Here is a 55,248-nt window from a genome sequence, read left to right on the forward strand (position 1 = left end):
GAACTTCTTGTCCAGCAGCAGGGCCAGGCCCAGCCCGATGACCAGGCTGGCCAGCACGACGGAGACGGTGAGGAGGATGGTGGTGAAGATGGCCTGGCGCAGGTCCGGGTCGGTGAGGACCGTGACGTAGTTCTCGAGGCCGGCGAAGGCGGTCTTGTCAGGGCTGAGGCTGTTCCAGTTCAGGAACGAGATGATCAGCGTCACCACGAACGGGAGCTGGGTGACGAGAATGAGGAAGATCAGGGCCGGAAGCAGCGGTGCACGCCGGGCCCAGGCCAGGGCGCGTTCCCGCGACCGGGCATTTCTCGGAAGTTTGGCTGCGTGGTGTCCCGGGCGGGAGATGCGCGCCGTTGCGGTAGTCATGAGGTTCTCCTGCGGTTCGGTTCTGGCTACTTGTACTTGTTGCCGACTTTTTGGGCGGCTTCCTGGCCCTTGGCCAGTGCGTCGGCCACGGTGCCTTGGCCTGCGATGGCGGAGCTGACGCCTTGGGAGACGTTGGTGCCCAGGGCAGCGAACTCGGGAATGCCCACAAACTGGATGCCGACGGCGGGACGTTCCTGGGCGCCGGGGTTCTTCGGGTCGGCGTTCTCGATGGCGAAGCGTTCGGCCTCGAAGAACGGTGCCGCCTTCTGGAAGTCGGTGTTCTCGTAGGTGGAGATGCGCTTGCCGGAGGGAACCTTCGCCCAGCCGAGCTTGGAGGCGACCAGTTCCTCGTACTCCTTCGAGCTGGCCCAGGCGATGAACTTCCCGGCAGCATCCTGTTTCTTGGAGGCCGCCTGCACAGCCCAGGACCAGGTCCACAGCCAGCCGGAGGATTTGGTTTCCTTGACCGGGGCCTGGGCGTAGCCGATCTTCCCCTTCACGGGTGACGTATCGGCTTCCAGGGCGCCTGCGGCCGACGTGGCGTCGTACCACATGGCCACTTTGCTCTGGCTCATGTTGTTCAGGCATTCGGTGAAGCCGGCCTGCGCGGCCCCTGCTTCACCGTGCTCCCGGACCAGTTTGGTGTAGAAGTCGACGGCTGCTGTGAACTCCGGGGAATTGACCTGGGCGTTCCAGTCCTTGTCGAACCAGGTCCCGCCGAAGGTGTTCACCACGGTGGTCAGCGGCGCGAAGACCTGTCCCCAGCCGGGCTGGCCGCGCAGGCAGATCCCCTTCATTCCCGGGGCTGCGCCGTCCACCTGTGCTGCTATGTCCGCCACCTCGTCCCAGGTGGGCTTCGCCGGCATGGTCAGGCCCTTGGCGTCCAGAATGTCCTTGCGGTACATCAGGAAAGAGGATTCGCCGTAGAACGGTTCGCCGTAGAGCTTGCCGTCCTCGCCGGTGAGGGAGGCCGTGTAGGCGGGGAGGATGTCGTCCTGGTCAAACGCGGCGTCCTCGGCAACATTGTCCAGCGGCGCGAGCCAGCCGTTGGCGGAATAGAACGGGATCTCGTAGTTGGACAGTGACGCGACGTCGTACTGGCCGGCCTGGCTGGAGAACTCCTGGCTGATCTTGGCCCGGACGTCGTTTTCAGGCAGGATCGTGTAGTTGACCTTGATGCCGGTTTCCTTGGTGAAATTATCCGCGGTGAGCCGCTGCAGGTCCTCCATCTGGGGGTTGTTCACCATCAGGACATTGATGCTGTTGGGGTCTCCGGCGGAATTGCCTCCACCGGCACCTGCACAGGCCGAGGCGCTCAGGGCGATGCAGAGGGCTCCGGCGGCAATCGCGGCAGCGCGCGTTTTTGGGCGCATTGAGGACTCCTTTGTTCTTCAGGGGGTGCACAGCCGGCTCGCGTCGACTGCGGTATCGACGTACTCGGCTGGGGCGGTCCCGGTCATCGGGATTTCGATGTGCCGGACTGGTATTCCTCAACTTTAGGGGTGTGGGGTAGGGCACAACTAGCGCTCTGCATGCCAGATTCTGATACTAATTTTCCCTATCGTCTTTCCGGGCGCAGGCGCTACTGTGGGAAGGCGCCATTGGCGCTGTCCACATTTCATGAACCCGGATGCCTGGAGAACCACTATGAGTGCTGCAGATCCCGGCGACGGGGCATCGGCCAGGCTTGCCGAAAGGCTGCTGGGCATGCGGGCCAGCCGGGAGGTCATCCCGGTGGATCCGAACCATTCGGTCCGGTGGCACGAGCATGACTACCCCACCGCGGCGGCCCGCTGGAATTACCACCCCGAGTATGAGATCCACCTGATCAGGAAAGGCACCGGCAAGTTCATTGTCGGTGACCACATCGGCACGTTCGAGGCCGGGCATGTGTCGCTGGTGGGATCAGGACTGCCCCACGACTGGGTCAGCGACCTCGAGCCCGGCGAGGTCATTGCCGGCAGGGACGCCCTGATCCAGTTCGATGGAAAATGGGTGGAGCAGACCACGGCCTTGGTTCCGGAGCTGGCCGAAATCGAACCCCTGCTGGAACAGTCCGCACGCGGTATCGAGTTCCTCGGGAGCACGGCCCGGGCTGCGGCCGCATCCATCGAAGCGATGGGCACCTCCACCGGGTTGGGGCGGCTGCACCACCTGCTGGAACTGTTTGCCATTCTTGCGCGCTCACCGCAGGAGGACCGGCGCTACCTCGCTGACGAATGGTTCAGGCCGCAGCTGGACGGCCAGGCCGCGGCGGTGGTGGACATCGTGCTGGAGTACGTGTTTGGCAACCACGCCGGCAACGTCAGGATGTCCGAGGCGGCGGCCCTGGTGGGAATGTCCGAGCCGACCTTCTCGAAATACTTCAAGCGCGCCACCGGCCAGAACTTCAGCGATCTGGTCCGCAAACTCCGCCTGGCCCATGCACGCCGGCTGCTCGAACGCAGCGACAAACCCATCTCGGACATTTGCTACGAGGTCGGGTTTTCCAACCTGTCCAACTTCAACCGGCATTTCCTGAACGACGCCGGCGAAACGCCCCGGAGCTACCGCCAACGAATGCAGGGCTGACCCATATCCGGCGTGCGCAAAGTGGTGGGAGAGCTAGAGTGGAAGCCAAATTTCGAGGAGGCTGTACATGGAGAACGAATCAATGTCGCCGCAGGCCAAAGACCCCGGGCCCTTCTACCACGGCACCAAAGCCGACCTGAAGCCTGGGGACTTTCTGAAACCCGGCAACACGTCGAATTACGGGGAGCGGAAGACTGCGAACTACATCTACCTGACTGCGACCTTGGATGCGGCTACCTGGGGAGCCGAACTTGGCGTAGGCGAGGGACCAGGCAGGATCTACCGCGTGGAACCCACGGGCTCTCTTGAGGATGACCCCAATCTGACGGACAAGAAGTTCCCGGGCAACCCCACGAGGTCCTACCGCACCCACGAGCCGCTGCGGGTGGTTGACGAGATCTTTGATTGGCAGCCCCATTCCCCCGAGGTGCTTCAGAACATGCGGAACCACCTTGAAGAACTCAAACGGCTGGGCATCGAGGCAATCAACTGAACTCCCGCCCGTGCCGGCGCTGAGGGCAGTCCAGCCGTCAGGACCGGGTGCCAGCTTCGGATGGTGTGATGGTTGGCGTGCTGGAGTCACCTTTAGGCGATTCAACCGGCCGCTTGTTGGTGGTGCTCCACATGGTGAGGAACTCTAGTTTTTCCTGTGATTCGCTGCCCGGTTCGGCCGTGTACGCGATGAGGGTCAGACCTTCTCCGGGGAGTTCAAGTGAATCGCCCGTGAGTTCGAGGTCGCCGACTATCGGGTTGTGCAGCGTCTTGCGGGCTGAGCGGTGGAAGCGGACGTTGTGCCGTGCCCAGCGTGTCGAGAATTCCGTGCTTCCCGTGGCCAGGTCACCGATGAGGGTGTTCAGGGCCCGGTCGCGGGGGTTGCGTCCGGCTTCGGTGCTCAGCGCTGCGGCGAGACCAAGGAAATCCTTCGCTCCTGAATCCGCGGTCAGCCGCGAAGCGCACGACGACGGGACCTGCCGCCGTCGTCCGCTCTCCGTTTCAGAGGGCTGCTTTAGCGGCGATGAACTGCCGGATCCACTGGATTGTTTCCGGACGGTCCAGGTGGAGGCCGTGGCCGGCGCCCGGAACCTTGACCAGCGTGGAGCAGCGAATATGCCTCGTGGGCTCCGCCCCGGCCAGTTTGCCTCCGCTTGTGGCGGCAAGAATCAGCGCGCGAACACGCTGCGGGTGGTCGATGGCGAGCCACTGGGCCACCCGCCCGCCCATGGAGTGCCCGTACACGTGTGCAGACTCGACGTTCGCCGCCTCGAGAACAGCGGCCGCATCGGCGGCGAGGGGCCGCGTGGTGTAGCGGCCGGCGTGGCCATTGCTGCTCCCGCCGATCCCCCGGTGGTCGAAGCGGATGACGCGGAAATGCTCGGCCAGGGCCTCGGCCGTTGGTCCCCAACCGTCCATGGCCGTTGCCTGGCCGGCGATCAGCAGCAGGGGCCCGCCCTGCCCTTCTTCGGCCCACGCCAGTTCGGCGCCGTCGGGAGCCAGGGCAATCTTCACCGTGACACTCTATCTTTCCAACGGTAAGGCCGCTGTGGTGCAGGGCACGGCGGGCATACACCGGGCCAGCCCGGCACGCTTTCCGGAGAGCCCTTAGTTTGCCACTACCCAGATGGCCTCTGCTGCGGATGGGCCCAGATCAACGTCGCGGTCCCCCACCCGAATCGTGGTCACGTCCGCATACGGGCGGTGTGCCAAAACTTGGAGCCGGGTGTCCGGTCCCAGCCCGAGCTGGGTGAAGTACCGGAGCATGTCCGGGTCCGCGTCCGAGATCCTTGTGATGGTGACCGTCCGTTCCGGTTCCACGGAGGTCAGAGGATCCCCTTGCGGGGGGTGCGGTACCCCATTCCCCGAGGGGATTGGGTCTCCGTGTGGATCCCTGGTGGGGTGGCCGAGCTTCTCGTCGATGCGCTGGATCATGGTGTCGGAAACAGCGTGTTCCAGGATCTCGGCCTCGTCGTGCACCTCGTCCCAGCCATATCCCAGAATCTGCACGAGGAATGTTTCCAGGAGGCGGTGCCTGCGCACCATATCGACGGCGTGCGCCCGGCCGGCGGGCGTCAGTTCGATGCTGCCATAGGGGGCATGGGTGACCAGGCCCTGCTTTGCCAGCCGACGGATGCCGTCCGAAACGGTGGACGGTTTGACCGCCATCCGCTCGGCCATGGCGCCAACAGTGATGGGAGCCTCGGCCCATTCCGTTGAGGACCAGATCATCTTCAGGTAGTCCTGCGCGGAAGCTGTCAGCTCGGAGACGGTCATATCCCCATATTACCAGCCGAACATGAATGTTAGACTGGCCTAACAAAAGTGTTTGATCAATGGAGATGAAATGGACGACACGCCGAAAACCGAAGGAAAGACGATGCCGACGCGGCGTGCCATGCTCGCAGGAGCGGCGGCCTTTGCCGCGGCGCCTGCGCTTGCCGGCTGGGCACCGTTGGATTCCAAGGATCCCGGGCATCACGCCGGACACGGCACGGTATCAGGTCAGGCAGCGAAGACTTCCACGGACGGTTCCTCAGCGGCAGTCGCTGGTTCGCCCCGCACGGACGCTGGCCACGTGGCGAACCATGCCGGTCACGCAGGCTTCGCCGGCGGTTCCGTCCCGCCGGAGCGCGCCGGGATCGACCCGACCGCGATCCTGCACGATTTCGACCGGGGGAAAACCAGCACGCTTCCGGACGGCCGCACCCTTCGGGAGTGGGACATCGTCGCAGTAGATATGGACTTCGAGATCGCCCCGGGGGTGACGTTCCCGGGCTGGAGCTACAACGGCCGGATCCCCGGTCCGACCCTCTGGGCGCAGGAAGGCGACGCCCTGCGGATCCACTTCACCAATGCCGGAGCGCACCCCCACACCATCCACTTCCACGGGATCCACCGGGCCGAGATGGACGGCACCCCGGGGATCGGCGCCGGGTCCATCGCTCCGGGCCAAAGCTTCACCTACGAATTCGATGCCACACCATTCGGCACGCACCTCTACCACTGCCACCAGTCGCCACTGGCGCCGCACATCGCCAAGGGCCTCTACGGCGGCTTCATCATCGAACCCAAAGAAGGTCGGCCGAAAGCCGACAACGAAATGGTCATGGTGATGAACGGCTACAACACCGACGGCGGCGACGACAACGAGTTCTACTCCGTCAACGGACTGCCCTTCCACTTCATGGACTTCCCCGTCCAGGTCAAGCAAAACGAGCTCGTCCGGATCCACCTCATCAACGTCCTCGAATACGACCCCATCAATTCCTTCCACGTGCACGGGAACTTCTTCCACTACTACCCCACCGGGACCATGCTGACTCCCAGTGAGTTCACGGACACGATCTCGCAGGTGCAGGGCCAGCGCGGCATCGTGGAGCTCCGCTTCCCGTACCCGGGCAAATACATGTTCCACGCCCACAAGACCGAGTTCGCTGAACTGGGCTGGATGGGCTTCTTCGAAGTGAGCCCATCATGAGCCTTGACGAAAAGTCAGCTGCCGCTCTGGCCGCAGCACCCCACAGGCGGCCACCGGTGCCGCGGTGGCTGCTCGGATTGGGCCCCCTGGTCCTGATCGCAATCCTGCTGGGCCTGTTTACACTGCTCAATGCACAGGGTCTCAACAAACTCTCCGAGGGTGTTCCGCCGAAGGAGGAGGTCGCCGTCGAAGACGTCCGCCTGACCGCGGGCCAGATCGCCATCACCGTCCGGAACGAGGGACCAGATCCGGTATCAGTCGCCCAGGTGAACGTCTCGGACTACTACGCCGTGTTCACGCAGACCCGGGTAACTATGGCGCCGCTGGAGTCCACCACCCTCACCATCATCTACAACTGGGTGGAAGGGGATCCCTACGAGGTGGCGCTGGTGACCTCGAACGGCGGCAAGATCCCGGCGGTTATTGAAGCGGCCGCCCTGAGTCCGGAGCGCGGCAGCTCCTTCTTCGGACTCATGTTGCTGATGGGGATCTATGTGGGCGTGATACCCGTGGCCCTGGGAATGCTGTGGATGCCGTTCGTGCGCCGTTCGTCGGCGTCCTGGGTCCGCGTCCTCTTGGGAGTCACCGTCGGGCTGCTGGCCTTCCTGGCCATCGACGCGACCCTCGAAGCCGTGGGACTCGTGGCCGGCAGCGGCGCGTTCGGCGGCCCCATGGTCGTCTTCCTCGGCGCCGTGACCGCCTACCTCATCCTCGAGGGAACAGATGCGTGGATGCGCCGGCACCAGAACCCGACTACGGCGCACGAACCTTCAGCCCTGCCGCCGCAGCGCCTGGCGCTGCTGATCGCCATCGGCATCGGCCTGCACAACTTCGGCGAAGGACTCGCCATCGGATCCGCGTACGCGGTGGGCTCACTCGCCTTGGGCGCGTCCCTGATCGTAGGCTTCGCCATCCACAACACAACCGAGGGCCTGGCGATCGTCACCCCGCTCGCCAAACAAGCCCCCGGCCTGGGCCGCCTGGTGATCCTGGGACTCATCGCAGGAGCGCCCGCGGCCGCCGGGGCCCTCCTCGGGGCGACCGTGTACCAGCCGGCCCTCGCGGCCTTCCTGCTTGGCATCGGAGCCGGAGCCGTCGCCCAGGTGGCCGTCAAACTCCTGCCAATGCTCAAGGACACCGCGGGCAAGACCTTCACCCCGCTCACCGGCGCAGGCATCGTCCTGGGAATGGGACTGATGTTCGCCACCGGCCTGTTGGTACAGGCCTAGGCCAACTACCCACCAGCGATTTGGCGGGCGACGGCGGGACCTCCCGCCGTCGTACTCTGGCGCTTAGTCAGGCTCCCCCGATTTTTTCGGCCCACCTATTGCCCAAGGACCATCGCTTCAGGCACACTGGCTACAGATCCGCAGGAACAAATGCTTCCGCCGATCCAGCCCGCCGGACAATTCGGCCGGCCACCGCCCCATCAGAGATGCCGGGCAACCCCTCTGGAACCACCGCTTTCCGCCTCCCCCGGGTGCACCCGTCCCCGGAAGCCTGTGCCCACCCAGAGTCCCGGGATCCCGCCGAGAAAGAGACCACCATGATCAAGCGCCACTCTGACCTCGTCCTGGCAATCACAGCCCACGATCCTGACACGGTCGAAAACGACCTCAACACCGCCGTGGAAATGGCCCGCGAACACGCCATGACGGAAAGCCGCCACGGCATCCTCGTCACACAGCACAGCTACACCAGCTACACCGTCGCCGTCAGCCGCGACGTCCCCTACGGCCTGACACACGAACGGCGCGAACTGCCCTAGCAATAAGGCGAGCGGACGACGGCGGAACCTCCCGCCGTCGTCCGCTGTCGTTTGGGGCCGTTCCCCACTGCGCGAACGGACAATTAAGCCCCCGCGGGAATCCTCTATCGGCGCGCCGGTGATGCCGGCGGGGCATGAGGAGTCAGCGGCGGTGCGCGGCGATCGCGGTGCGGGCTGTGCGGGCAAAGGCGGGGGCGACGCGGTCCTGGCCGTCGAGGTAGCCGCCGACCAGCGCGGCATCCCGCAGGAGGACGAGGGATGCCGCCACCTCGTCAGGCTCCGACAGCCCGGCGGCGGCGGCCAACTGCTCGAGCGTCGAGCGGAACCACTCCCTGTGTGCGGCGATGAGCTCGCGCACCGGCCCCTCGCCGGGGTACTCGGCGGCGGCGTTAATGAAGGGGCATCCCCGGGTGTGGCGATCGCGGATGTCGGCCTCGATGCCGGCGATGACCAAGTCGAGCAGCACCGCAGGATCGGACGGGACCTGCGTGGCCTGGGTGAACAGCCCGCGCAGCTGCTCGTCCTCCCCCCGAAGGTACGCGAGGACGAGCCCCTCCTTGCCCTCGAACTGGTTGTACATCGTGGCCCGGGTCACGCCCGCCCGCCCGATGATGCGGTCGACCCCGACGGAGTGGATGCCCTCGCCGTAGAAGAGGTCGGTCGCGGCATCCAGCAGCCGCTGACGTGCCGACGGGCGCTGCTGGAGGGTGGATGCCGAGCGCGGCGCGGCGGTGGTACTCATGGATCCTCCAATGGACTTCTTCATTCCTAATTGTTCTGGGAATAGTATTGCATAGATAGAACGTTCGGTCTACTATCGAAGCATCAAACACCCCACCACATCGAGGAGATCGATATGAGCACCACGACCAAACCCCCCATCGTCCTCATCCACGGTCTGTGGATGACTCCGAAGAGCTGGGACACCTGGGCCGAGCGCTTCCGCGCCGCCGGCCATCGGGTGATCGTGCCCGGCTGGCCGGGCATCGACGACCGCAGCGTCGAGGACATCCGCCGCAACCCGGAGCCCCTCAAGGGGATCGGGCTGAAGCAAATCGCGGACAACTACGAGCGGATCATCCGCGAGCTGCCCGAGAAGCCGATCATCATGGGCCACTCCTTCGGCGGCGTCCTCACTCAAATGCTCGCCGACCGCGGCCTCGGCGTCGCGTACGTGGGCGTCGCGCCGGGCCAGACCGCCGGCGTCACGACGCTGCCGCTGTCGACCCTGTGGACGGGCACCCCGATCCTGTCGAACCCCTTCGGACGCAACGGCGCCAAGCCGCTGTCGAAGCGCCACTTCCACTTCACGTTCGCTAACGACGTCTCCCGTGCCGAGTCCGACAAGCTGTGGGAGGAATCCGCGGTGAACTCCTACAACCGGGTCTTCTTCGAGGGCGTCCTGTCGGTGCTGAACGAGAAGGGCGGCATCACCCACGTCGACTACGGCCGCACCGACCGTGCACCGCTGCTCATCATCACGGGCGAGATCGACCACGTCGTGCCGCCGGCCATCGGCGAGGCAATCGTGAAGAAGTACAAGAAGTCGGGGAGCCCCGCGATCGTCGAGTACAAGACGTACCCCGGCCGCACTCACCGCTTGGTCAGCCAGGACGGCTGGGATGAGATCGCCGACTACGCCCTCGAGTGGGCGACCACCCACGCGGCGGCCGACGCAGCGAACTAGCCCACACCCGCGCGTACGGCTGGTGTCAACGATTCCACGAAAATTAGGGAACTGCCGTCCTTGCGGTCGTTCAGTTGGCGAGACGTCTAATGTCCCTAGGGTTGCACGACGCATTGCATAGTGCCGCACGATTAGAACCGGGTAGCGCGCGAGAGCGATTGATGTTTACCAATCGGATGTTAGGTTGAGCGTCATGACTGATCCCAACACGCCACCTGCCCGTGGCGGAGCGTCCGTCCTCAGAACCAATTCGCCGATCGGACGGCAATCCTTCGACCGCTTGATCAGCGATCTCGCAACTAATCGACCACGAACGATCTTGGACCATGGGTGCGGATGGGGTGGAATGCTCCTGGACATCCTCGAGGCGATGCCGAATACCAGCGGCACGGGCATTGACATCAAGGAGTCCTACATTAAGCAGGCACGTATGGCAGCTAAGCAACGGGGGCTTGCTGACCGGGTCGTATTCCAGGCGGAATCGTCTGCGGATTACGCGGAGAGCGCCGACCTCGTGCTCAACGTAGGTTCGTACCAAGCTTTTGGGACGATCAGCGAAGCCCTGTCCCGTCTTCGCGGCTCGACCACGCCTTCCGGACGTCTGGTTTTTGGTGCCGAGTTCTGGTCTGTTGTCCCAACCGATATTCAGTTGGCTCACATGTGGCAAGGGACAACGGTTGATGATGCTTTACTCCTTCCCGACCTTGTCGACAAGGTCACCAGCGCTGGGTGGCGCGTTCTGGATCTGCGGACCTCAACCAGTCAGGAATGGGAAGAATTTGAGTGCGGCCATCTCCGAAATCGGGAGCAGTGGCTTGTAACTCACCCCGAGCACGAGTCGGCGACAGAAATTCGGGACGAGTTGGACAAGGCAAGAATGATGTGGTTGCGCGGCCACCGGGACGTCATGGGCTTCGTCACCTTCATCCTTGCCAAGGACGGGTGATCAGACGCTGAACGACCCCTGTGATGCGCGGGTCATTCTTGGTTGTCGACGATTCCCCGATTTAGCTGACTCCCTGTTGGGCGATGGTGTGGTCGACGAAATGCCCTGAATCCTTGAAGACCTTCCAGGGATGTGCAGCCTCGGCCACGTTTTACCCGGTCTTCTCCCCGTATCACCGATCTCGGAAACGCTGGTTTGCGGCCGCAGATGCCTGCCTGCTCTGGTTGGCCCTGACGTGGATCTGGCCTCCATCGACCCTGCGAAGACGCGCTCCGGAAGGTCCACACTCGGCGCGAGCGGTCACTTAAGCCCCCGTGCGGCGGAGTAGTTTGGTGGCATGACGGAAACCTTTCGGTACGACGTGGAGGTCCTGCATCTCCTGGTCTCGCCGGCGCACGCCTACTTCGGCCGGGCCCGCGAGGGTGCCGCGGATGTCCCCACCACGGATGCCGGGCGGGTGGAGCTCGTGGCGGGAAAGGGCATCGTCGGTGACCGGTTCTTCGGCAAGGCCGCGCACATGGATGCCGCAGTCACCCTGTTCTCGATCGAGTCACTCGAGGCCATCGCCGCGGAGCTGGGAACGGCACGCTTTGACCCGCTCCTGACAAGGCGCAACGTTGTGCTCCGAGGCGCCCATCTGGCTCCGTTGCTGGGACACGACTTTGCCCTGGAATCCCATGGAGGCCTGGTGCGGCTCACGGCCGGGCGGCCCGCCCACCCCTGCGTCTGGATGGACGAGATGCTCGCCCCGGGCGCACACAAAGCAATGCGCGGCCGGGGCGGTGTGCGCTGCCGGGTAATTTCCGACGGAGTCCTGCACCGCGGGCCGGCGGTACTGGTCAGCACCGTGCCACTGGAGCCCGAGCGCGCCGGCGAAGCCACGATGTTGCGGGCATCGCGGCTGCCCTAGTTCGACGCCGCCTTAGTTCGACGCCGCCTTAGTGAGACGCCGCCCTATGAGAGTGGGCCGCTGGTAGGTCAGACGTGCTGATCCACCAGCACCGGGTTGCCGTCCGGGTCCACAACAATGAAGCTCCCCGGACCGGTGGTGGCCTCGTCAGCCTCGGCAACGAACTCCGCGCCCTGGGCTTTGAGTTCCCGCTGGAGGTCGCGCACATCGGTGAAGGAGTCCAGCGCTTCAGCGTTCTGGCTCCAGCCCGGGTTGAACGTCAGCATGTTCTTCTCAAACATCCCCTGGAAGAGGCCAATAACGGTCTCGCCGTTCTTGAGGATCAGCCAGTTCTGGGTGATGTCGCCGCCCAAACTGGTGAAGCCCAGTTTCTCGTAGAACGCAGCTGATGCCGCGATGTCCTTGACGGTGAGGCTGATCGAAAAAGCGCCGAGCTGCATGGGTAACTCCACTCTCAAAGGGACGGATGTTCCGATGGTACCCACAGACGCAAGCGGACGACGGCGGGACGTCCCGCCGTCGTCCGCTCCCGGTCATCCCCGCTCGAGTCGGGCGGCTGTGGAGCTGTAATCCCGCTGGTGCAGCCGTTCGATGCCGTCGAGGAGGAGGTCCAGGGCGAACTCGAACTCGAACTGGTCGTCGCAGCCGCTGCCGACTACCGAGCCGTCATCGTGGCTGGCAGCAGTCGCCACTTGCAGGACGTTCGGGTAGTTGGCGGACATTTCCTGGTACATGGCGGCCTGGACTTCCGGTGCCACCGCAGCGGGAGCGTCGCCCTCTGAAGTGGCCGTGGCGTCGAACAGTTCCTGCGTGAAGCCCCACATCCGGCTTCCGATGGCATGCATCACGTGGTGCGTGAGGTCTACGGAAAAGCCCCCGGCGAAGAACATGCCGATGAACGAGTCCATGTAGCCCAGGACGGCGGGGGTCGGGTTGGTGCGGGTTTCCAGGACGCGCCTGGCCCACCTGTGGCGCTGGAGGACGCGCCTGGCCGAGAGCACCCGCAGCCGCACCATGCTCTTCCAGTCAGCACCGGCAACGGGAGGGTCAATCTCGCCGATGACCACGTCCACCATGCCGTCGAGGAGCTCCTCCTTGTTGGCCACGTGTTTGTAGAGCGCCATGGGCACCACGTCCAGTTCTTGGGCGAGGCGGCGCATGCTGAGCGGGCCGATCCCCACCTCGTCGGCGAGTGCAACGGCCGCCAGGAGCACGCGTTCCCGGTTTAACCGCGCCCGGCGTTCGGCGGCAATCTGCTGAGTCACTGTTCCCTGCTTCCGAGGGCTGCACACCCCTCCATTGACAAGTGTACTAAGTACACCTAATGTCAGTCCTATCAGGCAGGTGTACGGCGTACACCTCATGGAAAATCGAGGAGCCAAACCATGAACCCAATCCAGCCGGCGGCCGCAACAGCCGCGGGAGCACGGACCATGAAAGCCGCGACCTACCGCCGGTTCGGCGGGCCGGACGTGGTCCGCGTCGAGGAGATCGCACAGCCCGCTCCGCGCGCCGGAGAGGTGCTTATCAAAGTCATGGCCAGCACCGTCAGCGTCGCCGACCACCGCGTCCGCAGCCGCAATGTCCCCAAGGGACTCGTGGCACTCACGGCCCTGACCCTCGGCCTCTTCCGCCCGCGGACCCGGGTCCTCGGCATGGACGTGGCCGGCGTGGTGGAGTCCGTCGGCCAGGGCGTGACCGCGTTCCGGCCCGGCGACGAGGTTATTGCGATGCTCGGCGCAAAATTCGGAGGGCATGCGGAGTACGTGTCCGTTCCGGCGAAGGGGCCCATCGCCACCAAACCCCGGAACATGAGCTTCGAGGAAGCCGTCACGCTGCTCTTCGGCGGACTCACGGCGAAATCCTTCCTGGGCATGGCGGCCATCAAGACCGGCGACACGGTTCTTATCAACGGCGCCTCCGGAGCTGTGGGAACGGCCGCCATCCAGCTGGCCAAGCACCTCGGCGCCCACGTTACCGCTGTGAGCAGCGGGGCCAACAGGGAACTGGTGGAATCCCTCGGCGCGGACAGCTTCATCGACTACACCGCAGCGGATTTCACCGCAGACGGCACAACGTACGACGTCGCCATGGACTGCGTGGGGAACGCCCCGTTCGCGAGGGTGCAAGGGAGCATCGCGCCGGGAGGTGCCCTGCTCCTGGTTATCGCCGACCTCAAAGGCATGCTCGGCGCGCGAGGACAGAGCCGCCGAAGCGGCAAGCTGGTCACTTTTGGCGGCCTAAAGCTCACGTACACCGCCGACGACGTCGCCTACCTTGTGAGCCTCGCGGAGGAAGGCAAGTACCGGGCAGTCATCGACAGGACCTACAACCTCGCCGACGTCGTCGAGGCCCACCGCTTCGTGGACACCGGACGCAAGCGGGGCAATGTGGTCCTGCGGGTCCCCTAAGCAGCGTGCCCCCGGATCACTTCTCCGCTGGGGATCCTTCGCCCCCGTTATCCACCGGACCGGCCCCTTCGGACTCAGACACCGCATCGGGGTGCGCATCGTCTTTGTGGCGGGCTTCCTGGAGGTGGTGCTCCAATTTCTCCTCCGCCTCCCGGCGGCGTTGACCTACGGTCCGCATTTGTTGCGTTGTCGGAGCGGCGTGGGCGTGCTGGTGTGGGCCGTGATCCTGCAGGCCGTCAGAGATCTTCTCACTCATACTGAAATCGTCCCACCATGCGTCACTGTCGGGAAGGCACCGCGGACGACGGCGGGAGGCCCCGCCGTCGTCCGCTTGTCGCCGGTGCCCGGCGGGGTTGCCGGGCGCCCGGGTTGCGATCACCGGCGGCGGAAACCCGGAGGCAGGCTGGGGCGTGCATTGTGCACGGTTCACGGGCACAAGCACAGGCACAGGCACAGGCACAGGCACAGGGAGACTGCTCTTGGGCGCGCATCAACCGGTGGAGTGGAGGAACCGTTCCACGCCGTTCTCTCCAAGAGACAGTCCGATGTGAACAAAATCCGAATCGCCGCAACCTTCGCGCGGCGTGGGGAGCCAGTGCCCGTTCCTGCGCGCTTCCGGTTTTGGTTCTTTTGGCCAGTGTGGAGGTTCCCAATCCTGGTGTTCGCTCTTGTAGTGCCGGCCCGTGGGCGATATCCAGCCGGGTGGTTCGTTCTTGGTGGCTGGTGTGGGTCTCCAGGCGCTGGTGTGTCTCAGGCGGTGATGTTTGGGGCAGGGCTGTCCCAAATTCGATACACCAGTAGTTCCGCCCTTATGCCAGGCGAGGATGTGGTCCGCTTCGTTGTCCAGGGAGTGGTTGGAACAGCCCGGGAACGGGCACTTACCGTCGCGCAGCCGGAGCCAGTTCCGCATGGCCTTGGTGAGACGGTAGTTGGCTCGACCGATCTCCAGGGGCGCCCCGTCCCGCGGGTCAACCAGGACGCGGTAGAACGAATCGGCCCCGTTCGCCACGAGATCCCTTGCCATCGACGCGGGGATCGGACCGTAGCCGTCAAGCATCGCAGGCTCCTCGGTAGCGCCGAGCAGTGAAAACACAGGGACCGTCACCAAAACGTGGGCCCGGGGCGGCGGAACCTGCCCGGGATCATGTTCTGCCGGATTGCCGCTGCTGAGAAGGGCGGCGGCGAGGACGTCGGCGCGTAGCTGTGTGAGGGTCAGGGGCTCGTCCGGGCCCTGCAAACCACGGGCGACGGCAGTGGTCCGATTCCAGATTGCTGCCGCCTGATCCGCGGGGAGGTAGGCCGAAAGCCAGGCCATCCCGTCCTGATCCGGGGCGTACTCCACCCGGCGGTCAAGGACACCCTTTGCGTGGCGCTTCTCGATACTCTCGGTGTGGTGGCGCTCGCGCCAGGTACGTGCCCTGTGACGGAACCGGGACGCCGGCATCTCCCCGGCGGGACAGCCTCGGGCGGGGTTCGGCGCATCCGGGTCCAAAAAGTGGGCCTCCAGAGCCGCGGCACCGTCCGGGTCAAGGGTTGCGACTTCGTCCACCATGGCCCGCGCGTGCTGCCACGAGATGGTGCCCGCTTGCAGAGCGGACAGCGTCAGCGGCAAAGCGGTCGTCAGCATATGAGACTGGTTCAGCAGGGCCCCCGAAGCACGGTCACCGATGTTCAGTACGCAGGCGACCTCCGCGGTCACCGCCATCTCCTGTGCCCGAACAGGTGCATCGGGCGAAGCGAGGGCTTGGGCGGCGTCCGAATATTTCACTGCAGCCCGGGCCTTCAGTCCCGCCACGCGCGCCTCCACTCCCGCGGCAACGGAGAGGATGTCCAGGCACGTATCACCCATGCCATGCAAAGGATCAGCCTCCGATGACGCTTCAGAACCAGACTCGTCATCCCCGTCCAGTGCGGAATTCAGCACATCAATGGCGGCAGAGATGTCCTCATATGCGTTCGCCACCCCTACGTTTCCCATAACTCCATCATCTGGTGGGGGTCTGACATTTAACGGAGAAGGATGTCGGGTAGGTGGCCATCCTCCCCCGCGGTCCGCGGGACCCGCCTCCTTGGACGGAGACACCGTGTCGTATCGGGATGGCGCCACGGACGACGGCGGGACGTCCCGCCGTCGTCCGCTTATGTTTAACGCCGCTGATCTACGACGCCGACCAGCCGTCGCCGCGCGGCACGTGGAAGTATTCAGGTATGACTATCGATAATGATGATGCCAACACTCCGGCGCCAACGGACTCACAGGGCACAGACGCCGCGGCCGAAGTCAGCCGTGGCTGGGACCACATCGGGGCCATCATTGTGGATGCCACGCTCCAGCGCCGCCAGAACTACAACGAAACCGTCAAGCCGCGCGTCATAGCCCTCGTCGCGGAATGGCCGGATGCCGCTACAACCAGTGGATTCCGCCAGCACCTCGATACGGGGAAGCTCTCGGAAGTCATCGACTGGCCGTCGCCCGGCCGTCTGGCCCAGGTAGAGGACATCACGCAAGTGTTCGAGCGTGAGGGCATCGAAACGGTAGCTGAACTCCGCGGTGCGCTCGGTGACCCCGCCAAGGGTGCCGCTCTCCGGGAAGCCCTTGCGCTAGTGCGGCACGTCAGTCCCAAAACGCTGGATTACATTGGCACGCTGAGCGGGATCTCAACAGGCGCGGCCGCCGACGGGACTGCCGGCGTGCAGGATCTGCCCTAGCGGCACGTCGCTTCGTAATCTGCAGGTCAGGCAGTGTGTTCAGGGCTGTCTGGCCGAAGCCGGAGGGCAACCCATAAACCGCAGCGCCGGCAAATGTACGAGGGTTCGGTGCCGAGCGCGTGAAGCTTCTTGCGACTCATCGCCCTGCCGCAGCAGGAGCATCTGCAGGTGGCTTCAGAGTCCATTGTTTTTGAGCGCTTCGGTTATTTGGCTGATCGTCGGAAGGCCTGCCAGCCCACTTGGAGTCGCGTATATCCGGCAGGCCAGGTCGTCTGCAGTGGCACCGGTCGGAAAAATGTCGGACCCATTGAGGGTGATCGTGGGGGAACCCGCGAATCCCGTGCCCGCCGTATCCGGCGCGGACTCCAGGAGTCGTATGGTCACTGGAATATCGCTGTGTCCCAAGGCGGTCAGGGCTGATTCCAGTCGCTCCTGCGCCTTAGCAAGGTTGGGGCACTCGTCGATGTGGAGCAGTTCGATCCTCATAGAATCATTCTCCACCACCCGAGACTCAGCCTGCGGGACTCCCGGCGGTGTGTGATGTGGACAAGCGGACGACGGCGGGACCTCCCGCCGTCGTCCGCTCGGTGGTTGAGCTTGTCGAAACCTGCCGCTCGCCTACGCCGTGACGGAGGCGGGAACCTTCAGGGGCTCCACCTTACCGAGGACGAACAGGTAGTTCGCCGCTCCGGCCAGCGACACCAATCCGATGACCGCGAGCGGCGCCACGTAGGATCCCGTCTGGTCCACCAGGACACCGATCAGGACCGGGGTGAAGATGCCTGCCAGGTTGGAGGCGAAGTTCTGGAGCCCGCCGATGGATCCGACGTGGCGGGAGCTCGGGGCAACGTCCGCGGGGAGCGACCAGATGCCGGTAGCGGCAACAGTGAGGCTGGAGTACGCCACCGACAGGAGCGCGAGTGCCATCCATGCCTCCGGGACAACGGCGGCGAACATGATGACCGAACCGCCGATCAGACCGCCGGCGATGGCGGTCTTCCGGACCCGTGTGACCGAGACCCCGCGCTGGACGGCCCGGTCGGCAACATAGCCGGCCAGCCAGCCGAAGGCCACCGCGCAGATGCCCGGGATGGCGCCGAAGAGGCCGAGTTTGAGCAGGTCGAAGCCGCGTTCCTTCACGAGGTAGCTCGGGAAGAACGTGATGAAGAAATAGATGGCGCTGTTCAGGCAGAAGAAGCCGAACATCATGCTGAGGATGGTGCGGTACTTGAAGAGCGAGCGCCAGGGGAGCTTCGCTGCGTCGGCGTCGTCGTTCGCTGCGCTCCGGGCGCCGCCTTCCCGGATGTAGGCCCGCTCCTCGTCATTGGCCGTCGGGTGGTCCTCGGGGCTGCGGTACATCTTCCACCACACAACAGCCCAGATCAGGCCGGCCACACCAATGATGATGAAGACCGCGTGCCAGGACGTGAAGGCGACGATCAACGTGACGATCGGCAGGGCGATGACCGCACCTACGCGGGAGCCTGAATCCCAGATGCTGGTGGCAAAGGCCCGTTCGCGGACCGGGAACCAGGTGGCCACCACCTTGGCTGCGGTGCTGGGGGCCGGACTTTCACCGACACCAAGCAGGAACCGCGCGGCGAACAGCGACCAGAAATTCTGCGCAAAGGCGGTGACCATGGTGAACACGGACCACCAAACCGCTGCCAGGGTGAAGGACTTCCGCGGCCCAACCTTGTCCACGTACCACCCGGCAGCCAGCTGGCAGAAGTCATACGCCCAGAAGAAGGCGGCGAAAATGAGACCCTGCTGGGTTGCCGAGAGCTCAAAATCCTTACCCATAAACGGCAGGGCCACGCTGAGGCTGGAGCGGTCAAGGTAGTTAATGCTGAGACCGACGAACGCGAGCCATATGATCACCCAGCGCTTGCGGGTCATGGTGCGGGGAGCCTTGGAGGAAAGATCGGGGGAAGAGTTGGGGGCGAGCCTGCTGTCTTGGACAGTCATACCGTCTCCTTTGACGTAAACGTGGCTTTCGGGTGCCTGGACACCGGGGAAGACGCCGAGGATTCCGGCGCAAGATCATGTAGGAATCGGAATAATCATATAGTTAATGTGATCCAGAGCAACTTCTGGACGAAAACGCCCCACCCCGCCCGCCCCCACCCGTGGAATATGATTCCCACAGCGACTCCACCAACCAGCACAAAGAGGTAACCGCGTGCCCACACGTCAATCATCCGATGCATCCAAAGGCAAGGCAGCCGTCAGTGACGTCTACGCCGCCATGCGGGCCTCCATCCTCAAGGGCGAAATTGCACCCGGCGCACGGATAAATATTGATGCGGTCTCCCGCAGCCTGGGCGTCTCACAGACCCCGGTCCGCGAAGTTCTGCAACGACTGGAGGGCGACAACCTGGTGGTCTACAGTCCCGGCCGAGGATACAGCACCACACCGCTGCTGGACCTACCCGCGCTGCGATCGCTCTTTGAGTTCCGGCTACTGGTGGAACCGTGGGCCGCGCGGTCCGCGGCCGTGGACCGCCTCGCCAACCCAGCCGCGGCCCTGGAGAAGGAATTGTCTACCATCCGCAACTCCATGAAGACCACCAGTGGTGACGCCCGGCAGGACCTCGTGGCCCATGACACCCGCTTCCATGACACCATCCTGCTGGCAGCGGGGAACCCGGTGGTCCAGCACGCCTTCGCCCAGACGCACTGCCACCTGCACACCTTCCGCCTCTACCCCGCAGACATCGACGGCGCCATCACCATTGCCGAGCACGCCACCGTACGGGAGGCCATCGCGTCCTGCCTGCCCGACCGTGCCGAGGAGGCCATGGCCCAGCACATCAGGAATTCCTTCGCCCGGTTCGCCAAGGCCTTCGAAGGCAAGGCAGACCTCTCACCCCTGGAGAACGACGGACAACCAAGACGACATATCGTCAACTGAAATCGAAGCTCCGGCCTGCTGGCCGGGGCTTCTTTTTTCTCCGGCACTTGATCTGGACCGCTATTCCTATATGATTATGAGAATTCATATAGGAATCGTGTCCAACGAAGTGAATTGACCAGAGAGAGAGAGAAGAAACCCATGACCTCCATCATTTCCATCCACACCCAGGACGTGCGGTTCCCCACGTCCCTGGAGCTCGACGGTTCCGACGCGGTCAACGTTGACCCGGACTACTCCGCCGCGTACGTCGTCATCCGCACCGACGCGGGCGACGAAGGCCACGGCTTTGTTTTCACCTGCGGCCGCGGCAACGAAATCCTCACGCACGCCATTGACGCCTACGCCGGCCTGCTCCTCGGCCGGGACATCGATGAACTGATCTACGACCTCGGTGGCGCGTCGAAGCGGCTCATCCACGATTCCCAGCTGCGCTGGCTCGGACCTGAGAAGGGCGTCACGCAGATGGCTGCCGGCGCCCTTGTCAGCGCACTCTGGGACATCCGCGCACGGCGCGAGAACAAGCCGCTGTGGCTCCTGCTCAGCGAGATGCCCGCCGAAGAAATCGTCGACGTCGTTGATTTCACCCACATCCGCGACGCGCTGAGCCCCCAGCAGGCGCTGGACATCCTGCGCGCCGGCGAAGACGGCAAGGCCGCCCGGATCGCCGCCCTGAAGGTGGACGGCTACCCCGCCTACACCACCTCGCCGGGCTGGCTGGGCTACAGCGACGAGAAGCTCGTCCGCCTGAGCAAGGAAGCCGCCGCGGACGGCTTCTCCATGATCAAGCTGAAGGTGGGCGGCGACATCAATGACGACCGCCGCCGCATGGCCCTGGCCCGCAAGGCCGTGGGCGACCTCCCGATCGCCATCGACGCCAACCAGCGGTGGGAAGTCTCCGAGGCCATCGAGTGGGTCAACCAGCTCTCCGAGTTCAACCCCTACTGGATCGAAGAACCCACCAGCACGGACGACATCCTGGGCCACGCGGAGATCCGGAAGGGCGTTGCCCCTGTCCGTGTCGCCACCGGGGAGGCCGTCGCCAGCCGCATCGTGTTCAAGCAGCTGCTCCAGGCCGGTTCCATCGACGTCCTCCAGCTGGATTCCACCCGCGTGGGCGGCGTCAACGAGAACATCGCCAACCTCCTGCTCGCTGCCCGCTTCAACGTACCGGTCTGCCCGCACGCCGGCGGCGTGGGGCTGTGCGAACTCGTCCAGCACTTCTCGTTCTTCGACTACGCAGCCATCACAGGCAGCCAGGACGGCCGGATGATCGAGTACGTTGACCACCTGCACGAGCACTTCGCCGAGCCGGTCCGCATCGTCAACGGCCGCTACGCCGCCCCGGAACTCCCGGGCACCGGCGCCGAAATGCTCAGCGCCTCGCGGGCCCGCTGGGAGTTCCCCGCCGGGGCCGGATGGCTCGAAGTGGGCGACCGCGCCGCAGTTACGGGCGCCTCCGTGACCGGAGCCGGTGCTCTCCGATGACAACCACGGTCCATGACCTCAACGCGAGTGTCGACGCCGCCCACGCAGCCTTCGAAAAGGGCCGCGCCGCAGACCCCGGCACCCGCGCAGCCTGGCTGGAGGCGATAGCCGCCGCACTGGAGAACGACGCCGATGCGCTGGTGGAGATCGCTGCCCAGGAAACCCATCTGGGCGAGCCGCGGCTCCGGGGCGAGCTCAAGCGCACGGTCTTCCAACTCAGGCTCTTCGCCACGGAAGTCCGCGACGGCGAGCACTTCGACGCCACCATCGATCACGTGGACGCGGACTGGGGCATGGGCCCGCGGCCGGACCTGCGCCGGCTCAACGTGCCCATCGGCGTTGTGGGCGTCTTCGGGGCCTCCAACTTCCCCTTCGCCTTCAGCGTGATGGGCGGCGACAGCGCCTCGGCACTGGCCGCCGGGTGCGCCGTGGTGCACAAGGCACACGACGGGCACCGGAACCTCGCGCTCCGCACCGCCGAGACCGTTGTCGCCGCGCTGGATGCCGCCGGAGCACCTTCCGGGCTGTTCTCGCTCGTCACCGGCCGGCCTGCCGCGGAGGCCCTGGTGGACCATCCTGCCGTGAAGGCGATCGGCTTCACGGGTTCGACGGCGGGCGGCCGGGCACTGTTCAACCGTGCCGCCGCCCGGCCCGAACCCATTCCCTTCTTCGGCGAGCTGGGCGGTATCAACGCCGTGTTCGTCACCGAGATCGCCTGGGCGGTGCGGCGCGACGAAATCCTCAGCGGATACGCCGCCTCATTCACGATGGGAATGGGACAGTTCTGCACCAAGCCGGGGCTGCTGTTCGTTCCGGCTGGAGAGGCCGACGGCGTCCGGCAGGTTCTGAGCGCCGCGCTGGCGGACTTTGCCGCAGCACGGCTGCTGAGCCCGCGGTTGCACGAGGGCTACCGGCAGTCCGTGCAGGACTTGCGGGGCACCACCGGCGTGGAGGTTCTTGTGGAAGGAGACTTCGACGAGGCACCGGCGCCAACCGTGCTCCACACGACTTCCGCGGCTGTGCGCAGTGATCCGTCAATCCTGCGGCAGGAAATGTTCGGGCCCGCCAGCCTGGTGGTGGAGTACGGCGACGAATCGGAACTCCTGGAACTCACCGGACTGCTGGAGGGACAGCTGACCACCACGCTCCAGGCGGAGCCGGAGGATGACGTGTCAGAACTGGCCGCACGGCTGACGGACATCAGCGGCCGGGTCCTCTGGAACGGCTGGCCCACGGGGGTCACGGTCAGCTACGCCCAGCACCACGGCGGACCGTATCCCGCCACAACATCGGCCACCACCTCCGTAGGAACGGCCGCGATCCGGCGCTTCCTCCGGCCTGTGGCCTACCAGTCGTTCCCGGAAGGTCGCCTGCCCGAACCTCTGCAGGACGCCAATCCCTGGCGCGTTCCGCAGCGAGTGGATGGGGTCTGGCAGCGGCCCACCCGGCAGGGTCAGACCGCAGGAATCGAGGTCCGGCCATGAGCGCCGCACTGGACCTCGGCGGGGCCTCGGTACTCCCGGACGACGCGGCACGGGCACTCCTGATCGGCCGCGTCTGGGACGTCGAAACCGGCGGACCACGCGTGGTCGCCGTCCAGGAGCAGGACGTCTTCGACCTCCACCATCTGGCCGAAACCGTCTCCGAGCTCCTGGAACGGCCGGATCTCGTGGCGGCCGTCCGCGCCGCCATGACGCTGCCCCGGTGGAAGACCAGCGAGATTATTCAGGCGTCGCTGACACAGGACGCGGCCCATCCGCATTTCCTGGCTCCGGTGGACCTTCAGGTCATCAAGGCCTGCGGCGTGACGTTTGTGGACAGCATGATCGAACGGGTCATCGAGGAGCGCTGCGGAGGAGACGCCAGCCGCGCGGCGGAGATGCGGGAACTGGTGGGCCGTGCCCTCGGCGGCGGCATCAGCTCCATCCGGCCCGGCTCCCCCGCGGCTGCCGAAGCCAAGAAGGTGCTCATCGCCGAAGGGCTCTGGTCGCAGTACCTGGAGGTCGGGATCGGGCCGGATCCCGAGGTCTTCACGAAGGCCCCGGTGCTCTCCTCGGTGGGGCTGGGCGCGGGGGTCGGGATCCCTGCGTTCTCCTCCTGGAACAACCCGGAACCGGAACTGGTGCTAATTGCCACCTCGGCCGGCACAGTTGTGGGCGCAACCCTGGGCAACGACGTGAACCTCCGCGACGTGGAGGGCCGGAGTGCCCTGCTGCTGGGGAAGGCGAAGGACAACAACGCCTCCAGCGCCCTAGGTCCCTTGATCCGGTTGTTCGACGACGGTTTCACCCTGGAGACGCTGCGCCAGGAGGAAATCCTGCTCCGCGTCGAAGGCGAGGACGGCTACTCGCTGGAGGGACGCAATTCCGTGTCCCGGATCAGCCGTCCGTTCGAAGAGCTCGTCGCCGCGACAGTTGGGAAGCACCACCAGTACCCGGACGGCTTCGCCCTGTTCACCGGCACGCTGTTCGCGCCGACCCAGGACAGGGACCACCCGGGACAGGGGTTCACGCACCACATGGGCGACACCGTGACCATCCGCAGCCGCCACCTCGGCGCCCTCGTCAACGTCGTCGGGGCGGCGGAGGAGCTGCCGGCCTGGTCGTTTGGCCTGCGGCAGCTGTTCGGCTATCTTCATGCCCAACGCGAAGTCCGCGCATCAAGCAGTAAGGAATACGCCTCATGAAGTTCGCCCAGATTGGCGCCCCGGGCGCCGAACAGCCCGTCCTGGTCCACGGGGACCGGCACTACTCGCTCCAGAGCATCACACCGGCCATCAACGGCGACTTTCTGTCCAACGGTGGCCCCGCGGCTGCCGCCGCCGCACTGGCCGCAGGCACGCTGCCGGACGTCAGCTCCGACGTCGTACGGTACGGCGCCCCGGTGATGCGCCCGTCCGCCGTCGTCTGCGTTGGCCTGAACTACGCCGCCCACGCAGCGGAATCGGGCGCCCAGCCGCCTGAGCATCCGGTCATCTTCCTCAAGACACCCAATACGGTGAGCGGGCCTGACGATGCCGTGGCCATCCCCCGGGGATCGACGAAGACTGACTGGGAGGTGGAGCTCGGGATCATCATCGGCAAACGCGCCTCATACCTGGACTCCCCCGAGGCCGCCAGGGACCACATCGGCGGGTTTGTGGTGGTGGACGATCTCTCCGAGCGCGACTTCCAGCTGAACGTTTCCGGCGGCCAGTGGTCCAAGGGCAAGAGCTCACCGGGGTTCTGCCCCACGGGTCCCTACCTGGTCACCCCCGACGAGATCGACGCCGGCAAGCTGCGGCTGCGCAGCTGGGTCAACGGCGAAATCCGCCAGGATTCCTCCACGGCGGACATGATCTTCGACGTCGAGACCATCGTCTGGAACCTGAGCCAGTACATGGTCCTCGAGCCCGGCGATCTCATCTGCACCGGCACCCCCGAGGGCGTCGCGCTGTCCGGGCGGTTCCCGTACCTGAAGGCCGGCGACGTTGTTGAAATCGAGATTGACGGGCTGGGGCGGCAGCGCCATGAATTCATCGCATGAACGGAGACCCAGCAATGGAGTTTGAAGGCATCCGTGCCATCGTCACCGGCGGGGCTTCCGGCATCGGAGCGGCCACAACGGCGCATCTGACCCGGCGCGGAGCGAAGGTGGCGGTGCTGGATCTGAATCCCGAGGCAGCGTCCGAAGCGGCGCTGTCGATCCGATGCGACGTGGCCGATGACGCTTCGGTGCGTACCGCCGTCGAACGCGTTGCCCGGGAATTCGGGGGGATCGACGTCGTGGTCAACAACGCAGGCATTGGAGCCCAGGGAACCGTTGCGGACAATGACGACGCCGAGTGGCAGCGCGTCCTGGACGTCAACGTGATCGGCGCGGTGCGGGTGAGCCGTGCCGCCTTGCCCCATCTCCGGCAGTCCCCCGCCGCCGCGATCGTCAACACGTCCTCCATCGCCGCTACGGCCGGGCTGCCCGCCCGCGCACTCTACGCGGCCACCAAGGGCGCCATCAGGGCGCTGACGCTCAGCATGGCGGCCGATCACGTCCGCGAAGGCATCCGGGTCAACTGCGTCAACCCGGGCACGGCTGACACGCCCTGGATCAACCGGCTGCTGAGCCAGGCGGATGACCCGGTAGCGGAACGCGCGGCGCTGGAGGCCCGCCAGCCGCACGGCCGGCTGGTGACGCCGGAGGAGGTTGCAGCGGCGGTTGCGTATCTGGCCAGTCCGCTGGCCGGTTCGACGACGGGCACTGAACTGGCGGTCGACGGCGGCATGCAGGCGGTGCGCCTGCGTCCCGTCGAGTAACGTCTCGCCGAGTAACGCCCCGGCGAAGCAAGAAGCTGCGAGGCGCCGTCGTGTCCTGATTTATCGGGGCACGGCGGCGCCTCTGGCGTTTCTGGAGGTACCGGGCGTGCCCTGCCCCGGCGAGCGTAGGCAAGCGGTTTTGAGGAGGGGCTTGACCCGTGTCACATCCCCTATATGATAGTGCGTATTCCTATATGATCTCCGACGGCGAGCGACCGGGATCCCCGGACTCCGTCACCCCCGCATCCGATCCGCATCAACAATCTCCAGGAGAGCACCCATGTTCAAAGCAACACCGAAGTTGCTTCTTGTCCCGGCTATCGCGTTGGCCCTCACGCTGGGAGGCTGCTCCTCTGGCGGCGCCTCGGCGGGCGCTGCGAGCGCAACAGGAGCCGTGGCGGACAGCCACCTCACACAGATCCTCAAGACGAAGACGATCAAGATCGCTGTCAGTGCCGACTCGCCGGGATACGGCGTGATGACGTCATCAGGTGAGCACGAGGGCTTCGACATTGATGTCGCGAACGCGCTCGGCGCCTCGCTGGGCGCCAAGGTTGAGTTCGTCACGGCCACGAACGAAAGCCGCATCCCGCTGCTGCAGACCGACAAGGCGGACGCCGTCATTGCCACCTTCACGGCCTCGGATGCGCGCGCCCAGGTGGTGGACATGTCCGAGCCGTACGCCGCCAGCTCCACCGTCTTTATGGTGCCCGCGGGAAGCCCGATCGCCAGCTACGCGGATCTGGACGGGAAATCCGTGGCCACATCGCGCGGAAGTGTGGGCGAGCAAATCCTCAAGGCCACCTTCCCGAACGCCAAGATCGCCGGCTTCAACACCACGGCCGATTCCATCCAGGCCCTCAAGAGCGGCAAGGTGGACGCGCTGATTGAAAACAACGCGATCATCGGCGGGCTCGTGAAGAGTGATCCGTCCGCATTCCAGGTGCTCAAGGGCGACCCGATCAGGCCGGCGCTGTTCTCCATCGGCGTCAAGCAGGGAGACCAGACGTGGGTTAACTACATCAACAACTTCATCCGGAACTACACCATCTCCGGACAGAACGAGGCCTCCCTGCAGAAGTGGTTCGGGCTGGAACTTCCGCCCTTCCTCGCCCACTAACAGTATTCGGACGCACTCTCCGGTGTGGGTGGAGGACAGGCAGTCATTCACCCACACCGCCGTTCACGGATAGGACCCTTTGCTCATGGCTTTATATTTCGGAGACCTTCTCCCGTTCAGCTCGCTATTGCTTGAGGGGCTCTGGACAGCTCTATACATCACGCTCGTGGCCATGGCGGCGGGAAGCGCACTCGGCGTCTTCCTGTACCTGGGGAAGGTCGGGCCCGGAAAAGCAGTCAGCATCTTCTGCACGTGCTACATCGAGGCCATCCGCAACACGCCTCTGCTGGTGCAGCTGTACCTGATCTACTTTGCCCTTCCCGCGCTGGGCATCAACCTCGAACCCATCTGGGCCGCCGTCATTGGCCTGACCCTCAACAACGCGGCATACACTGCGGAAATTTACCGGGCCGGCTTCGAGTCGGTGCCACACGGCCTGCGTGAGGCCGGCAAGGCGCTGGGCATGAAGAACGCCCAGATCGTGCGCTACATCGTCCTGCTGCCGGCCACCCGGAACGTGTTCCCTGCACTGACCAACCAGCTGATTCTGCTGTTCCTGGCTTCGTCGATTGGATCCATCATCTCGCTTCCTGAACTGACCAACGCGATCATGAGCGTCAGCAACACCACGTACCGGACCATCGAGGTGCTCGCAGTGGGCGGGCTGCTCTACCTTGGCGTTTCCGCCCTGCTGTCCCTGGCCTCGAAACGGGCCGAAACGACGCTGTTCCGGTGGGCGGTGGGCGCACGTGTTTAGGGCCTTTGATTGGCAGGACCTCATTCCGCTGGCCAAGGGGGCCTGGCTGACCATTCAGCTCTGCGCCATGTCCGGCATTCTCGGCATCATCTTCGGACTGATCCTTGGCATTGCCAGAACGTCCCCCAGCAGGATCGCCCGGTGGATCAGCACCATCTACATCAGCTGCGTCCGCGGCATCCCGATTCTGGTCATCATCTTTTTCATCTTCTTCGGGATCCCGCTGCTGTTTCCCGGCCTGGAACTGGACAAGTTCGCCTCGGCCGTCATTGCGCTGACCTGCTTCGCAGCCGCCTATGTGGCAGAAATCGTGCGGGGCAGCATCGAAGCCGTGCCGAGGGGACAAAGTGAAGCGGCAGATGCCCTCGGCCTCAACTACTGGGCGAAACTCCGGTATGTGGTCATGCCGCAGGCCAGGAAGATCATGGTTCCGCCCGGCGTCGGCTTCATCATTGGCCTGGTGAAGGATTCCTCCCTGGTGACGGTGACCGGGCTGGTGGAGCTGACGCACGCGGGCAATATCGTCACCAACCTCACCGGCGACCCCATCATGACGTTCCTGACGGTCGCCGCCATGTACTTCGTCATTTGCTACAGCATCTCCCTGCTGGGGCGCCTGTACGAGAAACGGACAGGCATCCAGGTGGACCCCCTCAAACTTCCCGAGCCCGCGAGCGTTTAGATCGGAATATGACTGTGATTTTTGTTGAGAATTTGAATAAGAAGTTCGGCCCGAACCATGTCCTCAAAGGCGTTGACTGCCACATCCGTGAGCGTGAGGTGGTGTGCGTCATCGGCCCCTCGGGTTCAGGCAAGAGCACGTTCCTGAGGTGCATGAACGGCCTGGAGTCGATCACGTCCGGCAGCATCGTGATCAACAAGCACCGGTTGGACGATTCGAAAACGAACATCAACCTGGTCCGGCAGGAAGCGGGAATGGTCTTCCAGCATTTCAACCTGTTCCCGCACCTTAAGGTCATCGACAACGTCATGCTGGCCCCGCTCAAGGTGGCCAAGGTCAACAGGGACGAAGCCCGCGCCAAAGCCGAAATGCTGCTGGCAAAGGTGGGTCTGGCCGAAAAGATGGAGGCCTTCCCGGGGAGCCTGTCCGGCGGCCAGATGCAGCGTGTGGCCATAGCCCGCGCGCTGGCCATGGATCCAAAGATCATGCTCTTCGACGAGCCCACCTCAGCCCTGGACCCGGAAATTGTCGGCGAGGTGCTGACCGTCATGAAGGACCTGGCCAATGAGGGCATGACCATGGTGGTGGTTACCCACGAAATGGGCTTCGCCCGGGAAGTGGCTGACCGCGTGCTTTTTATGGACCAGGGACTGATCGTCGAGGAAGGCTCCCCCGATGAGATCTTCTCCTCGCCGCGGAACGCCAGAACTCAGGGGTTCCTCAGCAAGGTTCTGTAACCGGGGCAGGCAGTGAGCGGACGACGGCGGGACTTCCCGCCGTCGTCCGCTTTGCGTCTGGTGACGTGCCCGGCTTGGTCAGGATGGATTCGACGTTTTCCTGTAACCGGAATTGGTAGGTAGACTGGTCTACCTACCAATGTTCCAGTGAGTGAGGACCGGCCATGACGGCGAAGCAGACTGCAGCGGTAACCCGACCCTCCCGGAGGCCTGCCCGGGAAGCGCTCCTCGAGGCGGCCGCCAGGCGTTTCTATGCCCATGGCCTGACCGGGACGGGCATTGACACCATCACGGCCGAGGCCGGCGTGGCCAAGAAGAGCCTCTACAACAATTTCGCGTCAAAGGCCGACCTGGTCACGGCCTACCTGTACGCCCGGCATGAAGAATGGCTCGGGCTGTACCGGGCGCGGCTCGAGAAGACGGCCACCCCACAGGACCGTGTGCTGGCCGTCTTCGATGCCTATGCCGACCACGCCGACCTGGCGTACGAGCATGGTTTCCGCGGCTGCGGGCTGCTCAATGCGGCAGCCGAACTGCCTGCCGGGGACCCCGGACGCGCAGTGGTCCGGCGGCACAAGGAAGAGGTGGAGGCGCTGCTGGCTGAGCACCTGGCCGAGCTTCTGCCGGACGCTGCCGGGCACACCGCTCCCCTGGCGCAGCACTTGGCATTCCTCCTGGAAGGATCCATGGTCCGCGCCGGCCTTGAGGGTGACCACCGCTGCGTCCTGGAGGCACGGCGGATCGCGGCCACTATGATCGGCACCCTGTGAAGACGCCGGGTTTTCGCGGGACCACGTGGGGTGCGCTGTTTGTGCTCACAGCGTCCGTCCTGTGGGGCACCACCGGGACGGCGGCCACGTTCGCCCCGGATGTGAGTCCGCTGGCGATCGGCGCAGCGGCCATGGGGTTCGGCGGCCTGCTGCAGGCGGCGATTGCGGCGCAGCCCATGATGGCGTTCCGCGCTGCCCTGCGCAGCCACTGGCGCTCGGTGGCCTTGGGTTCGCTGGCCGTCGCCACGTATCCCCTCGCCTTCTACTCGTCCATGCATCTGGCCGGCGTGGCGGTGGGGACGGTCGTGTCCATCGGCTCGGCTCCCCTGGCGTCCGCGGTTATTGAACGCATCGTGGACAAGCGGCCGTTCACGGGCCGTTGGATTGCCGGCGCGGTTCTCGGTGTCACCGGTGCCGTGCTCTTGTGTATCGCCGATGCCGGTCACGCGGATGCAGCTCCTGCATCCGGCTCTGGGTGGTCCACACCTGCGGGCATCGGACTGGGGCTCATGGCCGGGCTGACGTACGCTCTCTACTCCTGGGCCGCGCACCGCCTCATTAGCACAGGCGTGCCATCACGGGCGGTGATGGGCACGGTCTTCGGGACCGGCGGTCTGCTGCTGATGCCTGTACTTGTGGCCACGGGAGCTCCCTTGGTTGCGTCCTGGCAGAACCTTGCGGTGGGTGCGTACATGGCGCTCGTCCCCATGTTCGCCGGGTACGTTCTGTTTGGCTGGGGCCTGGCCCGCATCCGCGCCAGCACGGCCACCACCCTGTCCCTCTCCGAGACAGTGGTCGCGGCGGTCCTCGCAGTGGTTGTGGTGGGCGAACGCCTGCCGGCACTCGGCTGGGCCGGCGCCGCGATGATCGCCGGCAGCCTGTTCGTGCTGACACTGCCAGCGCCGAGGAGCCGCGCCCAACCGGCTGTGGCTACCGAAGTGACGCACGACGGCGGCCCCACCTCCCAGCCTCAGCCCGCCTCTGTTGCGGCCCCGTCGGCGACGCCGGAGTAGTCAGGCCGCCAGCGGCACGTCGAAAAGCTGCTCGGCAAGCCGGATGAGGTGCCCGGGTGCATCGGATTCATCTCCGCGGCCTCCATTCCCGAGGAACACTGCCGTCCCGTTGAGGGTGTCAATGAGATAGACGCCTGCTTCGCGGATGAGCACTTCGGCCCGGTCGTTCTGGGGCAGGCGGTAGCCCTCGTCGTTCAAGTACACATGCCAGTCCCTGCTGGTGATGGATTCAATGTTTCCAGCAACGAGTTTCTGCAGTGCCGGCATGCCCGTGTCCACGGTTGCGATGCGCACCGGTTGGGTGAGGTGCGCCGGGACGATCAGGGCGTTGTACGTGGTGTTCATGGTCTTGTCCTTGTGACTCAAACGAATGGCGTGCGGTCCCAGCGGCGGCGGGAGTGGTGGCGGGCAGCCGAATGGGGCTAGGAGTCTCGCATTCGGCTGCCCGAGTTTATTAGCGCTGGTTTTTGCGCGGCTTTGCGAACAGAGTTTCGCTGGATTCGTTTTTAGCTCTTTTATCAGCTCTTTTTTCGAGAATTGATTTTCCCGCTTTTTTGGCGCTGACGCTCTTGGGCGATTTTCCTGACAATGGAATCACACCTTTCTATTCTTTGTGTCTACCCGATACCATACACACTTATATTCTTAATGCCAGTTTCCAGAAAAAGCACCACAAAGCGGAATATTAATCTCCGTTAGATAAATTGCACGCCGCATAAATGCGGCATGGACAGGGCATCGACAAGAGCTCCTGGCGTGGCGCAGCAGGGCGTGTCGCCAGTTCGAGCCGTTGCTGGCACACTGGGCCAATGAATGAGGCGCACCCACCGTCCCGCAGGCCTGGCATCCGAGCTGCGATGTTTGTTGATTTCGACAATGTCTTCACCGGCCTGCAGGCGCTGGATCCGCTGGCGGCGAAGCGCTTTGCCGAGGACCCGAAGCACTGGGCCGACGCGTTGTCAGCCGGCAGTTCCGGAGAGGACGCCCGCCGGTTCCTGATCCGCAACTGCTACCTGAACCCGGTGGTGTATTCGAAGTACCGGACATACTGGACCCGCGCCGGCTTCCGCGTGATCGACTGCCCGTCGCTGACGCAGCGCGGCAAGAGCAGCACGGACATCAATCTGGTTCTCGATGCAATGGACGCGCTGTCCGGAAATGTTGGCATCGAAGAGTTCTTCATCGCCTCCGCTGATGCCGATTTCACATCCTTGATCCAACGGTTCCGGGCCGCTGACCGGATGACCACAGTCATCGCGGCCGGCGCCGTGGCCTTCGCGTACCGGGAGATGGCGGACCATGTGGTGGAATCCCACGACTTCGTCGCCATCCTCAACGGCTCAACGGTGGAGCCGGTTCATGCGGTGGCGGCCGGGAAGCAGCAGACTGTCCAGCCGGCGGGGAAGGTGAAGGCCAAGTCCGCCTCGCCCGCCATCCGTGAGGTCCTTGAGTTCGTCCGCGCCGCTCCGGGACCGGTAAACGGCGCGATGGTGGCCCACCGGGCACTCACGGCAGAGCCATCCCTGAAGACGGACTGGGGCGGCTGGGGAAAGTTTGGGACGTGGGTGTCCCAGATCGGCCAGGGCGTCGAATACTCCCCGGCACAAGGTGGCTGGGTCTGGGACGCGAAGCGGTTCTCAAGCGAGGACCTACCTGCGCCCGCGGACCTGCAGCCGGGCATCGAGGAACAGGTCACCAGGGTGACGGACGTGCCGGCCCTTTCCGCAGCCCAATTCCGCCAGATGTTCCAGTCCATGGAAGTCAGGCTTCGTGAGCATCCACTCAACCGCACCGAACTGTCCCGGCAGGTGAGGGACGACTGCGTCAACGCGGACCAGCCGGTCTCCCGCAACGCCGTGAGCTTTGTCCTTCAGGGCCTGGCCTACGTCAATTTCCCGCTCACCGACGAGGCGACGGCCGAAGGCCTCGCGGCAGCCTGGACCGCAAACGTCGAGGAACTGTGCCGGGTGGCGCTGTTGGAGTTCGACGCCGCCGAGAAGCTCGCCGTACGGCGCTGGGCCAGCGGCGGATTGCTGGACTCCTGACACGGGAGACGCGGACGACGGTGGGACCTCCCGCCGTCGTCCGCCAGCCTCATGGGGCGCTGAGCAGATGGTGGCGCGTTAGGACGCCACCAGCGTCCCGTCCACAACGGCTTCGAGCTCTTGCAGGCGGGGAAGCGCACGCGTCGTCAGCAGTCGCTCGCGGACTTCTGCCGACACAGCCAGGCTGTCCTTCCAGAGCGAGCGTCCCGCCATGGCGCCGCCGGCACCGTTTGCGACAGCGATCTCTACCTGCCTGATGAACGTCTCGTGGTCCACGCCTGCAGACAGTACGGCCCACGGCACGCCTGCGGCCGCCTCGGTGACCAAGGCACTGGCCTCACCGGATCCGGGGTACTGCAGCTTAAGGACCTTGGCGCCGCATTCGACGGACAGCCGGGCAGCACCGGCGACGAGTCCGGGGAACGCAGCAGCGTAAGCCTCTTCGCTTTCGTCTTCAAGGCGATAGACCAGGATCTCGACAATGAGGAGGAGTCCTTCGTCGGTGCATGCCGTGACGAGTTCGCGGATTTCATCCGCGACGCGCGAGCTGGCGTCCTGAAGATCGGGGCGCATGTACCAGAGCATCTTCGCCACGTCGCCGCCGAGTTCGCGCACCCTGCGCGGCGTCATTCCCGGGACGAACTTTGTGTACTGAAGGCCGTCGACCGTGTCGAAGCCCGAAGCGTCAAGGCCGACAACCAACGCGGTGTCGCGGGAGAGAACGCCCTCATCCGCCACACGGGGCAGGGCAATCTCAGGATCGAGCAGGATGGCCGGTGCGGCGTTTCCCAGGTAGCGGACCAGGTCCACCTTCGCGTCGGAGAGCTGCTCGGCCGTAATGGAGTTCGGCCCGCCTGGTGCGTCGTTCATAACGGCCTTCATGCCGTTGCGCTGGTCGGCTGCAACGATGAGCATCTTGCCGCCGGGGGTCGAGATCGCTGCCATGCCGCGGCGCTCGAGAGTCGTGAGAGTGTTCACTGGTATCTCCTACTTAGATGGTTTTGGTCTTGTGAGGGTCTGGGGTCCGGCGGCCGGATGCACCGGAAAACGCCGTCGTGAGGGCACGACGAATCGCGTCTCGGAGGAGCTGCGCCTTGGGAGGCATGGCCCCTCGGTAGAGGAACGGCGTGGTAGCTGCTAGCGGCGGCTCAGTGCACGGCCTCGCGCACAGCGAAGTCCGACAGGAAGTGCTCGAGCTGTTGACGCGGCGTAAGTAAGCCATCAATTCGGATATGAGCGACGCCGGGGGCCTGCGTAACCTCTGGAGAGAGGAAACGCTCCGGGTTCTTGACCTTGTCGAGGTCGCGTGCCGCTCCGCGGAGCCGCATTCGCCTCACGACTTCGCCCGGCGGGGTGTCCATCCAGGCGAGGTGCACCCGCGGTTCAGGGATCGCGACGCGCTCAACAAGCCGTGCCCATGCAGCCGGGAAGGTGCGTTCGGAAGTGAACGGGGCAACAACAACCACGCTGTTGCCCAGTGCGAGATTCTCCCGGGTGGTGTCGAAGAGGCAGGTGTAGCGAATATCGTTCACGCTCGCACGCGCTGCGGGTTGTGCTGTAGGGACATCGACCAGGAATTCGCCGCCCATGTGCTCAAACAAGGGATTCGTGACGGTGTCCAGGTCAAGGATGGTCCAGTGGAGCTCGCGGGCCAGGTCATGAGCAAACGTCGTCTTGCCACTCGCCGGCACTCCGCAGACGATAATCGCCTCGGCTGCGGGTTCTTCGGTCAGGTTCATTGTCATCCATTTCACATTGAGGTCGGGTCGCGGCGCCCCGCGCCGGGAACGGCGGTCAGCGGCTGGTGTAGCCGCCGTCGATCGGGAGGGAAGCGCCGGTGATCATGGCGGCGGCGTCACTGAGCAGGAAGACAATGGGGCCGGCCACGTCGTCGACGGTGGCCCATCGTCCGAGTGGCATTTGCTCAAGGAAGGGGCCGCCGACGTCGGGTCGTCCCCAGTAGAAGTTGGACATGTCGGTCATGACCACTGTCGGGTTGACGCTGTTGACACGGATGTTGTGCTTGCCAAGTTCCAGGGCCGATACCCGGGTGATGTTGTCCAGGGCGGCTTTGGAGGAGCCGTAGGAGATGTGGCCATGAAGTGCGACCATGCTGGCCTGGCTGGAGACGTTGACGATTGCACCGCCATTGCCCTGGCGGATCATGGAGGGCACCGCATGTTTGATGACCAGGAGGGCCCCGCGGGCGTTGATGCTGATGACCTTGTCGAAGACGTCGATGTCGGTGTCCTGCGGTGTGGCGATTTCGCCGCCGAAACCGCCGCAGTTCACGACGCCCCACAGGTCCAGGCCCTCGAGGGCGTCTCTGATGCTTTCCTCGGAGGTCAGGTCGAATGCCAAGGGCTGGGCGCCGGTTTCATCGCAGAGCGGCGCCAAGGACTCGAGCGTGCGGGCGCTGGCGATGACCTTCGCCCCCGCGGCGGTGAGTTGCCGGACGGTGGCGGCCCCGATGCCGCCGCTGGCTCCGGTGACCAGGATGGAGCGGCCGTTGAATTCGGTTGTTGCAGATCGGGCTTCGACTGCCGTGCTGGCTGTGGGTGAGTCGGTCATGAAGTACTCCTTGTAGGCATCAAGAGTTCGGTCAGGTCCTGAACGGCGGTTCGCGCCCCGGAGCATTCCAGGGCTTCGCTGGCCTGCCGGTACGCGGCGGCGAAGCGGGCGTTCCGGCCCAGGTCGCCAAATATTTCGGTCAGGTTGAGGAAGGCACCCGGCTCTACCTGGTCCGCACGGGCAGCCGCGCGAAGTTCGTCCAGGCGCCGGTCAGTGATGGCTACCGGTTCGCCATGTTCGTCTGTGCTTTCCAGGAACCGCGCCCAGGCGGCGATCACGAGCACGGCCCGGTCTATTGGGCCTCCGAGTTCAAGCTGTTCACGCACCACCGGAAGCACGAATTTGGGGATCCGTTCGGATGCGTCGACCATTTGGCGGGCGAGGGTGTCACGAATGGCGGGGTTGGCGAAGCGGTGGATGAGTTCGTTCCGGTACGCTGGCAGATCGATGCCGGGCACGGGTCGCAGGGTGGGTGTCGCCTCGCGTTCCATAAAGCCGCTGATGAACTCGGCGAACAGCGGATCGGCGCAGACCTCATGGACGAACCGATATCCGGCGAGGTAGCCGAGATAGCTCATGACCTGGTGGCTCGCGTTGAGCAGCCGAAGTTTCATAAGTTCATAAGGCTCGACGTCGTCCACGATCTGCACACCGACGTCTTCCAAAGACGGACGTCCGGCGGTGAACTTGTCCTCGAGAACCCATTGCTCAAATGGCTCGGCAACGACCGGCCATGCATCTGAGAATCCGTAGGCTTCGGTCACCGCAGCCCGGTCATGGTCGGTGGTGACGGGGGTGATGCGATCGACCATGGAGTTGGGAAAGGCTACGGTGTCGGCGATCCAGCCGGCCAGTTCGGGATCCTTGAGTCCGGCGAAGGCGACGAGCGCTTTGCGTGCGACGTTGCCATTCCCCTGAATGTTGTCGCACGACATGACGGTGAACGGGGCCGTGCCCTGGTCACGGCGGTGCGCCAAGGCTGAGGTGATCAGACCAAACGCGGAGCGTGGAACGGCCTTCTGCTTCAGGTCGTGGAGAATGTCCGGCGTACGGGGATCGAATTCACCGGTGCCGTCGCTGATGCTGTAGCCGCCCTCGGTAATGGACAGGGAGACGATGCGGGTAGCAGGATCTGAGAGTTTGCGGATCACCGCTGCCGGGTCGTCGGGGGCATACAAGTACTCTGTGATGGAACCGATGATTCTGGCGTCTTCGGTGCCATCCGCTCCCTTCAGCACCAGCGTGTACAGGCCGTCCTGGTCTTCGAGGACATCGCGCATGCGGGCATCCGAGGTGAGCACTCCGACGCCGCAGATTCCCCAGTCCTGGGAGCCGCCCAGGGTCAGGAGGCGGTCGATGAACATTGCCTGGTGCGATCGGTGGAATCCGCCGACGCCGAAGTGAACAATCCCGGTCCGTACCGCGCGGCGCTGATACGAGGGGATGGGTAGCAGGCCTGCCGCTTCTGGAAGGGCCGCTTCATTCAGGGACGTCATGTCATTCTTCTCTTTGGTCGGGAGAGGTGAAATGGTGCCGTTGCCAGCTTGCGAGTGGGCGGACAACGGCACCGGAACGCTCGCTGTTAGCAGGAGGACTTGTAGACGTACTTCGCGCCGTCACCGCTGATGTTGTCTGCGGTGATCTGCTTGAACCCGGTCTGGATCTCCTTCTCTGTGGGCTCGCCCTTGATGGCCTTGAGGGCCTGCTCCACACCTTGGGTGCCGATTGATGCCGGTTCCTGTGCAATCAGGGCCTGGACGATGCCCTCCTTGAGCTGCTTGACCTGTGCCGGCCCGGCATCGAAGCCGACGATCTTCACCTGATTCTGTTTGCCGGCCTGGCGGATGCCTGTAGCTGTTCCTTCTGCCGCGAAGGTGTTGGCCGCGAAGACTCCGACAATGTCCGGGTCCTTGGTCAACGCAGCGGAAACGAGTCTGGCGGCTTCAGCCGGATCGTTGTGGCTGTACTGCACTCCCAGGTACTGGAAGGCTGAGTCAGCTTTGGCGCCCTCTTCGAAGCCCGCAACACGGGCATCGGCTGTTGAGACACCGGGGTCGGTCGAAATTACGAGGACTTTGCCCCCGTTGGGGCTAAGGTTTTTGATTGCTTTGAAGGCCTCAAGGCCGCCGCCCTTGTTGTCCGAGGCGATCGCAGACGCGGCGAATGAGGGGTCCTGCACAGTGGTGTCAACCAGGATGACCTTGATGCCCGCTGCCGCAGCAGCCTTCAAGGGTGCCTGCATTGCGGCCACGTCCGTTGGCGCGATCAGGATGGCATCCGGCTGCGATGCCACAACAGAATCCACGATGGGCTTTTGAAGGGTCGGGTCGAACTTGGCCGGCCCCTGCGTGTTGATCGTTGCGCCGGCTGCCTTGGCAGCGGCGTCGATGCCGCATTGCATGCTGACGTAGAACTCGTCACCGGCGACACCTTGGATGAAGGTGAGCTTGGGCTGGTCTCCGGCTGAGTTCCCGGCCGAGGCGCTTCCGCCGGCACAGGCCGTGAGGGACGTTGCGGCGAGGAGTGCGGCCGCGAGCAGGGTGGTTTTAGGGGTCAACTTCATTGTGTAGCTCCTAGTTTGCTTGGACAGGTTTGATGCGGGGGGAAAATCAGTTGGAGCGTCGGCCGAACAACTTCTTTTTGCCGTCAGGCTTGGCGGACTGCCCTCGGGCTGCCGCCGCCCGGCGGCGCTGATCGACATAGACGGCGAGGACGAGAACGGCACCGACTGCCACCTGCTGCCAGAACGGCTGAATGCCGACGATGACGAAGCCGTTTTGGAGTACCGCGGGGATGAACAGGCCAATGACGGTTCCGAAGATGGTGCCGACACCGCCGAAGAGTGACGTTCCACCGATCACGACAGCGGCAATTACGTTAAGGTTTGTCGCTGACTGACCGGCGATGGCGGTGGTGCCGTACTGGGACAGTGACAGGATGCCTGCCACGCCGGCAAGGCCACCGGAGAGTGCGTAGATGGAAATCAGTTGGCGGTCCACTTTCACGCCAACCCGGCGGGCGGATTCCTCATTGGAGCCAACGGCGAAGGTGTAGAGGCCGAATCTGGTCCGGTGGAGTACGGTCCCGAAGATCAGGATCAGGACCATCGCGATCAGGGAAATTGTCGGCCAGGTGGTTCCCGGAACGTTGCCGTATCCGATGGTGTCCTGGAGAACCGCAGGGACTTCGCGGATGTCCACGCCGCCTGTGATGACCTGCGCCAGCCCCAAGGCGCCGCCAAGTGTTCCCAGGGTGACAATCAGCGGCGGCACCTTGGCCTTCGCGATGAGAACACCGTTGAGAAGACCCCAACCGAGCCCGCATCCGACGGAGACGAGGATACCGACAATCGCAGTTCCCCATCCCGAATCGCCCATGGCCTGCATCACTTTTGCCGCCACGACTCCGGAGAAGACAAGGTTGGATCCAACGGACAGGTCGATGCCCGAGGTGACGATGACGAAAGTCATGCCAATACCCAGGACACCCAGGATGGAGACATTCTGGATGATCTGGCGGACGTTGCCCCAAGTCGGAAACACGTCCGGCGCCAGCGCTGTGAAGGCCAGGAAGATGACCATCAGAACAAGCAGGATCTGGAACGATTGAACGTGGAGAACTCGTCGGAGGGTGTGTGCGCGTGAAATCTCGGGTGCCGTCCCGGCTGTCCGGGGTACGGCCTTGGTTGTGGTCATGAGTGTGCTCCATCAAGTGCGCCGGTCATTGCTCCGACTAGTTCTTCCACAGTCGTTTTCTTCGCCTCGTAGGTAGCCACCCGGCGTCCGAGCCGGAGGACCTGGATCCGGTCGGCTACATCGATGACGTGCGGCATCGAGTGGCTGATGAACACGACGCCCACACCTTTGTCACGGACCCGCCGGATCGTCTCGAGTACGTTTTTTGTCTGCACGACTCCCAGCGCGGCTGTCGGTTCGTCCAGGAAGATGACACCCTTGGCCCAGGCAACAGCCCGTGCAATGGCGATTGCCTGCTTCTGGCCTCCCGACATGCTGCCAACTGGGTCGGACAGGCTTCGAACCGTAGCCCCAAGTTCATCGAAGGCTTCCCGTGATTTGGCAAGCATCGTCCTGTTGTCCATGAACCCGAGCCGCCCTTGAAAGCCGGGCTTGGGGATTTCGCGGCCCAGGAACATGTTTTGGGCCGCGTTCAGGTGTGGTGCCAGGGCAAGGTCCTGATAGACGGTTTCGATGCCCAGGCTGCTGGCATGGCTCGGGGAAGTCAGTTCAACCTCGCCGCCGGCAAACAGGATCTTGCCGGAGTCCAAAGCAAGGTTTCCCGACAGTGCCTTTACGAGGGTCGATTTTCCGGCGCCGTTGTCACCTATGAGGGCAACCACTTCGCCTGCGTTGACATCGAAGTCGACGCAGTCGAGGGCGCGTACATTGCCAAAGCTGCGGGTGAGGCCGCGGGCTTCCAAAACGGGGATTGTTGTCATGGTGTAACACCTGTCAGCTGGTACGGGACGAATGCGGCGGCCCCGGCCCTGCAGCCGGAGACACTTCGTTGTGCTGTCACTTCTGTCTTCCTCTTCATTCAGGCCTTCGTGAAGTTCTCACGGCTGTGGGAATAGCTCAGGTCGATGATCAAATCGGCGCGTTCCCGGGTAGCAGCAACGACCGCGGCATTCCTTTGGTCGCTGCCTAGTACCCACGCTTCTGCTTCCGCGGGCGGCTTTCCAAAGGCTTCGTGGCGCCGGAGCAGCCGCAGCTGCCGCTCGTCGTCGCTTAGGTCCAGGAACCAGACCTCGTCGATCTGCGCCCGGCTCTCCCGCCAGCCTTCGGCGTCCAGGAGAAGATAATTCCCTTCGGTAATGACCACGGGAACCTCGCGGGCCACCGGGATCGCGCAGCCGATCGATTCCTCCAGGCTGCGATCAAACACCGGGGCATAGACAACCGGCTCGCCGTTCGCCTTGAGCCGGCGCAGCAGGTTGGCATATCCCCAGGGGTCAAACGTGTCCGGAGCGCCCTTGCGGTCCGTCAAGCCACGTGCAGCAAGAACTCCGTTGGCCAAGTGGAAAGCATCCATTCCGACCCGGGCAGCCTGGCCGTCCAAGGCATCGGCGATAGCCTGCGCCACAGTGGACTTTCCTGCACCCGGCGCTCCCGCAATGCCCAGGATGCGCCGGCTTCCGCTGACAGCGAGGGTACGGGCCCGCTCTACCAGCTCATCCAAGGTGCACGTCAGATGCTCGGCTTCCTGCTGGGAAACCTGGGCTCGAACTTCAGCAGTGTTCATCACTGTCTCCTCCATTGGTCATGCCACGGTGAAGAAGCTCTGCTGCTACACCCTTGAAGCGCTGCCTTGAATCAAACTCGCAGGTCTGGATCGAGTGGCTCTAACCTTCGGCTTCGAGGAACTCGCTGTGACCTGCCTTACAGAAACTTAGATGCCCCATGTCATCGATGTCAAGGAAAACCGAAAAACTCATGTCATCGATGACATGAGTTGCTTGAAGTTACTGCGAACATCGGGCAGGATGGGGTGGGCGGCGGATTGTCACCGATGACATCTTTTGCAGTGGAGGTGTTCCCGCTTTCGAACAGCCCAGCCTGTAGGGTGTGCCCAGCGAACAATGAAGGAGCCGAACCGTGACTACGATGCAGGATGTGGCCACGCGCGCCGGAGTGAGTGCCAAGACGGTTTCCCGGGTTTTTAACGACGACCCGCACGTCACGGAAGACACGCGGAAGCGCGTTCAGTCGGCAATGCGCGAACTCAAGTACGTGCCGAACATGCTCGCGCGCACCTTCCGCGAGGGCAAATCCGCCGTCATTGGCATCGCTGTGCCTGATGTCGCCGATCCTTTCTTCGCTGCCGTCACGAAGGGGATTGAGCTGGCGGCACGCGAACACGACATGGCCATCGTCGTGACCAGCCTCGGGGATAGCCCGTCCCTGGAGCAAAGCATCATTGAAGCGACGGTCCGCCGCCAGATCGACGGCCTCATTATCGCCCCGATCGCAGCCGATCAGTCCTACCTCGCCCGGTGGCAGGACAGCTTCCCCATCGTCTTCATTGACCGCGTACCCACCAAGCTCAACGCCGACTACTTCGTCGAAGACGACTTCGGCGGCGCCTTCGAAGCGACGCAGCACCTCATTTCCCACGGCCACCGCCGCATCGCCATCGTCGGAGACTCACCGGACGTCCCCACCACGAGGCTGCGCCTGGAAGGCTATCGTGCCGCCCTTGACGATGCCGGTTTGGCGATCGACGAGGATCTGATTGTGCTTGGGTCGCGCGACGCGGACGCTGCCGCCCAGGTCTGCAAGACCCTGCTGGCACTGAGCGATGCGCCTACGGCTATCTTCTCCTCCAACGCGCGGTTCTCAACGGGCGTTTTCCCGGCCCTTCAGGCTTTGAAAAGAAGCGACATTGCGCTCATCAGTTTTGGCGACTTTCCCATGGCGGATGTCCTCCAACCCTCAGTGTCAGTCATCGACCAGAACCCTCGTCAGGTCGGACGGATTGCTGCCGAGCGCATCCTCGCCCGAATCGCGACGCCCGACAAGAGGTTCCGGCGTAAAAACGTCATTCCCGTCAGGCTGATCGAGCGCCAGTCTTGCCAGCCGGCCCGAGCGGTGTTGGCATCCGCCGTCGCAGTCTGACGCCTCAAGATTCCACACGAATCCGTCCCGCACCAACAATCAGCAGCTAAGGGACGCACAAGCACCTTTGAGTGAGTGTCACTTTGTTGAGGTTTCCCCTGACACCTGAGATCGAAACGCCAGGGTGCGGTGGATGCCTGTGTGGTCAAGGGCGCCGTCGCCCTGGGCCACCATCTCGTCGAACAGCCCCGTCACCGTAGTGCTCAGCGGCAGTTCAAGGCCTCCTGCAGATGCCGCATCCTGGATGAATCTGAGGTCCTTCAGTTGGTTCTTGGCACTGCCGCCGCCGTCGAAGTCGTTACTGATCCATCGGTGGCCCTTCTGCCGGAGGACAGCGGAATCGGCCAGCCCGCCCTGCAGCAGCTCGAGCATGACCGCCAGATCGAGACTTCCGCTTCGGGCCAGAAGCATGGCTTCCGAAACTGCAGTCACCGTTGCGGCGACAACGATCTGGTTGCACGCCTTGGCGAGAGCCCCCGAGCCGCTCGGGCCCATGTACCGGACGGTAGTGCCCATGGCCCTGAGAGCGGGCTCCACCGAGTTCGCTGCGTTCTGGTTGCCACCGACCATGATGCTGAGGGTGCCGCTCTCCGCGCCGACGGTGCCGCCGCTGACCGGCGCATCAAGGACCGTGACCCCGTGCTCCCGGAGCATACGGTCAGCAAAGGCCGCGACGGCGGTCGGCGAAACCGTCCCGTGAACCACGAGGACCGGACGCGTGATGCCTTTTGCTGCCCAGCCGGCGAGCAATCCATCTGGTCCGGGGATCAGCGATTCGACCTGTTCCAGATCTGGCAAGACCGTGAGTACGACGTCGGACGCGGCGTCAGCCGGTGATGTGGCGGCGCGGGCACCCAGCGCGATCAGGGGTTCCGCTTTTGCGGACGTCCGGTTCCAGACGGTGAGATCGCCGCGAAGGTCCAGAAGTTTGCGGGCCATGGGCCCGCCCATGGGGCCGAGCCCCAACAGGGCGAGCGAGGGTCGCGGGGCGTCGATCATGGTCAGGTCCTTTGGTTTGAAGCGGGCGTGGAACTTAAGTGGAACCGGTACACTTTTGTGCCATGCAGGCGGTCACGTGTAAATCGAGGGCCAGCAGCTGCGCCCCCACCACCAGCCAGCGGCGAGGGTGGGGCAGCGGAAAATCTAGGAGCGCGGCTTCGGTCGCGCCACACTGGACCGTTCGAGGAGTTCCGCGTCGACACGGATCACCGTCGGCTTTCCGGAGCTATTCCCGTTCGCGTTGGACAGTGCCAACTGCACGGAGTGCCGGGCCAGAAGATCGATGGGCTGCCGGACAATCGTCAGCGGTGGCGTCATAAGTTCGGTCCACGGGGAATCCTCAAACACGATGACCGACAGGTCCCCCGGAATTGAAACCCCGGCATGCGCAAGGCGCCGGAGTACGGCCGTCACCTGAGCGGTGTTGGCCACCACCACCGCGGTGGGCGGATCCTCCAGGTTGAGCAGAGCCGTCATGGCATCGCCGCCGGCGGCACCCCGGAATGGTGTGGAGCGGATCAGAACGTCATCCTGATCCAATCCGGCCGCTTCCAAGGCTTCGCGATAGCCCGCGATCCGGTCCCGCCCGGTTGTCGATGACGCAGGGCCCGAGACTATGGCGATGCGGCGATGCCCATATGCTGCCATCAGGGCCGTGGCCGACCGCGCCGACTCGATGTTGTTGATGGTCACGACGTCCACCGCCGGCAGCGCCGGGATAGAGCGGTCAACAAAGACCACATCAGTGCCCATATCCTGGAGCTTTTTCCAGATTTCCACATTGTTCCCCGTGGGAGTGGCAATAATCCCGCTGACCCGGCGCTCAATAAGCGTGGAGAGACGTTCCGACTCGAGCTGGTCGTCCTCCTGTGTTGTCATGAGAAGCACCTGGATCCCGCGGGAGTGAGCCTCCTGCACCACCTGGTCTGCCAGCCGGGCGAAGAAGGGGTTGGAGACGTCAGCCAGGAGCAGACCCAGCGTCGTAGGCGGTCCATGCTTCAGCTCCCTGGCTGCGGTACGGGGGTGGTAGCCAAGGGCTTCCATCACCTCGCTCACCCGACCCCGGGTTGCCGCTGCCACGGGACCCGAGCCAGGGTTGAGGACCCGGGAGACGACGGCGACAGACACCCCCGCGGCGGCGGCAACATCGCGTATGGTCGGCTGCTTCTGCACGTGTACTCCTTGATCGGCTGCTGCGGCTCTTCCGGAACCTCCGGCAGGAACTTTTTCAGACTAGGGTATTGACCTCGTCGAGCAGGTGTGACATAAAAGTGTAACCGGTTCCATTATGTTTACTTCGGAGCCGGTTTGTCCACTGCAGCACCGCCCGGATTCAGCCAGCACACCCAAGCCAGCCACCCGAGCGTCACTTCACGTCAACGCTGCGGCGGACCCGATGCTTTCCGCCGGCCATCCAAACGGGATAGAGCCGCACCCATTGAAAGGTAGTTATGAACCTGCACAAACTTCTGACCCAGCGTGAGGCCGAAGGCGCCCCAATCCGCGTGGGACTGATCGGCGCCGGTCGTTACGGCACGATGTACCTGGCACAGGCCCGCAATATCCCGGGCATCCATGTTGTAGCCATCGCCGATATCAACGCCGAACGCGCAAAGGGCGCACTGAAGCTGGTCGAGTGGCCCGAGGAAGCATTCGTTGAGGACATCGAGACCGCAATTGCTACAAGGGCCACCACCGTCGTCACCGATGCGTCTCTCCTGTTCGACGCCGACCTGGACGTCATCGTGGAGGCCACCGGCAACCCGATCGTTGGCATCAACCATGCCCTGCGGGCCATCGAAACCGGCAAGCACATCATCATGGTGACCGTCGAAGCCGATGCCCTCGCCGGTCCGGCCCTGGCCAAGCGGGCCCAGGAGGCCGGCGTCGTCTATTCACTGGCCTACGGCGATCAGCCCGCGCTGATCTGGGAACTTGTCGATTGGGCAAGGACCTCCGGCTTTGATGTCGTGTGCGCAGGCAAGGGTGCCAAATACCTCCCCCACTACCACCAGATGAACCCGGACAACGTGTGGGAGAATTGGGAATTCTCGAAGGAACTGACAGACTCCGGCCAGCTCAACCCATACATGCACACGTCCTTCCGTGACGGCACGAAAGCTTCGATCGAGATGGCGGCTGTGGCCAACGCGGCGGGCCTGCGCCCCTCCGATGAAGGACTGACGTTCACCCCCGGTAACGTGGAAGAGATCGCCACCATTTGCCGCCCCTCGGCCGACGGCGGCGTGCTGAGTAATATCGGAAGCGTCGACGTTATGTCCAGCGTGACCCGTGACGGCGATTGGATCCCTCACAACACTCAGGAAGGCGTCTTCGTCGTGGTGAAGGCCACCAACAAGTACGTCTCCGACTGCTTCCAGGAATACCCCTGGCACCCGGATCCCACCGGCCAGTACGCCGCCCTCTACCGTCCGTACCACTACGTCGGCCTGGAGCTCAACATCTCCATCGCCAACGCAGTATTGCGTGGCGTGGCCACCGGCGCCCCGGAAGGCTTCTACGCCGACGTCGTCGCCTGCGCCAAGAAGGACCTGCACGCCGGGGAAATCCTCGACGGCGAGGGTGGCTTCACCGTCTGGGGCAAACTGATCTCTGCCGAAAAGTCCGTCCGGGACGGCGCCCTTCCGGTCGCCATGGCCCACCACGTCAAGCTCGTCAACGACGTACCTGAGGGCGGCATCGTGCGCTGGGACGACGTCGAAATCGACACCTCCCTGGAGGAAGCCCTGAAGCTGCGGCGCGAGACGGAGGCCCTCGCACTCGACGTGGTGCCCGCGGCATGATCGACCGCCGCACTTTCCTGGGCGCCGCGGCCGCGAGCATGCTGCTCGCCGGCTGCGGTGCCAGCCCGGGAATCGACCCCAACCGTGCCGCCTCGGCCGGAGGCACCTTGAAGTTTGGCAGCTGGCAGTGGCTCGAGCCCGGCCGCGGCGAGGCGATGTGGCAGGCGATCCAGGCCTACAAGGAAGCCAACCCCTCCGCGAGCCTGGCCCAAAGCACCACGCCGTTCCTTTCCTTCGCGGACAAGCTCAACACCGAGCTCGGCGGCAAGGGCGGGCCGGACATCTTCGTCGTTCAGGACGTCAACTTCTACCCGCTGGCCGACGCCGGAATCCTGGCTCCGCTGAGCTCCGTCATCTCCTCCCACAAGGGCAACCCGTTCAACCACACCAACAAGTCCGGGCTGGTCAACGGCGTACAGTACGGAATCACCTGGGAACGGCTGAACTGGAACTTCTTCTGGAACCGCAACATCCTGGAAAAAGCCAACGTAACCCCGCCGGAAAACGTCGCGGAACTGATCGCGGCGGCTACCAAAATCCGGTCCGCCACCGGCCTGGACGGGTTCGGCGTCCGTCACCAGATGACGGAATTCGATTCCTGGTTCATGGACTTCGATGTGTGGACCTACGGGCACGGCGGATCATGGTCGGACGGCTCCCGCCCGACGATCGACTCCGCCGAAAACATCGCCGGCGTCGAGGCCTTCGGCGAAATCTACCGCTCGGGTGCGATGCCGATCGGTGACGACGCGTCCACGATGCGCACGAAGTTCCGCGAAGGCCGGCTTGGCATGATGATCGACGTCTCCTCAACAGTCGCCGGCATCCTGCGGTCTTCCAAGGCACTGACGTCGGCCGATATAGGATTCGCCGAACGCATTCCGCTCCCCCAGCCGTCCGCGCACCAGGAAATCGTGCTGGCGGTCAACGGGTACAGCAAGAACAAGAACCTGGCTGTCGACTTTGTCGGCTGGGTGGGCTCCGATGAAGGTCAGGCGGCGCTCCGAAAGGCCATGGGCCCCTCCACCCTGGCCACCGATGTACCGCTGGCCCCCGACTATGCCGCAGCCAACCCGTGGGCAAAATCGTTCATCGACCTGGCCTCGCAATCGAGGAGCCCGCTCATCCGGGGCTACGAGGCCCAGACGAAAGCCATCATGCGCGAAGTCATGACGCAGGTGGAACGCTACCTCGTAGACGGTGGTGACGCCGCGGCGGCGCTCTCCACCGCACAGAAACAAGTAACTCAGCTTCTTGGCTGAGTGAACCAAAGCAAAGGACCCGGGCAATGACGCTCCGAACTTCGATCTCCCCACCCGCCGTGGCACCGACCCAGATACAAGATGCCCCGTCAAGGCACCACATGTGGCAGAGGATCTCGCCATACATCTACATCGGTCCGGCAGTTATCTACCTGCTCGTCTTCATGATCATCCCCGTAGTGCAGGGCATTCAGCTCAGCTTCACCAAGACCCCGCTCGTCAGGCCCGACGGCGGAACGGGCGTCGGGCTGGAGAACTACGCCCGGCTGCTCAGCAGCCCGCAGTTCTACAATTCACTCGGCGCCACCATCCTGTACACCGCCGCGACGGTCCTCTTCGCCGTGGCCATCGGCGGAGGATCAGCTCTGCTCCTGAACCGGGCTTTCAAGGGACGCACCATCGTCCGGGCAATCATCACGTTGCCCTGGGCCGTCCCTACGGTGGCTACCGCGCTGATCTTCAGCTGGATTTTCAACCGGTCCGACGGTGTCCTGAACGAAGTCGTCGGAGTGTTCGGCATCGGCCAGCAGGGCTGGCTCGTGGATCCGAAATTCGGTATGGCCGCCGTCGTGCTGACCTCAGTCTGGAAGGTCATGCCGCTTGTCATGCTCGTGGTGCTGGCGTCACTGCAATCAATCCCGAGCGAACTCTACGAAGCCACCCGCATGGACGGTGCCGGGGCCCTGGAAACGTTCAAGGCCGTCACCTGGCCACACATTGCCCCCACCGTCAGAGTGGTCACACTGCTCATGACGATCTGGTCGATCCGGCGTTTCGAGATCATCTACCTCCTGACCGGAGGCGGCCCTGTGGACAGCACCAACACCCTCGTCGTCAACGTCTACCGTCAGGCTTTCAGCAACCAGGAACTGGGCCGCGCGGCAGCAATTGGCGCCCTCGGCCTGGTCCTGTCCCTGCTCGTCACGGTTGTCTACTTCATGATGGAACGGCGCAATGCCGTAAAGGAGGCGTAGAGCAAATGACTACGAAAGAAGCATCACCAATCCCCCAGACAGCCCCTCACAAGCGGCGGCTGAAGGCGCCAGGTTCACGAAACTTCAGCAAGCCCGTCCGTTTCGTCATGCTGGCCGCTCTGGTCTTGTTCTCGGGCTTCCCGCTCTACTGGATGCTGAACACTGCACTCAGCCAGGACTCCGAACTTTACGGCCAGGCCCAAGGCTGGTGGCCGCACTGGGAACGGCTAGCAGACCTGGGCGACGTCATCGGCAGCGTCCCGATCTTCAAATGGCTGACCAACTCCATGGTCATCGCCGGCGGAACCACGCTGCTCTCCCTCGTCTTCGCGGTGCTGGCAGGCTACGCACTGTCAAGGTTCAAGTTCCATGGCAAGGGGGCGGCAGGGTTCCTGCTCTTCGCAACGCAGATGCTGCCCGAGGCGCTGCTCGTAGTCCCCATCTACGCACTGTTCGCGTCGCTGGGTCTGCTCAACGGAATGGGCGGCCTGATCCTCGCCAACGTTGCCTTCACCATGCCGGTGAGCGTCTGGATCATCAAGGGAGCCATCGATGCGATCCCCTACGAAATCGAAGAGGCCGCTGCCGTTGACGGGTGCCCGCGCGTCACCATCCTGTCGCTGGTTCTCACGCCACTGATTCTTCCCAGCATCGCCGCGGCTGCCGTCATCAACTTCTTCGACGGGTGGAACGAGTTCCTCCTGGCCAAGACGTTCATTGCCGAACGTGACCTCTGGCCGGCGTCCGTGGGCCTGGCCTCCTTTGTCGGCCAGTATCTGACTTCACTGAACTCCGTCATGGCTGCAGCATTGCTGTTCACCCTCCCGGCGTTGATTTTCTTCCTTCTTGTCCAGCGTCGCATCGTCTCGGGCCTCACGGCCGGCTCAGTCAAAGGTTGATCATGGCAAAGCTCTCACTACGCAACATCAGCAAGCGCTTTGGGGACACCCAGGTCATCCACGACTTCAGCGCCGAGGTGGACAACGGAGAATTCCTCGTCCTGCTCGGCGCGTCGGGATCCGGAAAATCGACGCTGCTCCGCATTATTGCCGGGCTCACCGATGCCAGCGCGGGCGATGTCATCTTCGACAACCTCCGCGTGAACCGTCAGAGCCCGCGCGAGCGCGACATCGCCTTTGTGTTCCAGTCCTACGCGCTCTATCCGCACCTGACAGTCCGCGAAAACATCGCGTTCCCGCTGGCTCTGGACAAGTTCAAGGCTTGGCACCACATTCCGGGCGTCAGCACCATCGCACGCCGCATCTTCGGCGCGTCCAAGGACATCGTCAAGCAGGTCGCCGATGTCACCTCAATGCTGGAGCTGGACGACTACGCCAATCGCAAGCCCGGCGGGCTCTCCGGCGGCCAGCGCCAACGTGTGGCCCTGGCACGGGCCCTGATCCGCAACCCGTCAATGTTCCTGCTCGACGAACCGCTGTCCAACCTCGACGCCAAGCTCCGCGCGGAACTCCGTGGCGAAATCGTCCGGCTCCATAGGCTCACCGGGAAAACCTTCGTTTACGTCACGCACGACCAGGTTGAGGCCATGACCATGGCCACGCAGATCGTCATTCTCCACAACGGCATCGTGCAGCAGCACGCCACACCGCAGGAGATCTACACCCGCCCCGCCAACACGTACGTTGCCCGCTTCATCGGCAGCCCACCCATGAACCTCATGGCCGCTGCCGTGACCGACGGGCAGCCTGCACTTGGCGGAATGCGGCTCCCGGCGCCCGAAGGGCTCCGGCTCGGGACCGGCGCCGTGACCCTGGGCCTGCGGCCGGAGCACCTCACGGTCTCTGCCGACGTCGACGGCCCGGGTCTGGCCGGCACCGTCCGGAGAATCGAAGACCTCGGCGCGGACACCCTGATTGGTGTCCAACCCGGCCCTGCCCTCGGCCTGAAAATGTGGGAGCTCAACCAGGACGACCTCATCTGGATCCGTCAGACCGGACAAACGCGCCTGATGACCGGAGATCCCTGCACGGTGGCACTCGAGGCCAGAATGGCCAGCTACTTCGACAGTGATACCGGCGCGAATCTGGCACCATCCGATCAGGTCTCAGACGCCGGGATGCTGCCAGCGCGTGGCTAACCTGCGCCGCCTTGATCACATCTCAACTACAAGGAAAGACACCATGACCATCATTGTCACCGCAGCATTCACTCCCAAGGACGGCACCTACGATCAGGTGGTCGCCGCACTCTCACCCGCCATTGCAGAGGTGCACGAAGAACCGGGCTGCCTGCTGTACGCCATCCATGAATCACCCAATGGCCAGATCATGATGATTGAAAAATGGGAAAGCGCCGAGCTGCTCGACGCCCACGGCGCGGGGGATCCGGTCAAACGGCTCAACGCCTCACTCGAAGGGCTCCTTGCCGAACCCGTAGAGGTCACCCGCCTAGTGCCTATCCGCGCCGGCACCACCCTGCAGGGCGCACTCTAGGTAGCCAGCGACACCGTCCAGCGGACGACGGCGGGACCTCCCGCCGTCGTCCGCTTGCGTTTAGTGCCGGTCCCCTGCGCCAGAGGGCCCAGCTGAGGCGGGTCGCCAGCTGTCCAGCTTGAGAAGCCGCGCGGCATTTCCGCCGAAGATCTGCTGAAGCCCGGCGGCGGGCATTCCCATTTCCCAGCAGATCCTGAGCTGGTCCACGAGGTACCGCCGCGCGAAGCCGCGCGGGAACCACGACGAGTCCGAGCCGAAGATGATGCGTTCGGATCCCATGGTTTCGTAGAAGCGGCGGAAAAGGTCCTCCAGGGTCAGCCGCTGCGCCATGTATCTGACCCACTGGTTGGAACCGGAGGTGTCCACCACCACGTTGGGGCAGGCCCACATCAGGAAGAGCACCTCCTGGACGTGCTGGATGCCGAAGTGCGGGATCACGAAGGTGACTTCCGGGTACCTCTTGGCGGCGCGTTCGAGACTGGCGGGGTTGCTGTAGGCATTCTGCGCGATGCCGCCCGCTGATCCGCAGTGGCCGAAGTGGATCAGAACGGGGACGTTGTTGCGGGACGCGACGTCCCACACGGGGTCTGCCGCCGGATCGTCCATCCGGGACGAAGCGAGGGGCGCGAACAGTTTCAGCCCCCGAAGTCCCCGTGCCACCCCGGCTTCAAACTCCCGGGCAGCTCCCGGCGCGAACGGGTCCGCCATAGCGGCCAGGCCCAGGAACGTTCCGGCGCCGCGGGCAACCAGGTCCACCATCGCATCGTCACCGCCGGCGGTGACGATGGCGGCATGTTCGATCCCGTTGTCGGCTAGCTCCCTGGTCCAGAGGTCCGCTTCCGCCTCCCAGCCGGCATCCGCCGACAACGGTTCGGGGTCGGCAAAGTCCCAGCTCCGGCGCCACTGGGCCGAGGTCCTGGCGACGGCGGCGGACCGGACGGCCTGACCGGCGTCGTATTCCTCGCAGCCGTTTCTGGTGTCGGCGCCGCCGTCCGGCCCGAACTGGCCGCCTGCCAGGGAGCGGGTCAAGGGGTCGTGGGGCATCCGGAAATGCAGATGGAAGTCGATGATGGAAAGCCCCTGGACGGTGGGGCGGCCATTGATGATGTCCGTTTGCACTGTGTTTCCCCTCAGCTCAGTGTCGCGGTTGGAAGTACGACGGCGGCCCGGCGTTCCGGTGCGGTGGCCACCATTTCGGTGGCGTAGCCGACCCCGGATGCCAGGGCGTCCGGCCAGACTGCGCCGCGTGCGGCTGACACGAGGAATGCCGCGTTGAACCCGTCCCCCGCCCCCGTTGAATCGACCACGTCAACGCGTGCCGCCGGCTGGGCGGACCATCCCCCGTCAGGAGAGGCCAGGCCAGCGCCGCGAGCGCCCATCTTGACCGCAACGAGCGTATTCGTGGTCACGGACAACCGGCGGGCGGCCCGCTCGGTGTTCCCGTCATCCATCAGGCCGTGCAGTTCGTCGTCGTTGGGCAGGAAGATGTCCACCAAGGCAAGGGCGCTGAGCACTTCCTGCCGCGTTGCCGGGGTCCATCCCTCCGGCGGCCAGCCGGTGTCCAACACCGTCCGGGCGCCCGACAGTCCGGCCCGTCCGAACAGTTCCGCTGACGCGGGGCCGCGCATCCCGGGCAACAGGAAGTAGCCGGCCAGGGCGACGTACCTGCTGGAAAGCATGTCTTCCGTGATGTCGTCAGGAGTCATCGACGCCATGGCGCCCAGGGAGGAAATGAACGCACGGTCGCGCCCCGGAGCCTCCATGGCAACGGTGATGCCGCTGGGTTCACCCGGGGTCCGAAGAAGCCGCACCTGGAGCGACGGCAGCCGGAGTTCCGCTTCCAGGACCATCACCGACGTGTCGTCGCCAACGCGGCTGACCAGGATGGTGGGGAAGTCCAGGCCGGCGCACCGGACAGCGAAGTTTCCCGCCGAGCCGCCCAGCCGGAGGGAAACCGAGGACACCACGCGCTCGGTTCCCGGCTCGGGCAGGTCCCGGGTGTCGGCCACCACAACATCGATATTCGTGTTCCCGATGATGGTGATTCCTTCAGTCACCAATGGCCTCTTCCGGCGTCCGCGGCGGCTGCCATCAGCCGTTCCCGGGCCGAGTCAATCAGGCTCCGTCTGCGTTGGACGTCACGGCCGAAAGCGTCTGCGCGCTGCTGTGACTCGGCGGCGTTGCGGCGTACGGCCTCGCTGCCGGGACTTCCGTCCTGCGTCCGGGCTAGGATCAGTTCCGGCTGCTGTCCGGCGCTCAGTGTCGTGGCCACCAGCTCCTCTGCGGCGTCGATGCCGGCGTCCGCGAAGGCCTTCGCGACTCCGTCCGCGGTCCAGTCCGCCGGCGCGTCGGCGCGCACCAGCCGGCCGACGACGTCGTGGGCCGTCCGCCAGGGGATTCCTCGCGCGGCGAGCGCCTCCGCAACGGCGGTGGTGGTGGCCCCGGAGGCGACGATTTTCGCATGGTCCGGCAACTGGAGCACCTTCAGGTCCAGCAGCAGCCCGTCCATCATCCGCATAAAACGGACCACGCGTTCCCCGGCGCGCCACAGGTGCTTTTGCACATCAGTGGTGGCGTTGTTGGAGTCCTCGTACCAGGCGGAGCCGATGTTCGCGTACGTGGCTGCCATATCGGCTGCGGTGACACCGGCCATGGACACCATGTGCTCCAGCACCACGGGGTTCTTCTTCTGCGGCATGATCGACGAGCCTTGCGTGTAGGCCGTTGGCGTTTCCACCCATTTGAAGGTCATCCACTCAAGCAGCACCCGGGCGAAGCGGGCGCCAGTGGCGGTGATGCGGGCCTGGACCGCGGCCAGCCGCATGAAGTGCTCCGCTCCCGCCACGGCCTCGTAGCTGGAGGTGAAGCTGGAATCGAAGCCGGTGAGCTCGCCGACCATCAGCGGGTCGATCGGCAGGTCGGTGCCGGTGAACGCCGCCGATCCCAGCGGCGAAACGTTCAATTCATCATAGATGCTGAGCATTTCCTTTGCCTGGCTGAGCATCGCTTCGGAGAGACCGGCGAGGACGTGGCCGATCGTCGTCGGCTGGGCGGGGCGGCGATGGGTGAACCCGATGATCAGGCTGTCCGCGTTCGCGGCGGCCTGAACGGCCGCGTCCTTGGCCGCCTGGACCACCAGGGCGGCCTGGTCCAGCAGTTGGCGGCGGAGGACCATCCGGAACACGCCGGCGTCGAGATCGTTCCGGCTCCTGGCCAGCTGGACGTCGAGTTCAGAGGTTGGGATCCCGCACTCGGCGGCGAGTTGCTGCTCCAGGAAGTAATACGGATCCTCGACGCTGCCATCGAAAACGTAAGCCTGTTCGCTCGATTCGGTCCTTGCCCACAGGGTCAGCAACCCCTTCAGCAGGAGTTCCCCCCGGCCACGCGGCAGGATGCCCTGCCGGGTCAGCATCAGGACGTGGGCCAGGCTTGCTTCGACCATGCCCGGGTAGATGTGCGGTGCTGCTTCGTAGAAGGCGTCCCGCAGGTGGTTGTCCCAGTAGATGCTGAGGTTTTCCTGGTCCTTGAGGTCGGGGCGCGGCATGGACGGATCGGTTGCGGTGTTCATTCGTATCTCCGGTTCCATGGATCAGGTGGGTGTGGGGGCCATAACGGGAGTGAGGGGCGCGCCGGCGGGCCGCTCGCCCCGTGCCTTCCTGTCGCGGCGGGGTGTCTCCAGCCGTTGGGCGATGACCAGCACGATGAGGATCAGCGCCATCTGAAGCGTGCCGTAGGCCGCGGCCGTGCCGAACTCGTTGGAGTAGATGCGGTTGTAAATCTCGACGGACAGCGGGGCGTAGCGGGCCGGGTAGACCACCACGGAAGCCACGTACTCACCGAAGCCCTGGATGAACGCCATCAGCGCACCGGCCAGGATGCCGCGGGACATCAGGGGCACCGTCACGGTCCGCAGGGCACGCCAGGGACCCGCGCCAAGGTTCCGTGCTGCTTCCTCGACGCTGGGGTCGATCTGGGCCAGCGACGCGTTGGCGGAGCGGAACACCAGGGGCAGGAAGCGGACGAAATAGGCCACCGGGAGGATCCACAGGGATCCGATCAGTACCTGGCCGAGATTGAACGGGCCCGGGGTGGCGAAGGCCGTCACGATGTTGACGCCGATGACGGTGCCGGGGAGCGCCCACGGGAGCATCACCATCACATCGAGCAAACCCCTGCCCGGGCCTTTCCACCGGGTGACCACCCAGGCGGCGAGGACACCGACCAGGATGCAGCCGATCATGGCCACGAAGGACATCTGGGCACTGACCAGGATGGGGCGCAGCGTGACGGGGTCCGTAAAGATCCGGGTGAAGTTGTCCAGGGTGTAGTCCGGCGGAAGGATCTGTGTGGTCCACGACCCGTCCACGGTGAAGGACAGCAGGGCGATCGTGGCCGGCGGCGCCATCAGGAACAGGACCAGCAGCAACGATCCGACCCCGGCAAGGGTGCGGGGCAGCACACCATGAAGGACCTTCACGGCCTGGGGCGTCCCCTTGGAGGAACCACGGTGGAGGCGCCGGTTTTCGTACCAGCGCATGGCCAGCAGGAAGAAGATTGACACGACGGAGAGGACAACGGCCTGGGCCGCGGCGACATCGTACGCGCCGCTGGTCCGTGAGGCGACGATCTGCATGGTCAGGGTCTGCACGTTGTAGAACTGGGGCGCGGTGAAGGATGCCATCGAGACCATGAAAGTCAGCAGCGTTCCGGAAACCAGCGCCGGGGTGAGCATGGGCAGGAGAACCGTGCGCCACATGCGGAAGCGGTTCGCGCCCAGGTTCAGCGCTGCCTCCTCCATGGAGGCGTCGGATCCGGCCAGCGCCGAGGAGACGGCGAGGTAGAAATAGGGATACATGGTCATGGTGTGGACCAGGAGCACGCCCCAGACGCCGTTGGCGGAG

56 protein-coding genes and 1 pseudogene (2 of these 57 cut by a window edge) are annotated in these 55,248 nt (G+C 64.4%); 30 read left to right on the plus strand and 27 right to left on the minus strand.

Going from position 1 to position 55,248, the window contains the following annotated elements; genetic code table 11:
• Both ACX80V_RS11700 and ACX80V_RS11705 read right to left on the minus strand, forming a co-directional pair.
• Positions 1-363: the beginning of a carbohydrate ABC transporter permease gene (locus tag ACX80V_RS11700; RefSeq protein ID WP_485843258.1), read on the minus strand. 606 nt of this gene lie to the left of the window's left edge; the window shows 363 of its 969 coding nt (coding positions 1-363); its start codon is at positions 361-363; its stop codon lies beyond the left edge, outside the window.
• Between the two features lie 26 nt (positions 364-389).
• Positions 390-1,736: an ABC transporter substrate-binding protein gene (locus ACX80V_RS11705; protein ID WP_485843259.1), complete on the minus strand. Its 1,347-nt coding sequence runs from the start codon at positions 1,734-1,736 to the stop codon at positions 390-392.
• A 274-nt stretch (positions 1,737-2,010) separates the two neighbouring features.
• On the opposite strand from ACX80V_RS11705, the gene ACX80V_RS11710 reads away from it, so the two are divergent.
• Together ACX80V_RS11710 and arr are read left to right on the plus strand one after the other, a co-directional pair.
• On the plus strand, positions 2,011-2,934 hold the full coding sequence (locus tag ACX80V_RS11710) for an AraC family transcriptional regulator (RefSeq protein ID WP_083510387.1): 924 nt from the start codon (positions 2,011-2,013) through the stop codon (positions 2,932-2,934).
• A gap of 67 nt (positions 2,935-3,001) precedes the next feature.
• Positions 3,002-3,427 (plus strand): NAD(+)--rifampin ADP-ribosyltransferase, encoded by a 426-nt coding sequence (gene arr / locus ACX80V_RS11715; RefSeq protein WP_485843260.1) that lies wholly within the window; start codon positions 3,002-3,004, stop codon positions 3,425-3,427.
• 37 nt (positions 3,428-3,464) lie between these two features.
• Here the strand turns inward: arr and ACX80V_RS11720 are convergent, their stop codons facing one another.
• The 3 genes from ACX80V_RS11720 to ACX80V_RS11730 form a co-directional block, all read right to left on the minus strand.
• The gene (locus ACX80V_RS11720) at positions 3,465-4,043 is read right to left on the minus strand and encodes an MmyB family transcriptional regulator (protein WP_485843386.1); all 579 of its coding nucleotides are present in this window, start codon (positions 4,041-4,043) and stop codon (positions 3,465-3,467) included.
• Positions 3,928-4,440, minus strand: coding sequence for an alpha/beta fold hydrolase (locus tag ACX80V_RS11725; RefSeq protein ID WP_485843261.1), 513 nt, complete (start codon positions 4,438-4,440; stop codon positions 3,928-3,930). Before ACX80V_RS11725 ends, ACX80V_RS11720 begins: the two co-directional genes overlap by 116 nt.
• Positions 4,441-4,533: 93 nt before the next feature.
• The gene (locus ACX80V_RS11730; protein ID WP_485843262.1) at positions 4,534-5,202 is read right to left on the minus strand and encodes a metal-dependent transcriptional regulator; all 669 of its coding nucleotides are present in this window, start codon (positions 5,200-5,202) and stop codon (positions 4,534-4,536) included.
• A 70-nt stretch (positions 5,203-5,272) separates the two neighbouring features.
• Here ACX80V_RS11730 and ACX80V_RS11735 point away from each other — a divergent pair, with 70 nt between their 5' ends.
• From ACX80V_RS11735 to ACX80V_RS11745, 3 genes are all read left to right on the plus strand, one after another.
• The gene (locus tag ACX80V_RS11735) at positions 5,273-6,406 is read left to right on the plus strand and encodes a multicopper oxidase domain-containing protein (RefSeq protein WP_485843263.1); all 1,134 of its coding nucleotides are present in this window, start codon (positions 5,273-5,275) and stop codon (positions 6,404-6,406) included.
• On the plus strand, positions 6,403-7,635 hold the full coding sequence (locus tag ACX80V_RS11740; protein ID WP_485843264.1) for a ZIP family metal transporter: 1,233 nt from the start codon (positions 6,403-6,405) through the stop codon (positions 7,633-7,635). The genes ACX80V_RS11735 and ACX80V_RS11740 overlap by 4 nt, the downstream gene beginning before the upstream one ends.
• Positions 7,636-7,952: 317 nt before the next feature.
• Complete coding sequence (locus ACX80V_RS11745) at positions 7,953-8,174, plus strand: hypothetical protein (protein ID WP_485843265.1); 222 nt, start codon at positions 7,953-7,955, stop codon at positions 8,172-8,174.
• 142 nt (positions 8,175-8,316) lie between these two features.
• On the opposite strand, the gene ACX80V_RS11750 is transcribed toward ACX80V_RS11745, so the two are convergent.
• Positions 8,317-8,916, minus strand: coding sequence for a TetR/AcrR family transcriptional regulator (locus tag ACX80V_RS11750; RefSeq protein ID WP_485843266.1), 600 nt, complete (start codon positions 8,914-8,916; stop codon positions 8,317-8,319).
• 114 nt (positions 8,917-9,030) lie between these two features.
• On the opposite strand from ACX80V_RS11750, the gene ACX80V_RS11755 reads away from it, so the two are divergent.
• Together ACX80V_RS11755 and ACX80V_RS11760 are read left to right on the plus strand one after the other, a co-directional pair.
• Entirely contained in the window at positions 9,031-9,861 is an 831-nt protein-coding gene (locus ACX80V_RS11755) for an alpha/beta hydrolase (RefSeq protein ID WP_485843267.1), read from the plus strand.
• A 193-nt stretch (positions 9,862-10,054) separates the two neighbouring features.
• Entirely contained in the window at positions 10,055-10,807 is a 753-nt protein-coding gene (locus ACX80V_RS11760) for an SAM-dependent methyltransferase (RefSeq protein ID WP_485843268.1), read from the plus strand.
• A gap of 70 nt (positions 10,808-10,877) precedes the next feature.
• Here ACX80V_RS11760 and ACX80V_RS11765 read toward each other — a convergent pair.
• Positions 10,878-11,059, minus strand: a pseudogene (locus ACX80V_RS11765) (hypothetical protein); the annotation flags it as partial.
• A gap of 85 nt (positions 11,060-11,144) precedes the next feature.
• Between ACX80V_RS11765 and ACX80V_RS11770 the strand changes: the two are divergent.
• The gene (locus ACX80V_RS11770) at positions 11,145-11,717 is read left to right on the plus strand and encodes an MOSC domain-containing protein (RefSeq protein ID WP_485843269.1); all 573 of its coding nucleotides are present in this window, start codon (positions 11,145-11,147) and stop codon (positions 11,715-11,717) included.
• Positions 11,718-11,785: 68 nt separating this feature from the next.
• Here ACX80V_RS11770 and ACX80V_RS11775 read toward each other — a convergent pair whose 3' ends face one another.
• Together ACX80V_RS11775 and ACX80V_RS11780 are read right to left on the minus strand one after the other, a co-directional pair.
• Positions 11,786-12,157, minus strand: a complete 372-nt coding sequence (locus tag ACX80V_RS11775) for a VOC family protein (protein WP_485843270.1) — start codon at positions 12,155-12,157, stop codon at positions 11,786-11,788.
• A gap of 93 nt (positions 12,158-12,250) precedes the next feature.
• Complete coding sequence (locus ACX80V_RS11780; protein WP_485843271.1) at positions 12,251-12,982, minus strand: TetR/AcrR family transcriptional regulator C-terminal domain-containing protein; 732 nt, start codon at positions 12,980-12,982, stop codon at positions 12,251-12,253.
• Positions 12,983-13,102: 120 nt separating this feature from the next.
• Here ACX80V_RS11780 and ACX80V_RS11785 point away from each other — a divergent pair, with 120 nt between their 5' ends.
• Positions 13,103-14,128 (plus strand): NAD(P)-dependent alcohol dehydrogenase, encoded by a 1,026-nt coding sequence (locus ACX80V_RS11785; protein ID WP_485843272.1) that lies wholly within the window; start codon positions 13,103-13,105, stop codon positions 14,126-14,128.
• Positions 14,129-14,618: 490 nt separating this feature from the next.
• Here the strand turns inward: ACX80V_RS11785 and ACX80V_RS11790 are convergent, their stop codons facing one another.
• Positions 14,619-16,106 (minus strand): HNH endonuclease signature motif containing protein, encoded by a 1,488-nt coding sequence (locus tag ACX80V_RS11790; protein ID WP_485843273.1) that lies wholly within the window; start codon positions 16,104-16,106, stop codon positions 14,619-14,621.
• A gap of 230 nt (positions 16,107-16,336) precedes the next feature.
• Between ACX80V_RS11790 and ACX80V_RS11795 the strand changes: the two genes are divergently transcribed.
• On the plus strand, positions 16,337-16,837 hold the full coding sequence (locus tag ACX80V_RS11795; protein WP_485843274.1) for a hypothetical protein: 501 nt from the start codon (positions 16,337-16,339) through the stop codon (positions 16,835-16,837).
• A gap of 174 nt (positions 16,838-17,011) precedes the next feature.
• Here ACX80V_RS11795 and ACX80V_RS11800 read toward each other — a convergent pair whose 3' ends face one another.
• Entirely contained in the window at positions 17,012-17,323 is a 312-nt protein-coding gene (locus tag ACX80V_RS11800) for a hypothetical protein (protein ID WP_058932934.1), read from the minus strand.
• 132 nt (positions 17,324-17,455) lie between these two features.
• Entirely contained in the window at positions 17,456-18,805 is a 1,350-nt protein-coding gene (locus ACX80V_RS11805; protein ID WP_485843275.1) for an MFS transporter, read from the minus strand.
• A gap of 214 nt (positions 18,806-19,019) precedes the next feature.
• Between ACX80V_RS11805 and ACX80V_RS11810 the strand changes: the two genes are divergently transcribed.
• The 12 genes from ACX80V_RS11810 to ACX80V_RS11865 all read left to right on the plus strand — a co-directional run bounded on the left by ACX80V_RS11810 (position 19,020) and on the right by ACX80V_RS11865 (position 30,607).
• Entirely contained in the window at positions 19,020-19,751 is a 732-nt protein-coding gene (locus ACX80V_RS11810) for a GntR family transcriptional regulator (protein ID WP_485843276.1), read from the plus strand.
• Between the two features lie 141 nt (positions 19,752-19,892).
• Entirely contained in the window at positions 19,893-21,239 is a 1,347-nt protein-coding gene (locus tag ACX80V_RS11815; protein WP_058931159.1) for an enolase C-terminal domain-like protein, read from the plus strand.
• Complete coding sequence (locus tag ACX80V_RS11820; protein WP_485843277.1) at positions 21,236-22,723, plus strand: aldehyde dehydrogenase (NADP(+)); 1,488 nt, start codon at positions 21,236-21,238, stop codon at positions 22,721-22,723. The genes ACX80V_RS11815 and ACX80V_RS11820 overlap by 4 nt, the downstream gene beginning before the upstream one ends.
• Positions 22,720-23,925 (plus strand): fumarylacetoacetate hydrolase family protein, encoded by a 1,206-nt coding sequence (locus ACX80V_RS11825; RefSeq protein ID WP_485843278.1) that lies wholly within the window; start codon positions 22,720-22,722, stop codon positions 23,923-23,925. The genes ACX80V_RS11820 and ACX80V_RS11825 overlap by 4 nt, the downstream gene beginning before the upstream one ends.
• Positions 23,922-24,764 (plus strand): fumarylacetoacetate hydrolase family protein, encoded by an 843-nt coding sequence (locus ACX80V_RS11830; protein WP_485843279.1) that lies wholly within the window; start codon positions 23,922-23,924, stop codon positions 24,762-24,764. The genes ACX80V_RS11825 and ACX80V_RS11830 overlap by 4 nt, the downstream gene beginning before the upstream one ends.
• A gap of 14 nt (positions 24,765-24,778) precedes the next feature.
• A complete protein-coding gene (locus ACX80V_RS11835; RefSeq protein ID WP_485843387.1) occupies positions 24,779-25,528 on the plus strand; it encodes an SDR family NAD(P)-dependent oxidoreductase in 750 nt (249 codons plus the stop codon).
• A gap of 280 nt (positions 25,529-25,808) precedes the next feature.
• Positions 25,809-26,648 carry a transporter substrate-binding domain-containing protein gene (locus tag ACX80V_RS11840; protein ID WP_485843280.1) on the plus strand — a complete coding sequence of 280 codons (840 nt, stop codon included), beginning with the start codon at positions 25,809-25,811 and terminating at the stop codon, positions 26,646-26,648.
• Positions 26,649-26,733: 85 nt separating this feature from the next.
• Positions 26,734-27,405, plus strand: coding sequence for an amino acid ABC transporter permease (locus tag ACX80V_RS11845; protein ID WP_485843281.1), 672 nt, complete (start codon positions 26,734-26,736; stop codon positions 27,403-27,405).
• Positions 27,398-28,087, plus strand: a complete 690-nt coding sequence (locus ACX80V_RS11850) for an amino acid ABC transporter permease (protein ID WP_058931152.1) — start codon at positions 27,398-27,400, stop codon at positions 28,085-28,087. The genes ACX80V_RS11845 and ACX80V_RS11850 overlap by 8 nt, the downstream gene beginning before the upstream one ends.
• Positions 28,088-28,095: 8 nt before the next feature.
• Entirely contained in the window at positions 28,096-28,824 is a 729-nt protein-coding gene (locus ACX80V_RS11855) for an amino acid ABC transporter ATP-binding protein (RefSeq protein ID WP_276203716.1), read from the plus strand.
• Positions 28,825-28,988: 164 nt separating this feature from the next.
• Positions 28,989-29,594 carry a TetR/AcrR family transcriptional regulator gene (locus ACX80V_RS11860; protein ID WP_485843282.1) on the plus strand — a complete coding sequence of 202 codons (606 nt, stop codon included), beginning with the start codon at positions 28,989-28,991 and terminating at the stop codon, positions 29,592-29,594.
• Positions 29,591-30,607: a DMT family transporter gene (locus ACX80V_RS11865; protein ID WP_485843283.1), complete on the plus strand. Its 1,017-nt coding sequence runs from the start codon at positions 29,591-29,593 to the stop codon at positions 30,605-30,607. The genes ACX80V_RS11860 and ACX80V_RS11865 overlap by 4 nt, the downstream gene beginning before the upstream one ends.
• Here the strand turns inward: ACX80V_RS11865 and ACX80V_RS11870 are convergent, their stop codons facing one another.
• Positions 30,608-30,952, minus strand: coding sequence for a DUF3846 domain-containing protein (locus ACX80V_RS11870; protein ID WP_485843284.1), 345 nt, complete (start codon positions 30,950-30,952; stop codon positions 30,608-30,610). It abuts the gene before it with no gap.
• A 464-nt stretch (positions 30,953-31,416) separates the two neighbouring features.
• Here ACX80V_RS11870 and ACX80V_RS11875 point away from each other — a divergent pair, with 464 nt between their 5' ends.
• A complete protein-coding gene (locus ACX80V_RS11875; protein ID WP_485843285.1) occupies positions 31,417-32,652 on the plus strand; it encodes an NYN domain-containing protein in 1,236 nt (411 codons plus the stop codon).
• Positions 32,653-32,730: 78 nt separating this feature from the next.
• On the opposite strand, the gene ACX80V_RS11880 is transcribed toward ACX80V_RS11875, so the two are convergent.
• From ACX80V_RS11880 to ACX80V_RS11915, 8 genes are all read right to left on the minus strand, one after another.
• Positions 32,731-33,630, minus strand: coding sequence for a hypothetical protein (locus tag ACX80V_RS11880; RefSeq protein WP_485843286.1), 900 nt, complete (start codon positions 33,628-33,630; stop codon positions 32,731-32,733).
• Between the two features lie 170 nt (positions 33,631-33,800).
• On the minus strand, positions 33,801-34,391 hold the full coding sequence (locus ACX80V_RS11885) for a P-loop nucleotide/nucleoside kinase family protein (RefSeq protein ID WP_485843287.1): 591 nt from the start codon (positions 34,389-34,391) through the stop codon (positions 33,801-33,803).
• Positions 34,392-34,446: 55 nt separating this feature from the next.
• Positions 34,447-35,223 carry an SDR family oxidoreductase gene (locus tag ACX80V_RS11890; RefSeq protein ID WP_485843288.1) on the minus strand — a complete coding sequence of 259 codons (777 nt, stop codon included), beginning with the start codon at positions 35,221-35,223 and terminating at the stop codon, positions 34,447-34,449.
• The gene (locus ACX80V_RS11895) at positions 35,220-36,719 is read right to left on the minus strand and encodes a mannitol dehydrogenase family protein (RefSeq protein ID WP_485843289.1); all 1,500 of its coding nucleotides are present in this window, start codon (positions 36,717-36,719) and stop codon (positions 35,220-35,222) included. Before ACX80V_RS11895 ends, ACX80V_RS11890 begins: the two co-directional genes overlap by 4 nt.
• Positions 36,720-36,805: 86 nt before the next feature.
• Entirely contained in the window at positions 36,806-37,786 is a 981-nt protein-coding gene (locus ACX80V_RS11900) for an ABC transporter substrate-binding protein (protein ID WP_485843290.1), read from the minus strand.
• Between the two features lie 46 nt (positions 37,787-37,832).
• Positions 37,833-38,918, minus strand: coding sequence for an ABC transporter permease (locus ACX80V_RS11905; protein WP_485843291.1), 1,086 nt, complete (start codon positions 38,916-38,918; stop codon positions 37,833-37,835).
• A complete protein-coding gene (locus tag ACX80V_RS11910; RefSeq protein WP_485843292.1) occupies positions 38,915-39,679 on the minus strand; it encodes an ATP-binding cassette domain-containing protein in 765 nt (254 codons plus the stop codon). Before ACX80V_RS11910 ends, ACX80V_RS11905 begins: the two co-directional genes overlap by 4 nt.
• 98 nt (positions 39,680-39,777) lie before the next feature.
• Entirely contained in the window at positions 39,778-40,482 is a 705-nt protein-coding gene (locus tag ACX80V_RS11915) for a nucleoside/nucleotide kinase family protein (RefSeq protein WP_485843293.1), read from the minus strand.
• Between the two features lie 362 nt (positions 40,483-40,844).
• Here ACX80V_RS11915 and ACX80V_RS11920 point away from each other — a divergent pair, with 362 nt between their 5' ends.
• Complete coding sequence (locus ACX80V_RS11920; protein WP_485843388.1) at positions 40,845-41,855, plus strand: LacI family DNA-binding transcriptional regulator; 1,011 nt, start codon at positions 40,845-40,847, stop codon at positions 41,853-41,855.
• A 78-nt stretch (positions 41,856-41,933) separates the two neighbouring features.
• On the opposite strand, the gene ACX80V_RS11925 is transcribed toward ACX80V_RS11920, so the two are convergent.
• Together ACX80V_RS11925 and ACX80V_RS11930 are read right to left on the minus strand one after the other, a co-directional pair.
• Positions 41,934-42,854, minus strand: coding sequence for an NAD(P)-dependent oxidoreductase (locus ACX80V_RS11925; protein WP_485843294.1), 921 nt, complete (start codon positions 42,852-42,854; stop codon positions 41,934-41,936).
• 144 nt (positions 42,855-42,998) lie between these two features.
• Entirely contained in the window at positions 42,999-44,027 is a 1,029-nt protein-coding gene (locus ACX80V_RS11930; RefSeq protein WP_485843295.1) for a substrate-binding domain-containing protein, read from the minus strand.
• A 278-nt stretch (positions 44,028-44,305) separates the two neighbouring features.
• On the opposite strand from ACX80V_RS11930, the gene ACX80V_RS11935 reads away from it, so the two are divergent.
• From ACX80V_RS11935 to ACX80V_RS11960, 6 genes are all read left to right on the plus strand, one after another.
• A complete protein-coding gene (locus tag ACX80V_RS11935; protein ID WP_485843296.1) occupies positions 44,306-45,658 on the plus strand; it encodes an NAD(P)H-dependent oxidoreductase in 1,353 nt (450 codons plus the stop codon).
• The gene (locus ACX80V_RS11940; RefSeq protein ID WP_485843297.1) at positions 45,655-46,920 is read left to right on the plus strand and encodes an ABC transporter substrate-binding protein; all 1,266 of its coding nucleotides are present in this window, start codon (positions 45,655-45,657) and stop codon (positions 46,918-46,920) included. Before ACX80V_RS11935 ends, ACX80V_RS11940 begins: the two co-directional genes overlap by 4 nt.
• Positions 46,921-47,021: 101 nt before the next feature.
• Positions 47,022-47,894 carry a carbohydrate ABC transporter permease gene (locus tag ACX80V_RS11945; protein ID WP_485843298.1) on the plus strand — a complete coding sequence of 291 codons (873 nt, stop codon included), beginning with the start codon at positions 47,022-47,024 and terminating at the stop codon, positions 47,892-47,894.
• A 5-nt stretch (positions 47,895-47,899) separates the two neighbouring features.
• On the plus strand, positions 47,900-48,793 hold the full coding sequence (locus ACX80V_RS11950) for a carbohydrate ABC transporter permease (RefSeq protein WP_485843299.1): 894 nt from the start codon (positions 47,900-47,902) through the stop codon (positions 48,791-48,793).
• Positions 48,794-48,795: 2 nt separating this feature from the next.
• Positions 48,796-49,992 carry an ABC transporter ATP-binding protein gene (locus ACX80V_RS11955; protein WP_485843300.1) on the plus strand — a complete coding sequence of 399 codons (1,197 nt, stop codon included), beginning with the start codon at positions 48,796-48,798 and terminating at the stop codon, positions 49,990-49,992.
• A gap of 43 nt (positions 49,993-50,035) precedes the next feature.
• Positions 50,036-50,347, plus strand: coding sequence for a putative quinol monooxygenase (locus ACX80V_RS11960; protein WP_485843301.1), 312 nt, complete (start codon positions 50,036-50,038; stop codon positions 50,345-50,347).
• A 60-nt stretch (positions 50,348-50,407) separates the two neighbouring features.
• On the opposite strand, the gene ACX80V_RS11965 is transcribed toward ACX80V_RS11960, so the two are convergent.
• The 4 genes in view from ACX80V_RS11965 to ACX80V_RS11980 are tightly spaced (at most 21 nt apart) and all read right to left on the minus strand, a layout consistent with a single transcriptional unit that may run on beyond the window.
• Positions 50,408-51,466, minus strand: a complete 1,059-nt coding sequence (locus ACX80V_RS11965; protein WP_485843302.1) for an amidohydrolase family protein — start codon at positions 51,464-51,466, stop codon at positions 50,408-50,410.
• A gap of 11 nt (positions 51,467-51,477) precedes the next feature.
• Positions 51,478-52,404 (minus strand): carbohydrate kinase family protein, encoded by a 927-nt coding sequence (locus tag ACX80V_RS11970; RefSeq protein WP_485843303.1) that lies wholly within the window; start codon positions 52,402-52,404, stop codon positions 51,478-51,480.
• Entirely contained in the window at positions 52,401-53,915 is a 1,515-nt protein-coding gene (locus ACX80V_RS11975; RefSeq protein WP_485843304.1) for a lyase family protein, read from the minus strand. The genes ACX80V_RS11970 and ACX80V_RS11975 overlap by 4 nt, the downstream gene beginning before the upstream one ends.
• A gap of 21 nt (positions 53,916-53,936) precedes the next feature.
• A protein-coding gene (locus ACX80V_RS11980; RefSeq protein ID WP_485843305.1) for an ABC transporter permease crosses the window boundary here: on the minus strand, positions 53,937-55,248 show its 3' portion. Its footprint extends 455 nt past the window's final position; only the last 1,312 of its 1,767 coding nucleotides appear in the window; its start codon lies off the right edge, out of view; it ends in the stop codon at positions 53,937-53,939.

The organism is Pseudarthrobacter arbutini, from assembly GCF_054510915.1.

Bases quoted from the DNA above. Each gene is read 5' to 3' on its own strand.
- ACX80V_RS11735 (WP_485843263.1), top strand. From the start codon at position 5,273: ATGGACGACACGCCGAAAACCGAAGGAAAGACGATGCCGACGCGGCGT.
- ACX80V_RS11830 (WP_485843279.1), top strand. From the start codon at position 23,922: ATGAAGTTCGCCCAGATTGGCGCCCCGGGCGCCGAACAGCCCGTCCTG.
- ACX80V_RS11855 (WP_276203716.1), top strand. From the start codon at position 28,096: ATGACTGTGATTTTTGTTGAGAATTTGAATAAGAAGTTCGGCCCGAAC.
- ACX80V_RS11900 (WP_485843290.1), bottom strand. From the start codon at position 37,786: ATGAAGTTGACCCCTAAAACCACCCTGCTCGCGGCCGCACTCCTCGCC.
- ACX80V_RS11890 (WP_485843288.1), bottom strand. From the start codon at position 35,223: ATGACCGACTCACCCACAGCCAGCACGGCAGTCGAAGCCCGATCTGCA.
- ACX80V_RS11910 (WP_485843292.1), bottom strand. From the start codon at position 39,679: ATGACAACAATCCCCGTTTTGGAAGCCCGCGGCCTCACCCGCAGCTTT.
- ACX80V_RS11920 (WP_485843388.1), top strand. From the start codon at position 40,845: ATGCAGGATGTGGCCACGCGCGCCGGAGTGAGTGCCAAGACGGTTTCC.
- ACX80V_RS11745 (WP_485843265.1), top strand. From the start codon at position 7,953: ATGATCAAGCGCCACTCTGACCTCGTCCTGGCAATCACAGCCCACGAT.
- ACX80V_RS11860 (WP_485843282.1), top strand. From the start codon at position 28,989: ATGACGGCGAAGCAGACTGCAGCGGTAACCCGACCCTCCCGGAGGCCT.
- ACX80V_RS11805 (WP_485843275.1), bottom strand. From the start codon at position 18,805: ATGACTGTCCAAGACAGCAGGCTCGCCCCCAACTCTTCCCCCGATCTT.
- ACX80V_RS11870 (WP_485843284.1), bottom strand. From the start codon at position 30,952: ATGAACACCACGTACAACGCCCTGATCGTCCCGGCGCACCTCACCCAA.
- ACX80V_RS11760 (WP_485843268.1), top strand. From the start codon at position 10,055: ATGACTGATCCCAACACGCCACCTGCCCGTGGCGGAGCGTCCGTCCTC.
- ACX80V_RS11840 (WP_485843280.1), top strand. From the start codon at position 25,809: ATGTTCAAAGCAACACCGAAGTTGCTTCTTGTCCCGGCTATCGCGTTG.
- ACX80V_RS11800 (WP_058932934.1), bottom strand. From the start codon at position 17,323: ATGAGGATCGAACTGCTCCACATCGACGAGTGCCCCAACCTTGCTAAG.
- ACX80V_RS11905 (WP_485843291.1), bottom strand. From the start codon at position 38,918: ATGACCACAACCAAGGCCGTACCCCGGACAGCCGGGACGGCACCCGAG.
- ACX80V_RS11775 (WP_485843270.1), bottom strand. From the start codon at position 12,157: ATGCAGCTCGGCGCTTTTTCGATCAGCCTCACCGTCAAGGACATCGCG.
- ACX80V_RS11940 (WP_485843297.1), top strand. From the start codon at position 45,655: ATGATCGACCGCCGCACTTTCCTGGGCGCCGCGGCCGCGAGCATGCTG.
- ACX80V_RS11755 (WP_485843267.1), top strand. From the start codon at position 9,031: ATGAGCACCACGACCAAACCCCCCATCGTCCTCATCCACGGTCTGTGG.
- ACX80V_RS11790 (WP_485843273.1), bottom strand. From the start codon at position 16,106: ATGGGAAACGTAGGGGTGGCGAACGCATATGAGGACATCTCTGCCGCC.
- ACX80V_RS11915 (WP_485843293.1), bottom strand. From the start codon at position 40,482: ATGAACACTGCTGAAGTTCGAGCCCAGGTTTCCCAGCAGGAAGCCGAG.
- ACX80V_RS11845 (WP_485843281.1), top strand. From the start codon at position 26,734: ATGGCTTTATATTTCGGAGACCTTCTCCCGTTCAGCTCGCTATTGCTT.
- ACX80V_RS11945 (WP_485843298.1), top strand. From the start codon at position 47,022: ATGTGGCAGAGGATCTCGCCATACATCTACATCGGTCCGGCAGTTATC.
- ACX80V_RS11730 (WP_485843262.1), bottom strand. From the start codon at position 5,202: ATGACCGTCTCCGAGCTGACAGCTTCCGCGCAGGACTACCTGAAGATG.
- ACX80V_RS11770 (WP_485843269.1), top strand. From the start codon at position 11,145: ATGACGGAAACCTTTCGGTACGACGTGGAGGTCCTGCATCTCCTGGTC.
- ACX80V_RS11820 (WP_485843277.1), top strand. From the start codon at position 21,236: ATGACAACCACGGTCCATGACCTCAACGCGAGTGTCGACGCCGCCCAC.
- ACX80V_RS11750 (WP_485843266.1), bottom strand. From the start codon at position 8,916: ATGAGTACCACCGCCGCGCCGCGCTCGGCATCCACCCTCCAGCAGCGC.
- ACX80V_RS11795 (WP_485843274.1), top strand. From the start codon at position 16,337: ATGACTATCGATAATGATGATGCCAACACTCCGGCGCCAACGGACTCA.
- ACX80V_RS11740 (WP_485843264.1), top strand. From the start codon at position 6,403: ATGAGCCTTGACGAAAAGTCAGCTGCCGCTCTGGCCGCAGCACCCCAC.
- ACX80V_RS11885 (WP_485843287.1), bottom strand. From the start codon at position 34,391: ATGAACCTGACCGAAGAACCCGCAGCCGAGGCGATTATCGTCTGCGGA.
- ACX80V_RS11925 (WP_485843294.1), bottom strand. From the start codon at position 42,854: ATGATCGACGCCCCGCGACCCTCGCTCGCCCTGTTGGGGCTCGGCCCC.
- ACX80V_RS11710 (WP_083510387.1), top strand. From the start codon at position 2,011: ATGAGTGCTGCAGATCCCGGCGACGGGGCATCGGCCAGGCTTGCCGAA.
- ACX80V_RS11935 (WP_485843296.1), top strand. From the start codon at position 44,306: ATGAACCTGCACAAACTTCTGACCCAGCGTGAGGCCGAAGGCGCCCCA.
- ACX80V_RS11785 (WP_485843272.1), top strand. From the start codon at position 13,103: ATGAACCCAATCCAGCCGGCGGCCGCAACAGCCGCGGGAGCACGGACC.
- ACX80V_RS11975 (WP_485843304.1), bottom strand. From the start codon at position 53,915: ATGAACACCGCAACCGATCCGTCCATGCCGCGCCCCGACCTCAAGGAC.
- ACX80V_RS11825 (WP_485843278.1), top strand. From the start codon at position 22,720: ATGAGCGCCGCACTGGACCTCGGCGGGGCCTCGGTACTCCCGGACGAC.
- ACX80V_RS11835 (WP_485843387.1), top strand. From the start codon at position 24,779: ATGGAGTTTGAAGGCATCCGTGCCATCGTCACCGGCGGGGCTTCCGGC.
- ACX80V_RS11815 (WP_058931159.1), top strand. From the start codon at position 19,893: ATGACCTCCATCATTTCCATCCACACCCAGGACGTGCGGTTCCCCACG.
- arr (WP_485843260.1), top strand. From the start codon at position 3,002: ATGGAGAACGAATCAATGTCGCCGCAGGCCAAAGACCCCGGGCCCTTC.
- ACX80V_RS11955 (WP_485843300.1), top strand. From the start codon at position 48,796: ATGGCAAAGCTCTCACTACGCAACATCAGCAAGCGCTTTGGGGACACC.
- ACX80V_RS11950 (WP_485843299.1), top strand. From the start codon at position 47,900: ATGACTACGAAAGAAGCATCACCAATCCCCCAGACAGCCCCTCACAAG.
- ACX80V_RS11895 (WP_485843289.1), bottom strand. From the start codon at position 36,719: ATGACGTCCCTGAATGAAGCGGCCCTTCCAGAAGCGGCAGGCCTGCTA.
- ACX80V_RS11960 (WP_485843301.1), top strand. From the start codon at position 50,036: ATGACCATCATTGTCACCGCAGCATTCACTCCCAAGGACGGCACCTAC.
- ACX80V_RS11875 (WP_485843285.1), top strand. From the start codon at position 31,417: ATGAATGAGGCGCACCCACCGTCCCGCAGGCCTGGCATCCGAGCTGCG.
- ACX80V_RS11705 (WP_485843259.1), bottom strand. From the start codon at position 1,736: ATGCGCCCAAAAACGCGCGCTGCCGCGATTGCCGCCGGAGCCCTCTGC.